This is a genomic window from Bovifimicola ammoniilytica, assembly GCF_025567085.1.
Lineage (GTDB): Bacteria > Bacillota > Clostridia > Lachnospirales > Lachnospiraceae > Bovifimicola > Bovifimicola ammoniilytica.
This window is the reverse complement of sequence record NZ_JAOQJN010000008.1, coordinates 115,343-168,495: the sequence shown is the minus strand read 5'-3', so window position 1 is coordinate 168,495 and position 53,153 is coordinate 115,343. Positions and strand designations below refer to the sequence as shown.

The window sequence follows — 53,153 nt, the reverse complement described above, 5'->3', positions numbered from 1 at the left end:
CGAGAGCGGTGTTGCTATCAGCAATATGCTGACCTACATCAACAAATGGCCCCACATCCGTTGGCTGCTTACCGTTGCCAATGACGGTGCAAACTCCATCTTCAAAGCACTGCGCGACAATACGGACGGCGCACAGGATAAATACTGCTCCGAACTCGTCCGCATCATGGAAAAGTACCCTTGGTGCAGCGGTGTGGATATCGACTTGGAAAAAGGCGATGATTACTCCACCCGCGAAGCGTCCACCGCCATGTTCGCCCATATCTACAGCACCGTGAAAGCCTATGATCCTACCAAGGAAATGAATATCTGTCTGCCGGGTATGACTTCGGTCAACGGCTCGGTCTGTAAATGATACTATAAGAATGTACATTGGGGAAAATAAAAATATACATTTTATCCGTTAACCTTCCTTTGAATTCGACTCAAAAAGTAGTTTCTTATCTTTGAGCCTGTATGACGGACCTTTTATTGATATAACAGTGGAATGATGCAGTAATCGGTCTAATACTGCATTAGCTAGTGTTGCAGAACCGAAGAATTCACCCCACTTTGAAAATGGCATATTTGTTGTAATTATCGTACTATTCTTTTCATAACGTTGTGAGTTTGTAATAAATATATTTAAAAAAGTAGAAAAAACTGGTATAATATAATAAAAAATTGGTTGTTGTTGAATGAAATCTCAGAATTTAAAAAAGTAGGCAGTGTTGTATTATGGTAATAATTATAGTAGTCTGCTGTACTAAATAAAACGCAAAGAGGGAAAAGTTATGTTTAAGAAGATGCCGGTATGTAGATTAATGATTTCCTGTCCTTCCGATGTGAAAACAGAGATAGAGATTATCAACAGAGTTGTGGATAATATAAATGATTCCATTGGTTTTTCTATGGATATTTTTGTTAAGACATTGTATTGGTCAAAGAATGTTATGCCAGAAGCAGGGGATTATCCACAAAGCATTATTAATAAACAGATTTTAGATAAATCGGATGCAATTATTGCTATATTTGGTAATAAAATAGGAAGTCCAACACAACATTATGAGTCAGGAACAATAGAAGAAATTGAATTAATGATACAGAAGAGAAAACAGGTATTTGTATATTTTTCTGATAAGCCAGTACGGAAAAGTGAAATTGATATGGAAGCAGAGGCAAAGATCCAGGCTTTTAAAGAAAAATACAGGGATAGAGGAATCTATGTGGTATATGGTTCTGATGAAGAATTTAATTATTATGTGAGTATGCATCTTACACGTTATCTTATAACGGAGCTTGCGAATGAAGTAAACCAAGTGAGTGAGAATACAAGATTTGACGATTCTATATTACAGGGAAAAGAAGTTGATTTAATTCATGATTATACCAAGTTCTATGATATAAAAAAGGTCACTTCATATGCTGATTCCAATATTATGAAAATCAGAACATATGGAAATAGCTTTGATGTGGATATTGATATAACCAATGTAACTAAAATGGGAAATCAGGAATTTGTAATGGCGTTATTTGAATATACTCCTTGCGATAACTGGTCTGCTTTTTTTGAAGCAGGATATTTTTTAGAATTTGATGTGGTAAGTAGTGGAGATATAGTAGCTTTCCAATTAGAAATAAAAGATGATATCCGAAACAAGATAATTGATAGAACATTACAGGTTAGCGGGGCGGTAGAACATTTCAAAATATGGCTTCCTTCTACAACAAGAGATCTAAGTGCATGGAGAAAAATATCACAAGTATGTTTTATTGTGTTTTTCAATAATATATATATAGACGGCAAAAAGGGTATACTGACAATTAGGAATCTTAAAATGATACAAAAATAGGATTTTCAAAGAATATGGAAAAAGAAGAATATAATAATAGTTATAATATCACTATTTTACAATAAATAATATTCTTTCTAAAAAAAATGTCTGCTGGTATATGCCCTTGTTAATGCAAACCTGAAGTCCTATGTGTTTTTTTCTTGGTAATCAGAAAAGCTTTCATCCTGATATGGTAGAAGTTTCATTGCACAATAGACAATGTTAATCGGATTACCTATTATCTATATGCCTTGTAACTTCGTAAAAAGTGTTGGTACAAAAATGAATGGAATGTTCCGACTCAAATGTCAATATGGGGACTATAAGCAAGCGTTTCAGCATTGATGATGATAAGTTGCAAAGTGGTGTTATATTTTTGGAAAAATTCACATGGAGAGAGTGAAATTATGAAGAGAATTAACGAAAAACAAATACTAATAGCCTTTTTTGATATATTGGGAACATCACAATTATTAAATGATGGAGAATTTCAAAAGGTTTATACTTATTATTCAGATATGATTAAATTGTGTAATGATAGTTATACTTCAATTACTGTCTGTAATCCTTTGTTTGGTAAGAAAGAGAGGTTTGGCAATTTGAATGATGTAATGTCTGACTTGGCTGATTTCGATACTCCATATCATATTATCAACTACGACTTAAGTCATGCATTTTTTAGTGATACTTTTTTGCTTTGGATAGAAATAGATCCTTTTTTACAACCTCTGATTGGTGGATTTTTGGAGAAATGTAGTATTGTTTTTTGTGAAGCATTAAAGAGGAAAATTCCTTTGAGAGGTACAATTTCTGTTGGAGCATCTATAATGGATGAAGAAAATCATCTTTTTCTTGGAAAGCCTTTAGTAGAAGCTGCGAAAGCGGAACCACATCAGAGATGGTTGGGCATCGCTATTGGAAAAACAATTGTTGATTTTGTCAAACGGTTTCACCCGATGGATATGAAATATTTGCTACCGTTTCGTGATCATTTGAAATATGATTCAGATCCGCTACTTAGTGATTTTGTACTTGATTGGTTTACATATTGGAATAAAAATGAAGATGCAGATCCTAAAGAAAAAATTAAGTCTATGAATGTAGAAAAAAGATTCGATAGTTACTATGAAAATACTCTTTTGTATGTTATGACATCTGAGCAACGGTATACTATCTGGAATGAGTATATGATTTGCCAAGATATTGATAAACTTAAGATTCTATGTGAAATGGGAGAGAATATTGATGAAATTAAAAAAAATTATAGAAACCAAGGCATAGAACTATTGACTTCGGATAAGGTGATGAGAAATATAGAATATATGCTAAATCGAAATGAAGCAATATGGTTTGATGAAAAAAATAGGGAGGTTTTGTCAATGTTCAAGAATGGGTTCATTGAAATTAATGGAATAAAGATGTCACTTGAACATTTGAAATCGTTATAATGCAATTCTATTAGCAGAAGTAAGGAAAATTATAAAACGACTTGAAGTTTAGCATATTCCTAAATATGTAAACTATTACTGTATCTAAAGATGCAAAATTAATTTTTAAACCGTTTAATTACATGAAAATGGCAAATGGTTACAGATTGCCAGACTCCATAATAATTTCTGATATAATGCGGTAAAGTCAGAAAGGATGATGGGATTATGGGGAACAGAGAGCATATATATGAAATTATTGCCGGGAATATCAGAAAAGAACGAAGAAGGCTTGGAATGAACAAGAAGTTTTCAAATTTGAAAATAAAACAGAAATACAGTTTGTTTCTATAACAAGATATTTAAATGTGTGTAGATAAATATCACAAGTATTTATTATTGTGCTTTGAACAACAAGGAAGTTATTAAATAAAATATGTCTGGGTTTGTATTTGTATTTTTTAGTAGTATTTTATTTCACAACAGAATACTTCACAACAAAAAAAGGTCATTTCACAACATTCCAGATAGATATTGCATGAACTTATCCGATATAATAGCTATAAATATATGTAAGCAAGGAAGTGACAATATGCAAATAGCTATCTGTGATGATGAAGTATCTATGGTTCAGATACTGGAAGAAAAGATAAAAAAGCTATTGCCAGATGCGGTTATAGATAAATATTTATCGGGTGATGAACTGATCGCAAGTGGCAGTAAGCCGGATATTCTTTTTCTGGATATTCAGATGCCGGGAATGGATGGGATGGAAACGGCAAAGATGCTTCGTCAGGACAATGAGGATATGATACTCATTTTTGTGACAGCAACAGAGGAATATGTTTTTCAGGCATTTGATGTCGGAGCATTTCATTATCTGGTTAAGCCATTTTCCGATGAGAAATTGAAAGAGGTTGTGACAAAGGCAGTCCATAACATAAAAAGGAGTTCCAGACTTGAAAAAGACGAAAAGTATATCATGGTACAGACCGCCGGAAGCCATATAAAAATTTTCCTGCGTGATATTGTGTATGCCGAGGTGTATAACCGGAAAGTTATTATCCATACACGAAGTATGGATATTGAATATTATGGTAAATTACAGGAATTAAGTGATATGGCAGGAACAGATTTTTTCCGGACACACAGAGCCTATCTTGTGCATTTTAAATATGTAGAAAAATATGATGCAACTTGTGTAACTATGAAAAATGGAATTGCATTGATTGCAAAAAAGAATTATCCAGAGTTTGTGAAGCAATATCTGAAGTATAACCAGAGGAAAGGAAATGAAGTCAGATGAGTTTAGTGGAAAGATGCTGGATGATCACATCGAAGTTTTCTGTTATTGCAATTTTAATTATTACAGGAATCTGTTTTGGTGTTTTTGTATATCCATATATGAAAAAGAAAAGGGAAGCTGCTCTGGTCAGTATTGTTTATATTGGAATTATGTCTGTGCTGTATCTGATACCGCAGCAGATTGGCAATTTTTCTGCATATATGCTGGGAGTTGTGGCTGCATTTCTTGTGATGTATGTACAGGACAGAAGAAACATCTATCAGAAAATATTTCTTGCAGTGACATTTTTTTCTATCCGTTGGCTTGCGGTTGCAATGGCAGACAGACTGGATGATTTTATCACAAAAGCTCTGGTTTTTGGGAATACGATTGCAGGAAGACAATGGCTGCAATATGGACTTTATGCTGGAACGAGAATTCTGGATATTGTGCTTTGTATCGTTTTCCTTGCAGTTGCAATCGGTCTGATCAATAAAGCATATGTATACAAAAATGATGAAATGAACGTTAAAGATCTGGTAATGCTCATCATACCTTCTCTTGTGGGAGTTACAGGATATGGCATTCTGCAATATTATCTGAATATTTATGAAAAAGATACAGGAAAGAGCCTGACAGATACCTATGGATTTTATGGAGCTTTAAGCTTTGTGCATTATTTTATCTCTATCATAGCAATTCTTGTTATGACAACGATGTTTCAAAACTGGAAGGTGGCGCAGGAAGAACAGACAGGGCAGGAGCTGGTATTAAATCAGGTCAGTGACATGAAAAAGCATATCGGGGAAGTGGAAAAGCTGTATCAGGATATCCGCAGCCTGCGTCATGATATGGGGAATCATATACAGATGCTGGAACATCTTGTGGCAGAGAATCATATGGACGATGCAGCAGAATATATGGAGCATTTGAAAAAAGAGTGGAATGAAATATCTCCTGAGATAAAAACGGGGAGTCCTGTCATTGATGTGATTCTGATGGAAAAGTTAAGAGAAGCAAAGGAAAAGCAGATTCGTTTTATATCAGATTTTCATTATCCGGGGGATACGAAATTAAATGCATTTGATTTAAGCGTGATCTTAAACAATGCACTGGATAATTGCATGGAAAATGTAAGTGGAGAAAATCCTTATATCAGTATCTCTTCTTTTCGGAAAAACAGTATTTTTATGATAACCATAAAGAACAGATATGAGGGAGAGTTAAATTATAAGGACAGTGATCTGCCGGAAACAACGAAATCCGGGAAGGAGCATGGAATTGGACTGCATAATATCCGGAGGGTTACAAGGATGTATATGGGAGATATATCTTTAGAGCAGGAGAATCAGGAAGTGGTTCTAAGTATTATGTTACAGGTAGAATAAGGACAAAAAGCACCTTCAAGGTGCTTTTTGTTTGCTTCACAACAAAAAAAGGGCGGTTCACAACATCGCTGTTTATTGTGAAGAAAGATATGCCGAAAAATCAGTAAAGAGAAATCATGTTGTACAGATTTTTTAGGAAACGGATTTCAGAATTTAAGCTCAAGGAGGACAATACGATGAGAATCAATGGATTTAGTGGGACAAATACGCAGACAGGAACAATGGGAATGACACAGGGAAATGATTCTGTAAGTAAAAATATTCAGAATCAGATTGCAAATGCACAGCAGAAGCTACAGGAATTATCATCGAATGAAGAAATGTCATTAGAGGATAAGATGAAAAAGCGTCAGGAGATACAGCAGGAGATTAACAATCTCAATCAGCAGTTAAGACAGCACCAGATCGAGCAGAGAAAGGAACAGCAGAGTAAAAATTCGTCATCTATGGATGATATGGTGGCTGGAACAAGTAACACTTCTAAAAAGAAAGACACCGGATTGTCACAGGCAAGTATGCAGGCGATGATCTCAGCAGATTCTTCCATGAAACAGGCAAAGGTGCAGGGAAGTATGGCAACACAGATACAGGGACGTGCCAGTGTGCTTGAATCTGAAATCAAACAGGATGCCGGAAAAGGAAATACTGAGAAGAAGGAAGAAGAACTGGCAGAGCTGCAGGCAAAGGCACAGTCTGCGACAGCAGCACAGATGTCTACACTTGCAGATGCAAATAAATCAGTAGAAGAAGCTGCAAAAGCGGAGAACAGCAATACAGAAGACACTGCAACAAAGAACAATACTGATAAATCCGAGAAAACACAGGAATCTGCGGGGGCTGCGGCAGAGGAGACAGACAACGTAAAGAATACGGATATCAAAGGGGAAACACAGGCGACAGTAGAAACACCGACTCTGGAAAATGCACAGAATGCAACACAACAGGCAGTGTATACACCGATTGATATTCGTTTATAGTTGGTAAAGGAGAATGGTATTATGTCAGAGATTAAGAGTTTTAGTGATTACACAAGTAAATATAACAGCAATGTAGATTATTCCACATTATTTGGCGGAACTTCCGACAGTTCATCCGTAGGAAACACCAATATGCTTTCTGATTATGCTGCGATTAAAAACGGAAGCTATGGAAAACTTATGAAAGCATATTATGCAAAGCAGGATGCAGAAAAATTATCGGGGAAAGGAGATACTTCACAGAAGCTTACACTGATGAAAGCAAGTGCGGATTCCCTGAAAAAATCAGCAGATGCACTAAACGATGCATCACTCTGGGAAAAAAAGAAAATAAAAAAGAAGGATGAAAAGACTGGGGAAGAAACAGAGGTAGAGGATTATGACTGGGATGCAATTACCAAAAAAGTGAAATCTTTTATTGATGATTATAATGATGTTGTTAAGGAGGCAGGAGAATCCAATACAAAAGATGTCCTTAGAAATGCTTCATGGATGACAGGCATGACAGACAAAACCAGTCATTTACTTTCTAAAATAGGTATTACCATAGGAAAGGGGAATAAGCTGGAGCTGGATGAAGATGAATTGAAGAAAGTAGATATCAGTTCATTGAAAACGGTTTTTACAGGTTACAATTCCTTTGCAGGCAAAACAGCCCAGAAAGCAACTGGTATATCAAAAGCTACGAACCGGGCAAGTGCGACTTATACAAACAATGGTACATATTCGAAAAAGGATTCCACTCTAACGTCAAGTAAGTTAGATAAGGAAGTATAGTATGTTAAGCCTAAATGACAAGAAGAAAAATCTTTTGTATTAATTTGTCGGGAAGGAGGAACCAGTTGAGTTTTACAGTCAATTTATCCAGTGGAGGTTTACTGATAAATAGATTTAATAGTTCTAATATGTTGAAAAGTACACAGGAAAAATTGCAGCGACAGCAGGAACGGGATAATAAGGTGGCTTTTTTTGAAGCACAAAAAGAAAATTTGAAAAACCGAAAGGCTGACAGTTTGGAAGAAATCTCTGAAAAGCTGGAAATGTTTCATAATTATGAGGATGAAATTGCGGCAGCAAATCAGGAGTATAATAATTCACAGATGTTTCATGTCATAGACGAGGCAGAAGAACATGGCGAAAAGATTGCGGAAGCTGCTGAGAGGAATAAGCCTAAAACAGAAGAAGAACGAAAAGAAGAAATGGTGGATGAAGCTCTTGGAACAGAGGAAAACAAGGGCATGATGTCTGAAATCATGGACGAACTTTCGGAGACAACCGAAGAAATGACAGAGCAGATGACGGAAAAAACTGTGGAGAATATGGAAGAACTTCCAGACAAGGTTTTGCAGGAGCAGCTTGCTACAGATAGTTTAGAGGCAGCAGAAATGGTACAAACAGACACAATTAAAAGGTATGTGCCGATTGATATTAGAGTCTAATGGTATTTATCTGGGAAGGAAACAGCTATGAAGATTTACAATAATACAAATATTACATATTCTGCAATCGAACATAACAGCAGGAAAAATACAAAGCAAAATGTTCCGGCAGATTTAGAAAAGAAAATGACACAGTATACAGATACACTTTCCATTTCCAAAACAGGGCAGGAGAGCTTTCGACATTTATCTTCTGTCAGTTCTATGGATTATCAGAACCGTTTTGAGAAGGAAGTGACGGATATATTTGTCAAAGAAGATACAGAGAGTGTAAAAACTGATTCCTTTGAACATCATGTAAACAGAATGGCAGAAGCATATAACAAAATGAAAAACAGCATTGAAGAAAAATATGCGGAACAAGATTATGAGCCGGAGTATTATGTGACAGAATCGGGCAAAATTGAGGAATTAACCAAAGAAAAAGAACTGGATATGCTGAATCAGGCATATGAAAATCACAGTAATTTTATGGCAACTTCAACAGAAATCTGGTCAGAATTACAGGATTTTACCCCATCGGTAGTTTACCATAAAGGAAGTGAACAGACAGCAAATGAACAGAACATAGGTGAGAACCAGGAGAATACTGCAAAATCTAAAGAAAAGGGGGTTATCCAAAATTCGGCATATCAGGCATTTTTATCCGCCATCCAGTCGGATAACCAGAAATTATCGCAGCAGTATTCGGGTGACTGGAAAGATTTAAGGCTAAATCTGAATGTATTAGATGGTGATCGGAAAATGCTTAATGGTATTTGGGATTATTATGCTAATAAAAGGTAATGAAAGCTTTGTAATACGAAAGGAGATGTTAGTATGGCAGTTACAGGTGTAAACAATTACTCTAATATTTACACAAATGCTTATACCGGTAATATACGGAAAAATAATGCTAAGGAAACCACAGAAAAGCAGGTTGTGGAGCAAACAGAAGATGTAAAGACAGGGACAACCCGAAAAACTGCAGCGGATGAACTTTCCTATCTTTCTAAAAAATTTGACAATTATAGTTTTGTATCAGCAAATTATAGTCCGGGGATGAAATATGGTAAATCAACTACCACGAATGTAGCGATTTCTCCTCAGTTTTTAACAAAAATGGCAAATGATTCAGACTTAGAAGATGAGTACATAAAAGAAATTGGTAACATGAAAAAACTAGATGAGCAGTTTGCAAAGCAACAAGCAGATATTGGATGGAGAGTTGAACAGGGATGGGCAATAGATAAAGATGGAAATATTAGTTCATGGGCAATAGGACATAAAGATTCAAAAGTAAAATCCTTTCTCCAGAATATGAGTGAAAAAGCCGAAGAAATCCTACAGAAGCAGTTGGAAAAAGCAAAGGATACAAAGGAAGAAAAAGAAGTATTCTCGATGAAAAAGCATAAAGAAGTTATAAAAAAGAACAAGGTTGATTTGAAGGTGTAAATAATCAGATTCGAAGTATTATGCAGAAAAAATGCATAGCATTGAGGGAGCCTTGCGTATGTCAGATGAAATCAATGCCCAGTTCGGATTTGAAAGAGTATTCGGTAAGACTAACGGCAATGCAGATACTGATACAAAAATTACAAAATTTGGCATCTCTTTTAATAGTGACGGAACTACCACATTCTTTGCAGAGTTAGAAAAATCATCAGCCAGTCAGAAAGAATATCTTGAAAAGCTTCAGGAAAAGAAAGCTGAGGAGAAAAAAGAGGCAAAGAAAAAGGAACAGTCCAAGCAAATCGAAGTAAGAAAAACTACGGTTCAGGCAAATTCAAAAGAAGAACTTTTGGATAAGATCAAAAATATTGACTGGGATTCTACCAAACCGGAGGAGAATAAAATCGGCGGAAGATTTAATTGTATCCACATACAAATAAACCACCTGCTATGCAGGTGTGTTCCCAGAAAGCTTTAGCTTCAAGCAAAAAACCTCCTTTGCTATAATTAGTAAAGGTTCGCCAACCGTACTAAATAGCAAAGGAGGTATCCAAATGGACAATAACAGTTTATCACACACAAAGTGGACTTGCAAATACCATATAGTATTTGCACCAAAGTTTAGAAGAAAAGTTATCTACAAGCAGATAAGACAGGATGTAGCACATATACTAAGCGAATTATGTAAAAGAAAAGGAATTGAAATAATTACAGCAGAGTGTATGCCAGATCATGTACATATGTTTGTGAGTATACCACCAAAGTATAGCGTGTCAGAAATAATGGGATATTTAAAAGGAAAAAGTTCGTTAATGATATTTGAAAGGCAGCGAATTTAAAATATAAGTATGGAAATCGACATTTCTGGTGCAGAGGATATTTTGTGGATACAGTAGGTAAAAATGCAAAGAAAATAGAAGAGTATGTACGAAATCAATTACAAGAAGATTTGGAATATGATCAAATGTCATTAAAAGAGTACATTGACCCGTTTACGGATGAGCCAGTAAACAAGGCATAAAAAAAACTTTAAGGGGCAGCCTGTGACAGTAGTGCGGCTGGCGGACTCTTCATAGCTCTTTAGAGCTGGCAGGTATCACAGGCTTATAGCCGCAGAGCAAACCACCAGCTAAGCTGGTGGTACTGATTTTGTGAGAATTAAAAATATATACAAATGTAATATGCTTGTGTAGTCAGAGTGTAGCCTAAGTATATTTTTATAAAGTAAATTTCTATTTTTCATTCAAAAATAAAATAATGGATTTAATATAAAATTTTATTGCAATTTAAAGAGCAATTTAGGTATATCTATGATAATATATATCTAATTATTTTAGCATAAAATGTAAATAGGAATGGAGGTACATCTGTGAAAATAGCATTTATAATATGGAGTATCGTTGCAATTATATTTTTTATAATGGGATTAATTGATAGAAAATCTGATAAACCTGCGGGTTTCTGGGCAAATGCAAAAGTATCGGAGATTGAAAACATACCAGAATATAATAATGCTGTGGCAAAGATTTGGTTTGTATTTGCAGTGGTATTAGAATTACTTGGTATTCCATTACTATTTATTAAGCAAAATAGTCCGATGATTATGTTTGCGGTAATTGGAATGATGATTTTAATTATTGTAATTATGGTTGTATATACAAAAGTTGAGGATAAATATAGAAAAAAGAGATAGGGTTGTGTATAACTTATACAGGCGAGAATATAATTCGCTGTTTATGGTAAAGACAAAAAGAATGGTAATTACTATAATATTTACGGAGGTGACAGAAATGGACTTAAAAAAAATAGGTAAATTTATAGCAGTTCTTAGAAAGGAAAATGGATATACACAGGAACAACTTGGAGAAAAAATTGGTGTAACAAATAAGACAATATCAAGATGGGAGACAGGTACATATCTGCCACCAGCTGACATATTGTTAATAATGAGTGATTTATTCAAAGTTAGTATTAATGAAATTCTTAGTGGAGAAAGGTTAACAGATGAGAAGTATAAAGTTGCTGCTGAAGAAAATATTAAACAGATGATAAAATCAGGTAGTTTTTCAATTAAAGAAAAAATAGATTTTTATAAAAATAAATGGCTTAAAGACCACATATTTTTAATAATAGTTGCGGGGTTATGTATAAGCGGATTGGTTATAGCTGGAATTATAATAAATAAAAAGTGTTTGTTTATAGCATTAGTTATGTTTATTATCACCCATTGTATAAGATATAATATGATGATGACATATGTTGAGAAAAATGCATATGATGGAACTGGAATTGAAAATGCAGATAAATAATAAACATAACCAATTAACTGGATATTAATGTCTAGACTTACATTCATCCCTATAAATATCGTAGGAATAAATGAGTATAGCTACTACAGCAATTGCTAAATAAATGAGCATTAGTATAGTAGATAGATTTCCACTTACAAAAATAGATGTTATAATTGTTAATAGCCCTGTAATGATAAGTGCAATTGCACCAAAATGATTAGATTTAGCCCAAGTTACATCATTATACATACTCCACGAAATTCTCACACCAATAGTTCCGTTTTTCTTTGTTTTAGGCATATAATTTCCAAGAATAATATAAAGTACACCCAATAATATACAAGAAACTTTAGCAATATCGATTGAAGCGTGAGTTGAATTTTTCGTGGCTTCAAAATACGAACCAAATAAAATAAAACATTGCATTATTCCAAAAACAATGGAAGTTGAAATTGAAACAATAATAAGGCATTTAGCATTAGATGCTGCTTCATGACGCTCTTTATCTGTTGAAGCAGTTAAAGCCTTTTTCTCATAATAAAGAATAAATATTTGCCAGAAGAGAGTAATTAAAATAATCAAAATTGGAAAAATAATATTTTCGTATTTAGACCCCCATCTGTCAATCTGACCTGACATATCATAGTGCATAGGTACAGAATCAGGCATAAACTGTATTACAATGCCGGTTAATATTAGTGGAATAATAGAGATTATCCACATTATTTTTTTAGATTTGAAAAATTTACTCATTTTTGTTACCTCCAAACTGTTTTACCCACAAGATTAGTTCTTCAAAGACGCTTGTATTTATTTCATAATAAATAAAGTTTTTGTCTTTGTATTCCATAATCAGGTCAGCATTTTTTAATAATTTTAGATGATATGAAAGTGCGGCAGGCGAGATATCTAATTTCTCAGCAATTTCTCCGGCACTCATTTTACCATCTTTAAGCATTACCAGAATGTCACGGCGCTGCTTATCAGACAAGACTTTGAAAATATTTAATTCACTCATTTTAACACCTATTTAAAAATAATTTTAAATAGATTATAATATAAATTTGTTATATGTCAATAGCTATTTAAAATATTTTTTAAATAGCTATTTCATATAAAGTAAATTTAAATTTTAATAAAAGTAGTAAAATGTATAGAAATTCAATAATAAATGTGGTGTATAAAGATAGTGGAGTGACAAAAAGATAAGTTATAGAAAAAAGTCTTTAGAAAAATGTGATAATTGTGAAAGATGAAATTATTACCAGTAAGTTGACAATTATCACAAAATTCTCTAAAAACTTTTTTCTATAAATATTAATAAAATATGTGTTTGAATATAAAGGACAATTAAGCAGTAAGCTCCACAAATTTTCTATGAAGAAATGAATATTTCATTTGAATGGAATTAAGTTCATATATAGCACTGTCTATTAATTCAGGTTCGGTCACGTTCTGAAGAATGGTGTATACTGCATCTAATGCTAATTTTGTTTCCTCTAATTCAATTTTAAGTATTTCCTTTTCTGATAACTGATCTCTATATTCATTTAATAGCATGGTATTTGATGGTTTTTCCCTTTTTCTGAACAAAATTACACCTCTTTTTACAAATATTTCATATATAAGTATAGTCATATAATAATAAATTTATTCATTCAAATAAGTTACAAATAATTTTGATATTATTTTTAAAAACCTATTTACAAAATCAAACTTATAATATATAATATGTTACATCAATAAGTTAACTTTTGAAAATATATATGGAGGTAAATGACATGAATGGGTAATCAGATAATAATTGTTGTTTATGATACAGATGAAGAATATATAACTGGTATTAATGAATATTTGTTGGATTATATTAATGAAAGGTATTCGATATTTACATTTAGCAATGTTGATAAATTCAGAGAATTTTGTGAAACAAATAATATTAATATTCTTATATTGGCAGAATATTGTATAGATATAAAATTAATAAAAAATATTAATGCATATATCCAGATTTTGTCAGAAGAGAAGAATGTTTTAAGAATTCAAGGGTATGAGGCAGTTTATAGATATCGGAAAATGTGTATGATAATTAGTGATATACTGAATAATTATGCTAATTATACATGTAAAAATTCAGATGTAAAAGATAATATATTAGATAGGGATATGAATGTCAGGATAACAGCTATTTATTCGCCTGTTAACAGATGTGGAAAGAGTACATTATGTATGAAATTAGCTTATGCATTAAAAGAGAATAAGTCGCTTATTATTGATTTAGAAGAATTTTCTTTAAATAAAGATATTTTTGATGGAGGGCTTAATATATCAGATTTGATATATTATTGTCTAAAGGAAAATAGTAATTTCAATATAAAATTAGATGCAATAGTTAAGAAATATAATAATACAGATATAATTCCGCCTGTTAATAATATATCTGATATATCTGAGATAAATGAGGACATATGGGCAGAATTAATTATTAAGATTAAAGATAGTGGAAGATATGGAGATATAATAATTGACGTTTCAAATATGGTAGGAGATATATTTAAAATATTTAAAATATGTAATTATGTATTTGTACCACATTTAAATGACAATTATTCATCAATAAAATTAAAACTATTTTTTAATTATCTTGAAAATGTAAATAATGAATTAAAAAATACTGTAATAAAGAAGATTGATGTCAGTAATGTACTAAGCAAAGGTGACGATTACATTATTAAAGAGATGACAGATATAATGATGGAGGGAAATATTGGATGATATAAATAAATTAAGAGAAAAGGTAATGGAAAAAATAGACGTTTCAACTGAAATATCAGATGATAGGGTAAAAGAAATTGTAGATGAAGTTATATTGGAATATGGTAATGAAAAAGGTCTATCGGTTAGAGAAAAATACAGATTGCAGAAAGAGATATATGATTCTATAAGAGGATTGGATATTTTGGAGGAATTACTGGAGGATAAAAATATAACTGAAATTATGATAAATGGTCCAGATAATATTTTTATAGAGAAAGATGGTAGAATTGAGAAATATAATAATAGATTTAGTTCAAAGGAGAAACTGGTAGATATAATTCAACAAATAGTATCAGGAGTAAACAGAAGGGTTAACGAATCATCGCCTATAGTTGATAGCAGACTTAGTGATGGATCGAGGGTAAATGTTGTTCTTAATCCTGTTGCCATTAATGGTCCGGTTGTAACTATAAGAAAATTTCCGGAATATTCAATAACCATGAAAAAGTTAATTGAAATAGGTTCTATATCTTTAAATGTTGCTGATTTTTTAAAACTATTAGTAAACGCCAAATATAATATTTTCATAAGTGGAGGAACAGGTTCAGGAAAAACTACTTTTCTAAACGTATTATCAAATTATATTCCCGGTGATGAAAGAATAATTACTATAGAAGATTCGGCAGAGTTGCAGATACAAAGTGTTGATAACCTAGTCAGGATGGAGGTTAGACAGGCAAATGATGAAGGAGAAAATGGAATAGATATAAGAGCTTTGATAAAATCTAGTCTGAGAATGAGGCCGGATAGAATTATTGTTGGTGAGGTACGAGGAGCAGAGGCACTAGATATGTTGCAGGCAATGAATACCGGACATGATGGAAGCTTAAGTACCGGACATGGAAATAGCCCAAAAGATATGCTTAACAGATTAGAAACTATGGTTTTAATGGGTGTAGATATGCCATTGAAGGCTATAAAGAGTCAGATTGCATCAGGTATAGATATAATAGTACATCTGGGAAGATTAAGAGACAGAACCAGAAAAGTCTTGGAGATAGTTGAGATAACAGGATTTAATGGAGAAGAGATTTTGACAAATACTATATATAGATTTGAAGAGGATAATATTGAAGGGACAAATAAAGGTATAGTAAAAGGAAAACTGAAATGGACAGGAAATACTTTGATTAATCAAAAGAAGTTATTTGATGCTGGTTACGGTAAGGAGGATATATCATACGGAGAATGAAATAGACTATAGCATTTATAGAATGACCATTAAGGAGTGCATATTAAGTATTATAGTAATTATAGGTATAGCATGTATATTTTCATATGTTTTCTATGATAATTTATGGATTTCAATTGCATTTGTTTTACCTGTATATTTTTATTTAAAATTGATAAAAAAGGTATTAATACAAAGAAGAATACAGAAGTTAAATGTTCAATTTAAGGATTTTTGTATGTCAATGACAGCACAGCTGATAGCAGGATATTCTATAGAGAATTCTCTTGTGGAAGTATATAGAGAATTGTCGCAGCTATACGGAAAGGAGTCATATATATGTACGGAAACAAAAATACTTATAATTAAATTAAGGTTAAATATCACAATAGAAAACGCAATAGAGAATTTTGCAATTAGAAGTGGGATAGAGGATATTAAATTATTTTCAGAAATTATAAGTATTGCAAAGAGGAGTGGTGGTGATTTAATAAAAATAGTAAAGAATGCAGCAAATTCCATAAGTAGAAAAATAGAAACAGAAAGGGAGATAAAAGTAATAATTAATTCAAAAAAATATGAACAAATGATTATGAATATTATTCCAATATGTATCATTGTATATGTAAGACTAACATCACCAAATATGATGAGTATTATGTATAATTCAATAACTGGTAGAATTGTAATGTCAGTATGTTTAATGATATATGTGTTCGCATTCTTTTTAGGATATAAAATATCAAAAGTAGAGATATAAGAAAAACTTAATAATTATATTTAGATATAACAGGGGGTGATATATTGACGTTTATATGTGTGTACTCAGCAATTATCTTATTATTTTTAATTATATTTTTTTGTACAGGAAAATACAAGAAAGATGTTTTTGATAATTTGGATAAAAAGGAAAATCCATTTAGATTTATTTACGGAATGTCAGCCTGGATTCTTGATTTTATAGATAAAAAAATATACAGATTATCATATGCGAAGATAGGTAAGAGAATAGAAAAAATAAAGGTCAATAATTACAAGAAAGAGGATACATACATATATATGGTATCAAGAATTTCTATTTCTATTATTGCATTTATTTTAATTATAATATTTGGAGATTTAATATGTTTAAATAATACTTTTTCAAAAACTGGTAATGTAAAAAGTATTTTTAGAAAAAATTATGGAGAGGGTGAAAAAGTATATGAATTAGAAGCAAAGTTTAAGGACGGTTATAGACAGAATGTTAAAATAAAATTACCCGAAAAGGCCAACAGTTATGATGATGTAAAGCTCATTTTTGAAAACAGTTATCAAAGTATTTTAAAAAACATGCTAAATGGTAATCAAAGTATTAACAATATAACAGGTGACGTCAAATTAATATATAGTTTGGATAACAATGTTACAGTTGATTGGAATTTAAATAACACATTATATATAGATTATGGTGGAAAAATCTTATGGGATAACATTGGTAATGTGGATAAAGTAAGTGTAGATATAGAAGTTACGTTATCATTAGATACATATTCAAAAACATATAATATTCCATTGACGATTAATAAAGCGGGAAGAAAAAAGAGTGAGATAATAGACGAATCAATAGAAAAATATATTGATGAATATACGAAATCAGATAAAGAAGTGGAACTGATGAATAGTATAAATGATGAAGAAGTAGAATTTGTGGAAAAGAAAAAGAAATCATCAATAATATACATATTTATTGGTGTCGTAATGGCTTTGGTATTATATATGATTAAGGGTAAGGAATTACAGGACTATGAAGATAAAAGAAGAAAACAATTGGAAATCGATTATGTAACAATGGTAAATAAAATCACAATATTGCATAGTGCGGGAATGACGATACTTGCAGCATGGGATAAGGTTATATCTGATTATGAAAAAAATAAAAGTACTTTAGGAATGAGATATGCATATGAGGAAATGAAATATGCCAGACAGAAAATGAAAAATGGATATTCAGAGTGCCAGGCATATTTAGACTATGGTAAACGATGTGGAATACATTCTTATATTAAGTTTGGAAATTTACTTGAACAAAATATAAGAAAAGGAACTAAAGGATTATCAGAAATACTTGAAAGTGAAGTAAATGATGCTTATGAAGAAAGAAAAGCATTAGCAAGAAAAAAGGGTGAAGAGGCAGGAACTAAATTATTATTACCTATGGGAATTATGTTAGTTATATCAATGGCAATAATAATAATTCCGGCATTTTTATCAATGGGTATATAGAGATATTAAATATGAAAGTAGAGGATATATATGAAATTAAAAAACAAAATTTATAAATCAATTAACAATTTATATTATAAAGCACGATTCAATCAATTAATGAGTGATAATTCAGGTATGGGTGTTGTGGAAGTAATTTTAATAATAATAGTCTTAGTTGGGCTTGTTGTTATCTTCAGAACACAAATAACTAAAATAGTAAATACATTATTTTCTAAGTTAACAAGTAAAATAAATACTTTTTAAAACAATAAAATATTATAGAAAACAGAGGAGTAAATAAGGGGTATGAAAAAAACGGCAAAAGGAAGCATTACAGTATTTTTGTCTCTTATAATGTTATTAATTTTCTCGTTAGTCTGTACAGTGATTGAAATATCAAGAGTATCAAGTGCATACGCAAGATGTAACGAGATAACATATATGGCGTTAGATTCTACATTTTCATCTTATGCAAGAGAAATATTTGAAGATTATGGAGTTATGGTTCTATGGAAGAATGACACACAGTTATTAAATGATTATACAAAATATGTAGATAAAAACTCAAATTATAAAAAAGACTTTAAATATAATATATATGATGTATTAGGTCTAAGACATAATAACAGTAAAGTAGAAACTGTGAAGAATGTAATGGATAATGGTGGTGAAATAATATATGACCAGATATGTGATTATATGAAAAATGCAATTGCCCAGGATGTTATAGACAGACTAATTGAGAATAGCAGTGCATTGTCTCAAAATAAGGATATAGAACAATTTAACAAGAATTTAGAAGTGTGTTCAGACAGGCTTACAGACATGGAGGTGAATGTTAAGAATATATTTGATGATATTAATGCCATAAAGCAATGCCCATATAATCCAAAGGAAGTCATTCAGAATATGAAGGACAGGTTAAACGAGATTAAGAGTATAGAACCGACAGATGATTACAACAGACAGGTAAGAGATAATTTGTTTGATATGTATATAATTGAGTATAGAAAGTATAAAGAATGGAAGAGCACTTTAGATAATAATATTCAGGATATATTAATTAATTCAGATAAATATTTTGAAAATTTAGGATTAGCAAAAGACTATGTTGATGATATGGATACAAAATTAGAAAAAGAAAAAGCTAATTATCAAGATGAATTATACTCAATTATGAAAGAGGAGATAACAAATTTAAAACAGGAGGTGTTCAATAGTGATAAGGATAACTATAACATAGAAAATAATAAGAAAATGACATTGGAACAACAAGAAATAGTAAAAAAAATAGGCAATTCTATGTCTCTAATATCAGAAAGAACTGATGAATTAGATTATAGTTATAATAAGTTATCAAATTATGAAAATGCAGATGTATTAATAGAAGATTCATATAAGGCAATTTATGTGGCAGAGGAAAAAATTATAGACTATGATTTTAACCTGAGTGTAAATTATTCAATTGAGGATGCTGCAAAGAAGAAAAATGAAGTTGTTGATTTTGTTAAGAAGTTGAAGAAAAATGGAGTAATGGGATATGTTGTAAATGGAGATATATCAGATAAAACTATAGATAAGAGTAAATTATCGTCAGATACATATAAGGACACTGAACATAAATGGAAGAACTATGGGAGAGATAAGGAACTTTTAAGAAAAATATTGGTTGGTCAATATATTTTTGACAAATTTAAGGATTATATAAGTGAAGAAAAAAAAGGACAATTAAATTATGAGATAGAATATATTTTATTTGGAAATGATTGTGACAGAGATAATTTAAAAGAATGTATTAATAAAATTATTTTGTTAAGAGAGGGTTTTAATTTTCTATTTTTATTAAAGGACAGTACAAAGAGAAATGAAGCATATGAATTAGCACTAACAATTGTAGGTTATACTGGTATGCCCGCAATAGTAAGACTTACTCAATTTCTGATAATAGCAGCCTGGTCATATGCAGAATCCGTTGTGGATGCAAGGAATCTGCTAGATGGTGAAAAAGTAAGTTTAATAAAGAAAACGGATGAGTGGAATTTATCGTTATCAAATTTAAAAAGTCTTAATTCAGACAATAATAAAAATAAAGTCGAGAGTGGTTTAACATATGAAGATTATCTTAGATATATGTTAATCTCGCAGGATAAATATACACAGGTAATTAGAATGCTTGATTTAATGGAATTAAATATTCAGGATAAATACAACGTGAATTTTCAGATGAAACAGTGTATTGTACAAGCTACATTATATACTGAATATAAAGTAAAAAGATTATTTTCTGATATAGGTTTTACAAGAAAAATTATTAGAGATAAAGAGGATAAATTTATTATAAAAGTAAAGCAGACATCAGGTTATTAGTAGAAAGACATAGTTAAGTAATAAATTATATAAATTACATTAATTGTAAAAATTTAAAATAAATGAAAGGGGTTGATAAAAATGTGCTTTTATTATCTGTTAAAATGTATTAGTTGTGCTAAAAATTTAATCAATAAGTTGCCTATATGTATAAAAAATACAATGAATAAAAAAAATACTCCCCCGTTAAATGTTAATACTCTCCAGATTCAAGGTTGCGGTTACAATGATAATAATATTAAGAGTGGCAGTAATAAAAGCACATTTTTATCAACCTCAATAATAAAAGATAAGTGGATACCAGGAAGTATGACTCTCGAGGCATCAATGGTTTTGCCAGTATTTATATATGCAATTCTTGTATTTGTTAATTTTTTTATAATGCTTAATTACCAGAATATAATGCAGAATAATGTTAATAATGCTGCAAAGGCAGTTGGAAGATATATGTATCTTGAGGATAGAGCAGGAGGATTAATAGATAATAAGAAAAAGTTTGAAACTATCAAATATGATAAAGATATATTAATAAATGGAATAAATACCGGTTATGTGTGGAATAAGATTCTGACAGATGAAGTAAAAAAATATACAGAGAATATTAATGTAGTTAGAGGTATATTAGGAATTTGTATTGGAGAGTCTGATATAAATAATAACCAAGATGGAATAAATGATATAAAGGTCTATTATAAAATAGAAGTATGGAGATTAGGAAAATCAAGAGGACGCCTGAGAATGGCAAACAGGTGTTACTTTAGAAGCTGGATAGGTGAGAGTATATGTGAAAATGCAGCTGAAGGGTTACAAAAAGTTTATATAACCAAAAGTGGAAAAGTATATCATCTATATAGAGATTGCACACATATAGAATTATCTGTACACAACGTAAAATTTGGTGAATTAAATGAGTTAAGAAATTCCTATGGAGGAATATACAAAAAATGTGAAAGATGTGTAAAAAAGCTGCCCTCAGAGAATTATATTGTGTATATAACAGATAATGGAGATAGTTATCATTGCAATGAAAAGTGTAGTTCAATTGTACGAGATGTTATTGAGATTAGTATAAATAGTGTTGGAAACAGGGAAATATGCAACAGATGTAAGAAGAAATCTGAAGTAAAATAAATATAATTGTCAATATTTAAAATAATTTATTTAAGTGTGTGAGATTAGTTTGTGAATATATAAAAAGATTGAAATGGAGTTTAAATAAAATGAAAACAATAGTAATAACAATATTTCTTATACTAAGTACCTTGATTGATTTAAGAAAAAAAGAAGTAAATATTTCATTGTGTATAAGTGTTGCACTAGTTGGCCTGATATATGAAATATTTATCAGTAAAACAGATATATTATCTATTATATTAGGAATTTTACCTGGAATATTTCTTATGTTAACGAGTATAGTAACAAATGAAGAAATCGGTAAAGGAGATGCAGCTATTTTAAGTACAATCGGAATATTTCTGGGATTAAAAAAAACAATATTGGTTTTAATATATGCACTTTTTAGTACTATTATAATTGGAGGAATATTGTTATTAATAAGAAAAAAGAATAAAAAATATAAAATCCCATTTGTACCATTTATTTTATTTTCATATATTGCTTTATGTATTTAAAAAAATATTTTATGGACGATTACAATTATATATTATATATAAAAATAAAAAGGAAATGAATAAAAGATATGTGTGGTATATAGATGAAAATATACATACGTAAAGTGAAAAAATCAAGGATGGAGGCGAATCAGATTATGAAAGCAGATAAAAAAATAAAAATATTTAAGAAGCATCTGTCAGGTAGTCTGACTATTGAAATGTCAATGTTGTTTCCAATTATTATAATGGTTGTTCTTACAATTATGATGTTAGTTTTTTATATGAATGACATTATCTGTGTCAGGGCTGCAGCACAACAGTATGGAATTATTTGCAACACAGATGAAAAAAGTGAAAATGAAATATATAGTGATTACATAAACAGGATAAAATCAGATGTTATTATTGCAAAAATAAAAAGTGTAGATATAAAAAAGGATGATGAAAAAACTAATATAAAAACTAGTTTGTCTTTTGAATTACCAATATTTAATATAAGAAAATCAGATAATATTAATATTACTATGTATGATAAAGACAATAGAATGTTTATAGTCAGAGCAAAGGTTGCAATGGATACCGTCAACATCGCTGGATAAAAAATAATTAGCATAGCAAATTAAGAAAAGAGGTTAAATATGCAGATAGTATATAGACATGGGTTTAATAACAACTTAATGATAATAAGAGATAGTAATATTGTAATAAATGATTATAGAATAAATATGATTATGAGAAATAAGATAAGTGGGTTGCTCGAAATGTATATAGGGTGTGTAAATGGAGAAAGTGAATTATCATATATAATATCTTCAAGACAAAGTGTAAGAGATTTATTTTCAAGGAATAAGATTAAGTATGAAGATGTTAAAATATTAATAGAGGGAATTATATCACTTGGAAAAGAATTAAGGGAATATTTGTTGGACATTAATAGTATTTTGTTAGATTTAGATTTTATATATTTTGATGTAGATACTAAGAAAGTTTATTATTGTTATTATCCAAATAATGAGAACTCATTTGAGAACTCATTTAGAAAAATGTTGCAGGATATAGTTGTATTAGTAGAACACAACGATTATAAGGCAGTGGAGTTAACATATGGTATTATGGAAATGTGTAGCAAAGTGAATTTTTCATTATATCAGATAGAACAGTATATTAATGTGACATTAGAAAGGGTAAAGTATACAGTGCCGGATACAGAACCGGATATAAACGCATATGAAAATCAAGACGATACATATTCTGACTATGGCATATCAAATATAAATGATATAGAGGGAGAAAAAGATAAATATAAGAATGAAAAGTTTAATTATCTCAATGAACAAATTAATACCAGAGATGAAATAAAAAGTATTGTTGGTGAAGAGGCAAATTACAGTATAGATAATAAACATAGTGATAATAATAGTTTGTTTGGTAAATTTACGAAATTTTTAAATACCAGAAACTTTAAAGATACAAAGGTTATAAAAAAAGAAATATGTGTAAGAGAAAATGAGCCAGTTTGTGACGAAGAACCTGTAATGAAATATGAAGATGAAAATGTTAGTGAGGGAGAAACTGTTTTAATATCAGATATAATTAAGGATAAAAAAAGAAAGTTATTCAGCCTGTGTGATTATGATGATATAGTAATTAATGAATATCCATTTACAATAGGCAAGACTAGCGGAAAGGTTGATGAAATAATTGAAGATAAATCAGTGAGCAGAATTCATGTACGGATAGATAATGAAGCTGACAGTTTTACAATAGAGGATTTAAATTCAAGAAATGGAACATTTGTTAATGGCGAAAGATTAAATCCTTATGATAAAATTGAAATATCGATTGGAGATAAAATTACAATTGCATCATTAGACTATATATTTAAATAACTTACAATTAGGAAAATTAATATACAAATTAATAGATTTAATTGACATCAAAAAATATTAGTGTTAAGGTAAAATGCATATAATATTAAGATTAGTATCAAAAAGAGTAAAGATATAAATTGCTTATGGAAAGGCAGGAATAATTTTGAATATTAATGAAGTCTATTATGTTTTTAGAGATAATGGATATTTGGTGATGCCAACAAATCTGCCATATATAAATTTCTTTGCTAAGAAGAATGAGGATGCGGGAATAATGAATATTATTGGCTGTATAGATGAAAAAGTTATTGATAAATTTAATACTGATGACTTAGATAATATATCATTTCAGATAGAAAGAAAATTTTTGTTTTCAGGAATGAAAGATGTAAATATAATTTTCATAATTAACAGTGATAATCTTGAAAAGCATAAAGTATTCTGTGAAGGAAAAGCAAAGGTCTGGATAATTGACACCATATGCAGGAGGCTTATAATTTTTGAAAACCAACCGGAAGATTTTGATGCGTTAAGAAATAAAATCGAAGTAGTAATTTCTGGTAATCAAAGCAACAAGACTCAATATAATAAAAAAAATACAAGAAAAGAATATCCATGGATAACTATAATTTTAATGGCTATGAATATTGTATATTTCTTTATACTAGAGTATATGGGTTCAACAGAAAATACATTATTTATGTTAAAACATGGAGCATTATATTATGCCAATGTGTTTCAGAAACATGAATATTACCGGCTTGTGACATGTATGTTTATGCATTTTGGTTTTGCACACCTTTTGAATAATATGTTTTCTTTATATTTATTAGGAAGTGAAGCAGAGAAATTTTATGGAAAAATAAGATTTACTATTATATATGTGGTAAGTGGAATATTTGCCAGTTTATCATCTGTATTATATCAGCAGTCAATCGGGGGATATAGTATATCAGCAGGTGCTTCGGGCGCAATTTATGGAGTTATGGGAGCATTATTAGTAAGAATTGTTGAAGGTAGAAGAAAAAATATGTCAGCATTTAGTAAAATGGGGCTGGTATTAATATTACTTATTATGGCTGGTCAGAATAGTGGAAATGTGGACAATATTGCACACATAGGTGGATTCGTGACAGGAATGATATGTGGAATTGTAAGTTATTTATTGGTAAATAGAAAGAATATTGAAAATCAGTAATTGTTATATTAAAATAAAAACAGATAAAATTGTGGAAGGAGTTGCACACACATTTTAAATAGTGCAGATACGATATGATGAATATAAACATATATTATGGTGGAAGAGGACTGATAGAGGATCCTACATTATATGTATTAACCAGAATTGAAAAAGTACTGGAAGAATTGAGAGTAAATTTTAATAGATATAATTTATTTGAATTAAAGAGTTCAATTACAACATTACCACAGACTTTGAAGGAAGCAGATGGAATTATTCTTGCAGCAAGTGTAGAATGGCATGGAATAGGCGGATATATGCAGGAATTTCTGGATGCATGCTGGCTGTATGGTGATAAAGAAAAGATAAGTAAGTTATATATGGCTCCTGTAATTATTTCAACAACTTATGGAGAAAAAGAAGCACTTACGGATATAAAAAGTGCGTGGGAATTATTAGGAGGTATGCCATGTTCCGGAATATGTGCATATGTTAAAGAGCCAGTTGATTTTGAGATGAATAAGGAATATGGAGAAATAATAGAGAAGAAGACAGAAAACTTATACAGAACAATTTCTCAAAAGAGAAAACCTTTACCATCAAGTAGTGCAGCTATTAAACAAAATCTTATAAAGGATACATTAGATCTGACACCACAGGAAACGGAGCAATTATCTAAATATGCAGCAGATGATACATATGTGAAAAAACAGAAAGAGGATATAGAAGAACTTACAACAATGTTCAAAGGAATGTTGAGCAAACAGGATGTCAATGTTGAAGATGACTATATCAGCCGATTTAAAGACTACTTTGTTGAACAAGATAATTTTTCAGCAAGTTATGCATTTATAATTGAGGATAAGAAAAAGACACTTGTTCTAAACATAGACAATAATGAGTTGAAATGTAAATATGAAAAGACACTTGATGTAGATGTTTTAGCTAAGCTTAAGAGTGAATCTTTAGAAAATATATTGAAAGGAAGATTTACATTCCAAAGAGCATTTATGACGGGTGAGATGACAGCGAAGGGAAATTTCAAAACACTAAGAATGTTAGATGTGATATTTCCGTTCAGTTAGTGTTATATAAGGTGTATAGAATTTAAACAGGAAGGGTTATAATAAATGTTGTACCGATTCCGATGGCTGAATCGACAGATATTGTACCATTATGACTTTCGATAATTTTTTTTGAAATTGGCAAACCAAGTCCGGTGCCATTAGATTTATAAGAAACCATTGGAGAAAATATATTTGTTAAGTGTTCAGGAGATATACCCTGACCATTATCTTTAATAGAAATAGTGAGATTAGAATTATTACAACTTAATTCTACGCATATTGATGGACTTGATTTAGAAAAATCAAGAGCTTCATAAGCATTTTTAACCAGATTTATGAATACCTGTTTTAATTTAGTATTATCCGCGGTGATTTCGGGGATAGGTGTTAAACATGATAGATTATAATGAATTTTAGGTATATTACATTTATCATTTGAATGTTCATCTTCAGCAGAATTTGTTTTAGAAGTTATGTTATTACAAAGCGTTTTACCATTAGATATCACGTTTTCAGAAGTGGTACTTTTATAAGAGTTAATTACAGATTGAATTAATGAAACTATATCAATAGTTTCAAGATTAAGTTTATCGCTATGATTATAAAAGGATAACTCTGAAATAAGATTAACAAGATAGTGAACGTCACCCATAGTGGAAGCCCAATATTTGAATCGCTTGACTTCGGGATGGCTGGATTCTATAATTTGTAAAGAACTATTAACAAGCGTAAGTGCATTGCCAAATTCGTGAGTAAGTTTTATTATGGACATAGAATATTCAGCATCAATAGAATCAATGATGTTTTTAAATTCAGGATTTGAATTAATTAAATTGTTTTCATGCTCATTAAAATTATGTTTCAAAATAATTCCCCCAATGTTTCTTTATGCTTTTTAGTCTAACATTAATGTGAAAAATGTCAAATGTTTTTACTAAACATATTTCGACATATTATAAATTATAACATGAAAGGCAGGATTTAAAAATGAAGGATGATTGTATTTTTTGTAAAATTGCAAATGGAATAATTCCATCACATACATTGTATGAAGATGAGAATTTTAAGGTTATTTTTGACTTAGGTCCGGCAACAAAGGGCCATGCACTTATATTACCAAAGAAACATTTTGATAATATTTATGAAATGGATGATGAAACAGCGTCAAAAGTGTTTGTATTAGCAAAGAAAATGGCTACTGCCATGACTAAGGCATTTGACTGTGATGGATTCAATGTAATACAGAATAATGGTGAATGTGCAGGTCAGTCAGTATTTCATTTTCATATGCATCTTATTCCAAGATATGAAGGTGATAATGCAATAAAGATGTGGAAGGCTTCTGAAACTACAGATGAGAAACTTGCACAGTTAGAAGAAAAGGTAAAAGAGGTATTAAAGTAACAAAACGTATGAATATTTTAACAGCATAATCAGAAATAAGTAAATAATTGCATAATCAGGGATAAATAAACAAAGGTTCATATAAATGTACATTAAGTGTCTCAATAAGTTAAGCGTTATAGAACAAAGTTAAAACTTTCGAGAGACTACAGTACAAAATATATGAGCCTGTTTTTAATATATTATTTATTTTAATGTATTTTTTATCCTAATATGTTGCTTATTCTAATGTATTATTTATTTTAATAAGTTACTTAACTGTCTTATCTATAAGGTCAAGAATTGTTTGTACAGCATCTGTTGTACCAGCATTATCAATGGCATTGATATATTTATCCCTATTTTCGTATACGGAATTAATTGTATCAACAAGAAGTTCGTTTGTGAGTTCCTCTTCTTCTATAACTTCACTAAAGCCCTGCTTTTTGAAAGAAGCAGCATTTAATAACTGGTCTCCACGACTTGCTCTTGCAGAAAGTGGAATAAGAATACTAGGTTTTCTAAGGGCTACAATTTCGCAGATTGCATTTGCACCGGCTCTGGAAACTATGACATCTGCCATAGCGAACAAATCTTTAAGTTCAGCTTTAATATATTCATATTGTTTGTAGCCTGGACGATTATTTAATGACTCGTCAGTTTTTCCTTTTCCACATAAATGAACAATCTGGTATTTTTTTAACAATGTATCTAATGAAGATCGTATTGCTTCATTAACTGCAACGGCACCAAGGCTACCACCGATAACCATAATGATTGGCTTATTAGCAGTGAAGCCGCACATATTTAAACCTGCCAATTTATCACCTTCACGAAGTTCTTTACGTATTGGGGAGCCTGTAAGTAATGCCTTACCCTTTGGGAGATAATTGGCAGTTTCGGGAAAGCTATGACATATTGTAGTTGCTGCAGACATTGCTATTTTATTTGCAAGTCCGGGTGTCATATCTGATTCGTGAATTATTACAGGTACTTTATATTTCTTGGCAGCAAGTACAACAGGAACTGATACAAAGCCACCTTTTGAAAATACAATATCAGGTGAAAAATTTTTAATAATTTTTTTGGCTTCTTTATATCCTTTAATAACTCTGAATGGATCAGAAAAATTCTTGGCGGAAAGATATCTTCTTAATTTACCGGAAGAAATCCCCTGATAATCAATACCTATTTCTTCAATAAGTTTCTTTTCAATTCCGTCATAAGAACCTATGTATTTAATTTCATAGCCTTTTTCTTTTAAACCAGGTATAAGTGCAATATTAGGTGTAACATGACCGGCTGTTCCACCACCGGTTAAAATGATTTTTTTAGACATTATTTGCCTCCATTCTGATCTGCAAGAATTTGTTTTAGTGCTTTAGAAAGCTGGTCCGGACAGGAAGTTCCTCTGCCACCGCAGTCAATTCCCTCAGTTCTGTCGATAACTTCCTGAATCTTCATACCTTTAACAAGGCTTGAAATACCCTGGGTATTACCACTACAACCACCTATGAATTGTACACTTTTTATTATATCTCCATCGGTTTCTATTTGAATTTCTCTTGAACAAGTTCCTTTAGTTCTATATACCATATAATGAACCTCCTCTTATAATTTTATATGAATTTTAAAGATATTATACTATAAAAACAATATAAGTCAAAAATAAATGTCGAAATAAGATGAACGATTTTTATCTCTAACCTATTTAATTTGATAAAGATATGTGGTAAATTATATGATAATAAAAATCTGGATGGCAAAACATATAGTTTAAGGTAGATAATTATAAATGTATTGAAATGCTAACAGGTGAAATGTCAACATATAAATGTAGTTTTATAAATATCTATGAGTATAATTATTTGAAAGCGAGGAGTTATAGAAGTGATGTATTTAGAAAATATGGTTGATAATGGTGGGATAGTAATTGTAATGACTATTGGATTGATAATTGCATTCGTATTCAAAACAATATGTAGTCTTTGCTATGATGAGGTTATTGAAAAAATTAAAAGTCAGAATTTCATTGGTTGTAAGAAAATAAAACCGATAATTGAAGAATTTAATAATGAAATTAAAAATAACAGACAGATTAATATACCTGAATATTATTTAAAGAATGAACTACATAAGTGGAAATGTTTTGGAATGAATCTTGACAGAATTAATAATTATGGAAATATTGCGATTACGATATGTATGATTATTGGTGCGACTATGGATTTGATTATTTTATCAGATATTGGTAACAGTAAAATTATAATAATTGAAAATATTAATAAGGTGAGTGTATATACTTTTGTATCATTGATATTTTTAGGTGCATTTAAGCTGTTTGATGAAATAATTGCATTGGATTATAAAAAGAATATTATATTTAATGAAATTCTTAATTATATATGTAATCCAAGGGAATATGTCAAATTTGCAGAGAAAATTAATGTTGAAGAATTTATGGATGACACAGGCAAATCTAAATCATCTGTTGATAATAAAAATACAGTTACATGTATAACAGATTCAGATAATAAAATAACTACAGATGATGCAGAGCTAGATAATAAAGCAATTACAGGTGCAAAAAAATCAAATAATAAAACAATTACAGATGTTACAAATATGGATAATAATAAAATTTTAATTAATACAGTCGATGTATCAAAAAAGAGTGATGAAGAATATGCAAAGGATAAAGAGTTAGTCATTAATGAAGTTTTAGATGAATTTCTTGCGTAATTGCTTGCCAAAATTTCTCGTTGGTACTATAATATAGAACGAATATTTTTAAAAAGTAAAAGTTAAATAGAAGAGACAAAGGAGTGTGTAGAAATGGCAAAAGTTACATTTGATTACTCAAAAGCAGCCAAATTTATTTCTGAAAATGAAGTGGCCAATATGGAAAGTATCGTTGCGAATGCAAAAGATACATTAGTTACAAAAAAAGGAGCAGGAAATGATTTCTTAGGCTGGATTGATTTGCCTGTTGATTATGATAAAGAAGAGTTTGTAAGAATTAAGGAAGCAGCTAAGAAGATACAGAACGATTCGGATGTGTTATTAGTTATCGGTATCGGTGGTTCTTATCTTGGAGCGAGAGCTGCAATAGAATTCCTTGGACATAGTTTTTACAATAATTTAAGCAAAGAACAGAGAAAAACACCAGAGATTTACTATGTTGGTAATAGCATCAGCAGCACATATATTAAACATTTAATGGATATCGTAGAGGGAAAAGATTTCTCTATTAATATGATTTCTAAATCAGGTACAACAACTGAGCCAGCAATTGCATTCAGAGTATTCAAGGAAATTCTTGAAGATAAATATGGTAAAGAGGGTGCAGCTAAGAGAATATATGCAACAACAGATAAAGCTAAGGGATCATTAAAGAATCTTGCTAATGAAGAGGGATACGAAACATTCGTTGTTCCTGATGATGTAGGAGGACGTTTCTCAGTTTTAACAGCAGTAGGTCTTCTTCCAATCGCAGTAAGTGGTGCAGATATCGATAAACTTATGGAAGGTGCAGCATCAGGAAGAGAGCTTGCATTAAATACTCCATTTGCAGAAAATGATTCACTTAAATATGCAGCAATCAGAAATATTCTTCATAGAAAAGGCAAAGCAGTTGAAATTCTTGCTAACTATGAGCCAAGTGTTCACTATGTATCAGAATGGTGGAAACAGTTATTTGGCGAGAGCGAAGGAAAAGATCAGAAAGGTATCTTCCCAGCATCAGTTGATTTAACAACAGATTTACATTCAATGGGACAGTTCATTCAGGATGGTTCAAGAATAATGTTTGAAACAGTTATTAATGTTGAAACTCCTAAATGTTCATTTGAAATAGAAGAAGAACCAGTTGACTTAGATGGTTTAAATTACCTTGCAGGTAAGACAGTGGATTTCATTAACAAGAGTGCAATGAATGGAACAATTCTTGCACATACAGATGGTAATGTTCCAAACCTTATGGTAACAGTTCCAGAGCAGAATGAATTTTATTTAGGACAGTTATTCTACTTCTTTGAATTTGCTTGTGGTGTCAGCGGATATATTTCAGGAGTTAATCCATTCGACCAGCCAGGTGTTGAAAGCTACAAGAGAAATATGTTTGCATTACTTGGTAAACCAGGTTATGAGAAAGAAAGAGAAGAATTACTTAAGAGATTATAATTTGAATTAAAAAAAGCATATAGGATTCCACGAAATGTCGATTTAGGTATTTCGTGGGATTTTTTTATTGGTTTATTCAGTTATTTGATATATAATGATGTTGGAATAAAAGATAAACGAGGAGATGACTATATGGACAGTAAAATCGCTGAATTAAAAAATATAGTTGCAGAAAGTAATTATATAGTATTTTTTGGTGGTGCAGGAGTGTCAACTGAAAGCGGAGTTCCTGACTTTCGAAGTGTAGATGGGCTATATAATCAGAGTTATAAATACCCACCGGAGACAATCCTGAGCCATACATTTTTTATGAGAAATACGGAAGAATTCTATAAGTTTTATAAAGATAAAATGCTTTTTAAAGATGTGGAGCCTAACAATGCTCATAAGGCACTTGCAAGATTAGAAGAGTCGGGTAAATTAAAGGCTGTAATAACACAGAATATTGATGGTCTGCATCAGGCAGCAGGAAGTAAAAATGTATATGAATTACATGGCAGTGTACATAGAAATTATTGTATGAAATGTCATAAATTTTACGATTTTGATTATATGTATAACAGTAAAGGTGTTCCAAAATGCGAATGTGGAGGAATTATCAAACCCGATGTTGTATTGTATGAAGAGGGTTTGGATGAAAATATACTTAGTGAATCGATAATGCATATTGCTAATGCTGATACACTCATTATAGGCGGAACTTCACTTGCTGTTTATCCGGCAGCAGGACTTATACAATACTTCAGAGGCAAAAATTTGATTTTAATTAATAAATCTACAACACCGATGGATAGCAAAGCAACATTAGTGATAAATGACAGTATTGGAAAGGTATTATCAGAGGTATAGAACACATGGTAAAAAAATATTTAAACAGACTTTTTATAGACGGACTAGGAGGTATGGCATTAGGCTTGTTCTCAACATTGATTTTTGGAACAATTCTATCGCAGATTGCAAAATTTATGAGTGGAACACCTGCGGTGTATCTGAATTTCATTGCAAATGTAGCAAAGTCAATTACTGGCGCAGGAATTGGCGTCGGAGTCGCAGCGAAATTTAAGGAATCACCGTTAGTTACAGTGTCGGCAGCAGTTGCTGGTATGATAGGAGCATTTCCGGCATTGTATCAGAGCCTTGGAACTTCAGAATTTGTGATTACACTTGGAAGACCGGGAGAACCATTAGGCGCATTTGTTGCGGCATATATTGCTATTGAAATAGGACATTTAGTATCAGGAAAAACTAAGATAGATATTCTTTTGACACCATTTGCTTCGATTCTGTCAGGCTCATTCGCGGGAATATTATTAGGACCATATATTACATCATTTATCAAATGGCTTGGTAAACTAGTTAATGTAAATGTAGACAGACATCCTATTGTGGGTGGAATAATTGTAGCGGTTGCAATGGGAATGATTCTTACACTTCCTATAAGTTCAGCAGCAATTGGAATCTCAATGGGGATAACCGGACTTGCAGCAGGGGCAGCGACTATAGGCTGTTGTTGTCAGATGGTAGGTTTCGCAGTAGCAAGCTTCAAAGAGAACAAAACAGGTGGACTTATCGCACAGGGAATTGGTACAAGTATGCTGCAGATACCAAATATTGTGAGGAGACCGGTTATATGGATTCCGGCAATATTATCAAGTGCCATATTAGGACCGGTATCTTCAGCGATATTGAAAATGGTGAGTACACCGGAAGGTTCAGGAATGGGAAGCTCAGGCCTGGTAGGACAGTTTGCTGCATATGATGCAATGGTTGCAGCAGGCACATCGGTTCCAGTTACAATGATAGAGATTTTAGTAATGCATTTTCTGTTACCGGGAGTTATAACACTTATGATAGCACAGGGCTTTAGAAAAGCGGGCTGGATTAAGGATGGAGATATGGCACTTAAGGTAGATTAAATAATAAAATGATAGTAGAGTCAAAAGGTAATTTACCAGCAGCTTGATGTCAACGAATTGCCAATAGCAAGTTGTGATGGCAATTATAAATAACACATATATAAATATAGTTTATAAATTCAGAAAGAAGGAGAATATATGGAAGAAACAGATTTCTTAAAAGGTGGAATAGAAGAACTTCAGAATATGATTAGTGATTTAGAGAACAGAGATGTATGCTCAAATCAGGTAAATGTATGTGCAAATGAGGGAAAGAAGCTTGAAAAAGAATTAAAACAGGAAATGGAAGCATTAAATAAAGATGTTGAAAAAACTGTTAATGAAGAGCGGCAGAAAGCCATAAGTGATGAGGAAAAGATAATTAATGCAGGAAATAAGCGTCTTAAAGAAGTGCGAAGTGAAAGAGAAAAGGCTAAAGACAAGGGAATGAAAGATAGAATAGAAAGTGAAACTCAGGAACTTGTAGAGGAAAACAGGGATTTACATCGTACAGCGAGAAAGAAGTTAAAAGAAAATGGACTGCCTGCATATTGTGACACGAAATGGTTCTATACTCTTTATTGCACACAGGGTGGAATAGAATGGCTGGTAAAATTATTGGTGTTTGTAGCAGGTCTTATTCTGATTCCGGGAATTGTGGTAGCTATAGTTAAACCATGGTGGTTCTTAAAGATTTTATTATGGGTTGTTGTTATGGTGGTATTCATAGGCATTTATATGACAATTTATCTTCTGACTAAAGATAAAGATAATGGTACATTAGAAGATATCCGTACTGAGAGATATAAAATCAGCGATAATGAGAAACAGATAAGGAAGATTAAAAAAGGCATAAAAACAGACAAAGATGAAAGTTATTATAACCTTGGTGAATTCGATAAGGAAGCCACAGGACTTCAGGAGCAAATTACTGAAGCAACAAATATTAAGAATGAAAAGTTGAAGGATTTTGAGGAAAATAAAAAAACAGAGATAATTGACAAGGTAAATATTAATCATGCATTAGCTATTCAGTCAAAGAAAGATGAGATAAGTAAGAAAGTTGAAGAATATCAGAATGCAGTAAATATCTATAATGAAAGTTCAGCATTAATTACAGATAAATATGAGAAATATTTTACAAAACAGTATACAAATAAATTGTCTGCACAGAAAATGATAGAACTAATACAAAACGGCCAGGCACAGAATATTGAAGAGGCATTTAATTTGATAAGCAAGTAGATTTAATAGACAGATATATTTATCAGGTTATAAAAATTAAGGTGGCAAAAGGCGAAAATTATTAGAAATCATAGAAGAAAGTTATAATAGATAGAAATGTGTTGAAATATACGGGAAATTATAGAAAACTGTAGAAAAGTTTTTGGAATAATTAATAGAAATCGACATTTTTTACAGGATTACTGTGATACAATCTATTATATTTATGAAAGGGGAACATCACTATGATTGAAATAATTTATAAGGGTGAAGATGAAGAAAATAAGAATGATGCCAATATTAAATTACCTAAAAATGTAAGGCAGATTGGTAATTGTGAATATGATAATAAAAAAATCTATGTAGAAGATTTTGTTATGACATATGTAAAGCATTTCAGCAGTAAGGATTTAAAATATGGAATTCTGTTAGGAAATATAAAGCGAAACAATGGGAATGCATATGTGTTTATTACAGGAGCTGTATGTGCAAGGCCACTTTTAGATAATGAAATTGTCTATGACGAAGACGTGTGGACAGGCTTATACGAGGACATTAAGACTTATTTTGATGATGTGGATATCGTTGGCTGGTTCGCATCAATGCCCGGTATGCTTGAAAATGATATGCCTAATATACAAAAAATTCATTTGGATAATTTCGCTGGAAATGATAAAGTGTGTTTTCTGATAGATAGAGTTGAATGTGAAGAGTCGTTCTATCTATATGATGATGGTGGAATGAAGTCTGTTCCGGGATATTATATATATTATGAGAAAAATGCAGATATGCAGTCATATATGGCTCTCCATATAGAAGAAAATGAGGTTCCTGAGGATTATGAACAGAGTAGAAAGAGAAGTATTAATGCTACAGTTCATAAAATATTTTTCAATCAGGGAGAGAAGAGAGAAAAATCAGTTTCAGGGAATTATGGGCTTGCAGAATATATCGGACTTAAGAATGACACAATTAAACCAGAGGATATTTCTGAAAGAAAACGTAGATTACCTGCTTTTGCATATTCGGCATCTTCATTTATGTTAGTGGCAGTTCTGCTTGGAACAATTGCGGTTATGAATGCATCAGGTCAGCTAAAAGACCTAAAAAGTATGATAGTAGGTATGAATTCCTCAAAGGAGATTCAGACAGATGGTGATGATACAGTGAAGATAATTGATGTGGCAGGTAATGTTGAAACTACGGCAAATTCAGATATAAATAATTCGTCAGAGATGCAGACGCAGGACAGAGATTCACAAAGTGTACAGGAACAGACAAGTGATATTAACAGTACGGAAAATCAATCGGATGAAAAAAATACTGGAAATCCTTCGGATATCGCTGACAATTCTAATCAGCCTGGCGAAACTGCGCAGGTAACAACGACACAACCTGAACCGGAACCTACAGTTGCACCGGTTGTACAAGAGCCACAATATTATATAGTAAAGCCTGGAGATTCATTATATTCAATTAGTTTAAAAATATATGGGAATATTGATATGATAAACAGTATTAAACAGGCAAACAGTATTACAAATGAAAATTATATTAAGGAGGGAGACACAATTTTACTTCCATAATGACACACACAATGGTATACTGTTGTTATGAGCTAAAGAATGGAGATAACAATGAATGATAAAATCAATATAGACGGAAAGAAAAAAAGAATATTTATTTTGGTATCAGTATTAGTTGTATTGATATTTGTAGCAATATTTGTATATGCGAAAAGATTAAATAATAAGGTATATAGTTCATATAAGACTCTTAATAAAGTCAGTCTTTCACATTTAGATGTGGCGGTTGTATCGGAGAATTGCAAGGCATTTTCAGACGGAATAATAAGATATAATTCTTATGGAATGTCATATTATAGTGGTGGTAAAGAGGTTTGGAATAGCTCTTTTAATATTGAAAATCCTGTAATGGATATGTGTAGTGGTTATATAGCGATTGCACAGAAAGATTCATGTGAAGTTACACTTATTGACAAATCAGGCAACCAGAGGAAGATACAGACTTCATATCCGATAAAGAGTGTGGAAGTGTCTAAGCAGGGGGTTGTTGCTGCGACTTTAGATGATGGTGACGCCTGCTATATAGAGATTTATGATAAAGATGGTACAAGCATTGCAAGTGGACGTACAGTTCTTGCAGGAGACGGATATCCGATAGATATTTCAATTTCAAATGATGGTACAAGACTTGTGGCATCATATTTATCAGTATCAAATGGTTCAACACAATCGAAGGTTGTGTTCTATAACTATTCATCGGTCGGACAGAATGAGGTGGACAGAATTGTAGGTGGTTTTAACCAATATAAATCAACGCTTGTGCCGGATGTGGAATTTATAAATAATACAACGGCAGTAGCATTTGGCGATAATATGTTTACTATTTATTCTATTGAACAAAAACCTAAGATTGCATATGAAGAAAAATTTGAGGATAAAATTGATATGGTATTCCATAGCAGCAAATATATAGGAATTGTATTTAAGAGTAATTCGGCAGATTATTCAGAAGTATTAAAAGTATATGATACTTCAGGTAAAAAAGTGTTTACAAAATCACTTGATTTTAAATTCAGTGACATATGTTTTGTTGGTAAGAATGTTGTAATGAATGATAGTTCAAATTGTAGAATGTATTCATTCTCAGGTGTTGAAAGATTCAATTATACATTTGATAAAAATATTATAAAACTTGTTCCTTTAAAAGATGATAAATATTCATTAATTACAGGAACAGATGTTGAAGAAATAGAATTAAAATAATGATAAAAGATAATTAAATGTATTGTCAGGCATATCAGACTTTTACAGCCTGTAAATTTAATCATAATATTTAAAGTACAGAAATGAGGTAGACCTATGGAAACTTTATTATTAATAGGCGTGTTGGCTTTTCTTGCGGGAATGGTTTTATATGGATATAAAAGAGGAATGATAAGACTTTTAATTTCCCTGGTAGCAACTGTTGTAGCATTTTTAATATCAATAATATTATTAGAACCATGTGAGATGTTTATTAAAAATAATACTCCTGTATATGATAAGATAAAGGAACAGATGACTGAATATACAGATAAATATGTAACATCTGAGCTGGATTTCTCTACCAGGGAAAAACAAAAGGAGACAATCGAGCAGTTAAACCTTCCTAAAGCAATACAAGATAAATTGTTAGAGGATAATATGACAGATGAAAAATTAACAATGAATGTGGACACAATTAATGATTATATAGCGACTTCGCTTACAGATATTACTGTAAGTGCATTGGCGATGTTTGTTCTGTTCATGATAACGAAAATGATTTTAAGGATTATAATTTCACTCTTAAATGTAATAAGCAGATTGCCGATAATTCACGAAATGAATAATTTACTAGGAAGTGCAGTTGGGCTTGTAGAGGGAATATTTGTAATATGGGTTCTATGCCTGTTTGTAACATTTATGAGCGGAACACATACAGGTGAAATGATAATGAATGCAATAAGTTCTAACAGTATTTTGAGTTTTATCTATAATAGTAATATTATAATGAAGTTTTTGTAAGATATCTAAAAATACAAAAAAATTTTAGGAAGAATAAAAAAATCCTTGACGAATATAATATATATTGATATAATATATGCGTTGCTGTTGAATATGGCAACGTAATATGGCGACATAGCCAAGTGGTAAGGCTCCGGTCTGCAACACCGTCATCACCAGTTCGAATCTGGTTGTCGCCTCTATTAATTATAAGGACTGTCGATTTAAGAAATCTTCCATTCTTAGATTGACAGTCCTTTATTGTATTAGAAAATTGATTATCTCGAGCGTTCATCATCAACAAGCCCGTCTAAGTAAGCGCGTAGACGTTGCTTTTTGGTTTTGGGTAAAAGATTATATAATTGCATAAATTCTCTGTCTTCATCGTTAAGGAGTAATACATTAGAAGGAGCGGATGAAAAGAAGTCAGATAGAGATATGTTTAATCCGTAGCATATTTTGGTTAGAGTAGATAATGATGGATCGGTATTTCTGTTAAACATATTATTAAGACTTGAATATGGAATACCACTTTCCTTTGATAATTTGTATACTGATATACCCTGTTCTTTACAAATTTTCTTAATCTGTTCAAGTGAATTAAATGTTTCTGGTTCTTTGTTCATAAATAATACCTTCCATCATATTAATACCAAAATGTAATATATATAATGTACCCATTTTAACAGTAATCTAACAGATGAAAATATGGACTGTAATAACTATAACCCTTATGGGTTACAAGATGATTATTTTTAATAAATACAATAAACATCAAGTATTGAATTAGCAGGTTGTTAGCAGGTTAATTTTAAAGAATATTTGTTTTAAATCTAAGTAAGATAGTATTTATGATAAATCGGTGTCAGAAATAAGCCCGGATATATATGTGAAAAGATATTTCTTCTGAGCAGGAGTAAGTGAATGGTAATAATTAAGAAGAATTAAATCATCTTCAGTTATCTGTTCCGGAGATTTAGCAGAAGTAAAAAAGTCGCTAAGTGTTATATTGAATGCGGAACATAGTTTGACTAATGTAGGAATTGATGGATAGGAGTCGTTTTTATACAAACTTGAAATTGTTGTAAGGGGAACGCCTGATTCCTGGGATAATCTGTATGTCGAAAAATTATTAATATTACATAAATCATACAATTTCTTTAGTACAAAGTTATTATTCATTACATCCTCCGTAAATGGAATTAAATGGAAAATTTAAAGCTCTTTTTGTTAAAATACATTAAAAGGTATAGCATTTATAGATGAAAAAATGTGTTGTAAAATTAAAACGTAAACACGTACTATAAGTTTACCTAAAACATATTTACAACAAATTAAAAAAATGATATTATCTAATCCCAGGGAAAACAGATTAATGTAATAATCTAAGATACGATCGTAGATATTAGATGAAAGTGTAATGATGAACAGGAGGATACATATATGAAGACAAGGGTTAAAAAATTAATTGTATTGACAGTAGTAAGTTGTGTCTTAATTATGGCATCTGCATATACGGATATATGTACACAGAATGTATATGCCAGGGACAAACAGTTAAATCAGTTTATAATTTTATCTAAATATTATAATGTGATGGATATTGGAGATGAATTTCAGTTAGCAGCTATAACATCAAGTGGGAAGAAACCAACATTTTCAAGTAATAAGTCTAATATTGCATCAGTAAATAAATATGGTCTGATAAGGGCGAAGAAAAGTGGAAAAGCAACAATAACAGTTAAGAGTGGCAAAGCTGTAGCGTATTGTCTAATAACAGTTAACAGAACAGAGATAAAATTGTCAAATATAAGTATAAATATGGAAAAAGGAAGTGTAAGAAAACTGACGGCAACCATATCATCAGGAAATAAACCGAAATTCAGTAGTAGCAAGTCAAGTGTTGCGAAAGTAGATTCAAGTGGAAATATTCAGGCAGTAAATAGTGGGGTTGCCATAATTAGTGTAAAAGTAGACGGAGAGATAGAAAAGTGTACTGTAAATGTAAAGAAACCTGTGATAACTTTAGAAAGTTATAAGTTTACTATGAAAGTTGGTGAAAGTAAGAATCTGTATGCAAAAGTTTCTAATGGATATAGACCAAAATATTCTTCAAGTAACTCAAAGGTTATAGCTGTCACAAAATCAGGGCAGGTTGCAGCAATTAAAAAGGGTAAAGCCACCATTACTGTGTCAGAGGGAGGAACTAAGGTGAAGTGCCAGATTAGTGTAGAAGACAGGTGATAGAAGAAATATTATACCAGCCAATTGTTAGTCCTAATTAAATATATTAAATTTTACTGATAAAGAACAACAAGAAATAGTTAATAATGCTATTATATTGTTAAAAGTTAATAATAATATAAAAATTATTGGATTTTGAGAATTTAGTTTTTGAGAATTCTCATTGAAGGAGTACATCAAACCATTTACGGGTGAGCCGGTAAAGAAGGCATAAGAAAAGCTCCTTTAAGAGGCAAGCCTTTGATAGTGGTGCTGCTGGCGAACTCTTCAAAGCTCTTTAGAGCCGGCAGGTATCACAGGCTTATAGCCGCAGAGCAAGGGGCTGTGAAATAACAGTCATCTACGTAAAAAGAGGACTTTTCGTTCATTTTAAAAGAAAAGTCCTTATTTTTAAAATTTCATATTCAAATCTTAAGACACATTCTTATAATTCCTAAAATCAGCAAATGTACTGGATAAAAAAGATAATTAAACCACTTATTCTGTTTTCCACGTTCTCCATTATAAGTAAGTGTCAGGCCAAATCCAAGCAAAGCCCATGGTTCTTTGAACATGGAAAGATAGGAAAATGGAATCGCAAGTGCCTGTCGGTCATGAAAAATATAATAGAAATATCCAATCAGCACCGCATGGTGTTCATAATCTAATCCCAGATTCATTGCAGCAAAGCACAATACTGCCACAATGAGAAATGATACGAAATACCATAAAGCTTTCGGCAATGCTGCCATCTTTTCCTTGAGTACATCAATCAGCCAGATCATGGCAAGCACCAAGGCTAACGTAAACATAATATTGTTCCAGTTGGCTTCAAAAAATGTAGCTGTTGTACACATATCAAAAGGAATTTCTGATATTACTCCAAATACAAGAAGTGTAATTAAATACTTCCATTTATTTTTTGTGTGGAAATAGCCTTCCACGAGAAGGAAGATGAATATTGGAAATGCGATTCTTCCTAAAATATCAAAAAAGTCACTCAACCGATTCAATGCTCCTCCATCCAAATTCGGATAGATTAACGTTTTGTTTGTGTGATCGATAAGCATAGATAGAAAAGCAATGTATTTAAGCTGCGCCCCTGAAAATATTTTTATTCTTTCTTTTATATTGTTCATAAAAAATAGTCCTTTTTTTAATTTCTTCAATTACATTCACTTATTGGGTCATCTTTACCCACCCCACTGGATATGGCGAAAAGGAACCGTTGAATAGTAGGAAGCTAAGATTGTGATAACTCTATATTACCATAGTTGTTTTGAAAAAACTATATAAAAGAAGAGTTTATGAAGCATAAAGCTTTAAAGAAAATCAAAGGAGGAAAGTCCACTCAAAAAGTGAATATACAAAAACAAAAGATTAAGGTGCAGAACGCAATTTCGGCAAGCTTTTCAGGGAAGAACTTCATCCATACGCAGAACAATGTAAAAAGACAGATAAAAACCGTACTGTTCGGATCAACCGCGAACTTACAGCGATGCATCAGGAAGTGATAGAAAATCTCGAAAGTATCCAGGGAGCACTTCTGAGGATGAACAGATACATCCAGTCAGAAGGTACTTTTGGTATCATGAAAAACAATCGGTGGTACAAAAGAATTGTCCGAAGAGGAATAAAATCTTTACTGCTCGAAGTATTTCTTGCTTCTATCGGACACAATCTTTATAAATATCACAACAAACAGAAAAAAGGTGCAACTGCCGCATAGGATTTCATAATAGCATTCTTATGGGGTAAGGGGAACTATACCCTTTTTTATGTAATATAACTACTATTACATCCATAAGCAAAAGGACGCATGAAAAAACTCTCGTTTTTTCACACGCCCTTTTCAAATGGTTAAATTTTTGAAATTCTAATAATTTTTTCTTGTAACTTCGAAAATAATAGGATATGATTTAAGAGTTAGGAAGGAGAATGAAATGAAAAAACAAAATATTTTTATAATAGGTTTGATATTATTAGCAGTTATCTCATTTATAATATTCATACTAGTAGCAGGTAATGGTAACAAGGGAAGTGCTGAGACACCAAAAGACATTAATGACATTATTAATACTATAAATAAAAATAACAAAAATGTTTTACCAGAACTTGAAACTATGAAAGTAGATATAAATAATATTGATGAAGTTACTAGTTATACTGGTTTAAAAACAAATGAGGGTATTGAATCAATTGTTGTGTCAGTACCATTGATAACAGCACAAGCTTATTCAGTAGCTATTGTTAAGGTTAAAGACAACGCAGATGTAGAAAAAATCAAACAAGAGATGCTGGATAATATTGATATGAGACGTTGGATTTGTGTTTCTGCAGAACAATTATATATCACTAATAGTGGTAATGTAATATTCTCTGTAATGGCTGAGAAAGATATTGCTAAAGCAGTATATAATGATTTTAAGAAATATGTAAATAATAATATTGGAAAAGAATTAGAAAAATCAGATAACGAGGAAAATATAGAACTTCCATCAGAAATGCCGGCAGAATAATAATCACCTTTTAAGGGACCTTTTTAAAGGAGAATAAAATGTTATTTACTAGTATTAGTTTTTTATATTATTTTTTACCAGCATTAATAATTATATATTTTATAACACCAAAGAAATATAAAAATATTATTTTATTAATTGCATCTTTAATATTTTATTTCTATGGAGAGCCTAAATATGTTTTTTTAATGATATTAGAAATTATTATTGCTTACATAGGAGCTATTTTAATTGATAAATATAAAAATCAAAGTAAAAATATATTAATAACAACTTTATTTATACATGTATTTTTATTAATAATATTTAAATATACTGATTTTATTATACAAACAATTAATGAAATATCTAATGCAAATATAAAATTATTAAATATTGCATTACCAATAGGGATATCATTTTATACATTTCAAATTATAAGTTATGTTATTGATGTATATAATGGAAAAGCTAAAGTTCAACACAACATTATAAATTTAGCTACTTATGTATCTTTATTTCCACAGTTAGTCGCAGGACCTATTGTTAGATATCAAACAATAGAAAAAGAATTAGATGATAGAGTGCATAGTTTTAATAATTTTGCATATGGCATAAGAAGATTTTCTATTGGACTTGCTAAAAAAGTATTGATAGCAAATGCTTTGGGAGAACTTTGTACCAAAGCTTTTGCTCTAAATGAAAAAACCATAATATTTTATTGGATATTTGGTATAAGTTATATGCTGCAGTTATATTTTGATTTTTCTGCTTATAGCGATATGGCTATTGGTCTTGGAAGAATATTTGGATTTCATTTCCCTGAAAACTTTAATTACCCATATATATCAAAAAGTATAACTGAATTTTGGCGTAGATGGCACATTTCTCTTAGTACATGGTTTAAAGATTATGTTTATATTCCGCTTGGGGGTAATAAAGATGGTAAATATAAACAGATAAGAAATATTTTAATAGTATGGTTATTAACTGGAATATGGCATGGTGCTAATTGGACTTTTTTAATATGGGGATTATTGTTCGGAATTATTCTTATAATAGAAAAAATATTTCTTAATAAATTTATGGAAAAATTACCTTCTTTTATAAGAAGACTATATGTGTTATTTATTGTTATGATATTATTTGTTATATTTAATTCTGACAATATGTCAGTGGCTTTGACTAATATTAAAGGTTTATTTGGTATGAATGGAGAAGTTTTTATTAATGATTATACACTTCATTACTTAAAGAGTTATTTACCATTACTAATTATTGCTTTATTTGGATCTACTCCTTTTATTAAAATATTAATAGATAAATTAAGAAAAAATAAATATGTAAATAACATAATTAATATTTTAGAACCAATTTTAATAGTTGTGATATTAGTTGTTGTTACTTCTTATTTGATAGATAATTCGTATAATCCATTTTTATATTTCAGATTTTAAGGAGGTTATACATGAATGATAAAATTAAAGATATAATTGTAACCTTAGTATTTCTTTTTACTATAATTTCATTATTTTTGATTAATGTTATAAAAAAAGATACTGATATTTCCATAGCAGAAAGAAGAAAACTCGCCACTATGCCAGAATTAACTATTAAAAGTTTGTTTGATGGTACTTATACTAAGAAATTAGATTCTTATGTTACAGATCAGTTTGTAGAAAGAGATACTTTTAGAAAAATTAAAATAGATATCGAATTATCTACTAAAGGTGAATATAATAATTTATATATGTATAATGATTATATTATTGAAGAAATATTTCCTTTAAATAGTAATTCTATTAATAATTTAACTAATAAGATTAATTATATAAAAAATACATATTTGAATAATAATAGTAATATTTATTATACTATTATACCTGATAAAAATTTTTTTGTTAAAAATGGTAATTTAAAACTTGATTATAATAAATTACAAAATATGATGAAAACTAATTTATCAAATATTAATTATATAAATATATTTGATGAATTAACTCTTGATAATTATTATAAGACTGATACTCATTGGAAAGAAGAAGATTTATTTAATGTTGCAAATACTATTGCTAATCAAATGAACTTTTCTTTAACTAACAACAATGTTGTAAATACTATTACTACTTTCAAAGGTAGTTACGCTGGTAGACTATCAGTAACTAAAGATATTGATACTATAAAAACTGTATCTAATCCATCTATTGATAATAGTAGTGTGTATAATTATGAAACTAAAAAATATACACAAATATATGATTATGATAAAATAAAATCATTAGATAAATATGATATATACTTATCGGGAGCATCTTCTATTATAGATATTGTTAATCCTGCTTCAAATAGTAATAGGGAATTAATTGTTTTTCGTGATTCTTATGGTAGTAGTTTAATTCCTTTATTAATAGAGGGATATAAGAAGATTACTGTTATTGATACTAGATATGTTTCTTCAAAGATTCTGAATAATTATATAAAATTCAATGACCAGGATGTTCTTTTTATGTATAGTATATTAACTATAAATAATAGTTTTTCTATTAGATAATGAATAAATAATCCGGCTATAACTATTAACTTACTCAAATTTGTATTTTAAAATAGATGGTAAAGAAACGATAAATTCAATGAAGTAATTGCTAATTTAAAGAAAAAAATTACTACTCTAGAATTAATGAAAGTTTATATATATAGTTCTAGTTGTGATACCCTGGATTTAGGAAGAGCAGATTTTAAAAGAAGTACTTTTATTTAAAAGATATATTGTTAAAATTACCAAAATGTTGTATAATATTAGCAGATTTTATGTAATTGTTACTAAAAATAAAAAGCAATGCATTACGCATAGATGGAGGCACATTATGGGAAATAAAGTACACGTAAAAATGATTAGTGCAGTTGCACACTTAGAAAAAGTTGATACATCAAAACTTGCTCCTGAATTAGCTGATATGTATAACAGGCTCAAAGGTGGACGAGAAAGATTTGGAAAGATAGTTAAGAATGTAATATCTTCTACAATGAAGATTAGCTCATTGGATTTGGCATTGGTTAGTAAGGCAGATCATTTAAAGAAGATTAGTTATGAGTTATCAGATCTTGCAGTTAATGTAAGCAAGACATCTGAAGTAACTACGACAGTTGCAGGAGATGTGGCAAATGCACATGAGGACTTAACTAATTCAATTACAAATGTTTCGGAAAATTGCAACCTTATACTTAAGGGCATCGGTGATAGTGAAACAGAACTTAAAACAATTATGGATTTATCTGGAACTGCAATCAAACAGTCAGGTCAGATGAAGCAGGATATGTCTACATTGTTAGAAGTTATCCAACATATGAATGAAGTTATCGAGGGTATCAATTCGATTTCTGCACAGACTAATTTGCTTGCATTAAATGCATCAATAGAGGCTGCAAGAGCCGGTGAGAATGGTAGAGGTTTCGCAGTAGTTGCTGAAGAAATCAGACAGTTAGCAGAACAGACGAAAGTCTTAACAGGTAATATGGGAACATTTGTTGAGAATATCGCAGAGGCTTCAGGCAAGAGTTCAAAGAGTGTAGAAAATACAGTAGAATCATTAGAGAGCATTAATACAAGCCTTAAATCAGTATTAGATATTAATACATCTAATAAGAATAACCTGAATAACATTAATGAATCAATAACAACAATTGCCGCAACAAGTCAGGAAATCAGTAGTTCGATAAATGAGGTTGAGGCACAGATGACTAATCTTGATGAACAGATTGATATATTATCAAGCGAATCAAGAGTATTAGCAGATGTTAGCGATGGATTATCGGATGTAATTAAACCGATATTTGAAGTAGAAGATATATTAGATGAAGTAAGAGATGATATCGGGGTACTTACTCAGGATGAATTCTATAAACTTGATAATAAGAATTTCGAAGAATCAATTAAGGCAGCAATTGATGCACATAAGAACTGGATTGGTGCATTAAAGTCTATGATAGATAAGCAGGAGACAGTTCCACTACAGACTAATGAGAAGAAGTGCGGTTTTGGACATTTCTATTATTCAGTAAAACCTAAGAATCCACAGATTATAGAGAGATGGAATGATATAGAATCTAAACATACACAGTTACATAAATATGGAAGCAAGGTTATCGAAGCATTAAATTCAGGTGAGTTGAATAAAGCAAAAGAAGAATATTTAGAGGCAGAAACTATATCAGAAGAACTTGTTAACGAATTCGAAAAATTATTATCTGTTACAGAGGAACTTACATCAAAAGAAATAAGCGTATTTTAGCATAATATGATAATTATAAAGTTTGAAATAATGGCTGATTAAATGAAATAATTTAATCAATCAAACAAAAATAATAATTAAGTAGTAATTAAGTAATAAAAACCCACTATTGAGTAATTTGAAAAGTATTTATTCAATAGTGGGTTTTTGTATGAAATGCTTATTAGTATATTTGTTAGATTAAGAGAGATATATAATCCAAACAGTGTCTGTATTTATAAATAAAGAACTAATTTATTTTATGCATTTATATCTGTATCTTCGAGATTAGAAATGGTATGTCTCTTTATAATTCCCCTTATGGAATCATATAAATATGGTTTTAATATATCAATCGATGTTGGTTCTTCATATAATATAGAACTATAGCAAGTGGAACTGGCAAGTTCTATAATCATAAAAAGCATAATCTCAGGATCTTTAAGATTATAATCGGCTCTGTCTAAAATTCTAGAGTATATATCATAGAAATCAACTTCGTCATCTGTTGATGGATTTGTAAGTGAAGATTTGAATATTCCCCAACTTAGATTTTTGGATATAAATAATAGAAGGGACTTGTCTTCACAGAATTGATTAATTATATGATCTGCAATGAAGATAATTTCTTCGGTAAGATCTGTAATTCCTGACTTGGCAAGAGCTTCATCGGCATTATGGAATAACTGGCTCGCCTTGTGAGCAATCAGTCTGTTTCGTAAATCATACTTGTCTTTAAAATACAAATAAAAAGTTCCTTTTGCTACACCAGATTTCTCTGCTATATCTGAAATGGAAGTCTTATTAATTCCCTTTGATGTAAAAAGTGAAAATGCAGAATCTAAAAGAGAATCTCGTTTCTTTTTCTTATTGGTTTCTAATTTACTCATACTATCATACCTTTCCCAAAGTAACATAATATTTTGGAGTTCTTTTAATTATGTTCTATTTTAATTATAAAACTAAACACAGTCAAATAAATTTTTAAAATAAAGTATTGACCGTTAGTCATTTTTGTGTTATACATTATAACATAATAAATGACCAATGGTCAATAAATAAATAAAAATCAAAAAAGGAGTGGGAACATGTTAAAACTTGGAAAGAAGATAGTAAAGTATAGAATTCCTATTTTAATTCTTAGTTTTCTTCTGTTGATACCAGCTACAATATCTTATATTAATACCCGTATTAACTACGATATACTTTCATATCTTCCGGACGACATTGACACAATGAAAGGTCAGGAAATACTTACTGATGAATTTGGTACAGGAGCATTTTCAATATGTGTCGTTGAAGGAATGGATAAAAAGGGTGTAGCGGCTCTTGAAGAAAAGATTAAAAGGGTAGACCATGTTAATAATGTAATATGGTACGATTCATTAGCTGATTTATCAGTTCCAATGGATGTAATTCCTGAAAAGATAAGAAATGCATTTAATAATGATGAGAAAGGCAGCACATTACTTATAGCAACATTTGATACTTCAACATCAGCCGATGAAACATTAGACGGTGTTGAGAAAATCAGAAAGTTAACAAAGAATCAGTGCTTTCAGAGTGGTATGTCAGCAACAATTGCTGATATCAAGAAGATATGTAATACAGAGGCTGTAATGTATGTTGTTTTAGCAGCAGGTTTATCAGCTATCGTATTAGCACTTACAATGGATTCGTTCCTTGCACCTGTATTCTTCCTATTAAGTATAGGTATGGCAATTGTATATAACTTAGGAACAAACTTCATCGCTGGTGAAATATCATTTATCACACAGGCACTTGCGGCAGTTTTACAGTTGGCAGTAACGTTGGACTACTCAATATTCCTGTGGCATAGTTATCAGGAATACAGAGAGAAGTATCCTGATGAGAAAGAAAGAGCGATGGCTCATGCAATATCAAATACAATAGTTTCTGTAATTGGTAGTTCAATCACAACCGTTGCAGGTTTCGTGGCAATGTGTTTTATGACATTTACATTAGGTTTAGACTTAGGTATTGTTATGGCGAAAGGTGTTATATTCGGCGTTATCGGCTGTGTAACAATTCTTCCTGCAATGATACTTACATTTGATAAAGCGATTCAGAAAACAAAACATAAGGCATTAATGCCTAATATGGATAAAATCGGTAATTTTGTTACAAGGAAATATGGTCTTTTCATTGTATTATTCGTAGTAATTTTAATCCCAGCTCTTTACGGATATACACATACAAATGTTTATTATGATTTAGCAGGAACACTTCCAAAAGATTTAGAGAGTGTTGTAGCCAATTCGAAACTTGAAGATGATTTCTCTATGGGTGCAACCCATATGATACTTGCAGACAGTAATATGTCTTCAAAAGATACATCAGCAATGTTAGATGCAATAAGTGAAGTTGATGGTGTTAAAGTGGCAGCAGGACTTGATAATCTTGTTGGTCCGGCAGTTCCAAAAGAAGTAATACCTGATACGTATAAGAAGATTCTTGATAATGGTAAATATAAATTAATACTTGTAGCATCTGAATATAAGACAGCTTCAGATGAAGTCAATAATCAGATAACTGAGATACAGAACATAGTTAAGAAATATGATACTAAGGCAATGGTTATCGGTGAAGCACCATGTACAAAAGACCTTATTGATATAACTGATAAGGACTTTAAGACAGTTAGTGCAGTATCAATAGTTCTTATATTTATAATCATTGCAGTAGTACTTAAATCAATTTCGTTACCAGTTATATTAGTTGCAGTAATCGAATTTGCAATCTTTATAAATATGGGTATACCGGCATACACAGGAACAACGCTTCCGTTCATTGCCTCAATCGTAATTGGTACTATCCAGTTAGGTGCGACAGTCGATTATGCGATACTTATGACTAATAAATATAAGAAAGCAAGATATAATGGCGCAGGCAAGAAAGAAGCTATTACATCAGCACTTAATGGTTCAATCCAGTCAGTATTTGTCAGTGCACTGAGCTTCTTTGCAGCAACATTCGGCGTTGGTATGTATTCAAGCATAGATATGATTAGTTCGCTTTGTGTATTGTTGGCAAGAGGTGCAATTATAAGTTTCCTTGTAGTTGTATTAGTATTACCTGCAATGTTCATGATATTTGATAAACTTATAATCAACACAAGTATGGGCTTCAAACCAAAAAAAGCTAATTAATCAATAATTCAAATAAAAATATTATCAATATTAAGAAGGAGCGATGCTATATGAAGAAGAAACTAGTAAAGACTATATCAATATCACTGGCAGCATTACTTGCAATTGCAGGAATCAGCTACTCAGCATTAAGCGGAAATGAAAAGGTTGCATCTGCTGATACAAGTAAAGATGCTAAGACAATTCAGAATACAATTGAAAGCAATGTCAAATTCAATGAAGTCGGAGAAGACAAAGAAGAAACAGTATATGTACTTACAGATGCAAATGGAAATGTAAATAAAACAATTGTAAGTGACTGGTTAAAGAATAAAGATGGCAGCGATAAACTCGAAGATAAATCAGATTTAAAAGATATTGAAAATGTAAAATCAGATGCCGATTATATAACAGGAGAAGATGGAGCAATCACATGGAATGCAAACGGAGAAGATATCTATTATCAGGGAACTACAGATAAACAGCTTCCTGTAGATGTTAAGGTAACATATCTCTTAGACGGCAAGGAAATGTCTCCATCAGAGATAGCTGGAAAAAGCGGTAAAGTAACTATTAAATTTGAGTATACAAATAATCAGAAGAAGGAAATTACTGTTAATGGTAAAAAGACAGAGATGTATGTACCATTTACAATGATTTCAGGAATGATACTTGATGGAAATAAATTCAGAAATGTAGAAGTTAATTCAGGAAAAGTTATTTCAGATGGTAACAGATTAGTAGTAGTCGGACTTGGTTTTCCTGGAATGAATTCAAATCTTGCTCTTTCAGATATAACAGGTGACAGCAAGACAGAATTCCCTGAAACAGTTGAAGTAACAGCCGATGTAGAAGATTTCTCATTAGCTTTAACACTTACAATGGGAAGCGCAGATTTAATCTCAGCAGTAGATGTAGACAGTGTAACAGCAGTAGATGATTTAAAAGATGTTGTTAAGAAATTAGTAGAATCTACAGATGCATTACAGACAGGTTCTTCAAAATTAAATGAGGGACTTAAGACATTAAAGAATAGCTTTGGAACATACAGCACAGGTATTAAAACTTATGTTAATACAGTTAATTCAAACATCGGATTATTAAATGAAAAAGTTCCATCATTTGTAGACGGAACAAAACAGATTTCAGATGGTGTCGGACAGATTGTTGGAGCTATGGAAGGTGATAACGGTGCAGTATCAGGAGCTAACCAGTTAGCACAGGGTTCAGCAGAACTCAGCAATGGATTAAATGACCTTGCTAATAGCGTAGGTACAGTTGGAAGCACAGATAACAACACTGTAACAGGTGCAGTTAATAATATTGCAACAGGTTCAAACACATTATTCTCGTATGTAGATAAAATGTTAGCAGGTTTTGATGACCAGAAGGATGCAAATGGAAATGTAAACTATGGACTTAAAAACGGTTCACAGGCAGTAGCAGATGGCTCAAAACAGGTATCAGATGGTGTTAACGAATTAGTATCACAGTTAACTACAATGATTCAGACAATTAATACCAGCATTTCTAATAATGAAAAGAGTATTGCACAGTTAAACGCAGTAATACGTGGTGGTAAGAATCCACAGACAGGAGCAGATCTGACAGCACAGGAAATAGCTGTGTATAATGCACAGATTCAGCAGCTAACAGGTGCTAATACAGCACTTAAGACAATGCTTCAGAGCATGAATCCGGAATCAATGAATACACAGTTGACTAAACTTACACAGGGCGCAAAATCTGTATCAGATGGTGCAAGCGGTGTATCAAATGGTTTATCAACATTACAGAATGGACTTAGTGAGTTTAAGACACAAGGCAACACATTAGTACAGGGAACAGCCCAGTTAAATAGTTCAATGTCACAGTTAGTAGCAGGAATTGGTAAATTACAGGCAGGTTCAGTACAGGTTAAAGATGGTTCAGCAGCTTTAGCAAGTGGTGTAAACCAGTTATATGGAGCAGTTAAGAATCAGTTACAGCCTGGTGTATCAACATTATATGATGGTGCAAACTTACTTTCAACTTCAGTAAACCAGTTATATGAGGGAACAAAACCAACAGCTAAAGATGTTAATACACTTTTATCAGGAACAGACCAGTTAGCATCAGGAATAGGTGAATTACAGACAGGAGCAGAGACATTAAGCTCAGGTATGAAACAGTTCAATGACGAAGCAATCAGTAAAGTATCAGACTTCGTAAACGGAGATTTGACAACAATTACAGAAAGAATCAAAGCTACTGTAAATCTTGCTAAAGATTACAATATTTACTCAGATGCAGTAGAAGGCAAAAGCACAAGTGTAAAATTCATCTACGAAACAGATGGAATCAACGTAGAATAAAAAGTAATATATAAATATAATCAAAGTAATATTATGTAAGA

At 31.0% G+C, this 53,153-nt stretch carries 51 protein-coding genes, 1 tRNA gene and 4 pseudogenes; 45 read left to right on the top strand and 11 right to left on the bottom strand.

Annotated elements, in window-relative coordinates; all coding sequences use genetic code 11:
- Positions 1-346: pseudogene (locus OCV48_RS11460) on the top strand (glycosyl hydrolase family 18 protein); the annotation flags it as partial.
- Positions 347-403: 57 nt separating this feature from the next.
- Here the strand turns inward: OCV48_RS11460 and OCV48_RS11455 are convergent.
- Positions 404-607, bottom strand: a pseudogene (locus OCV48_RS11455) (ATP-binding protein); the annotation flags it as partial.
- A gap of 166 nt (positions 608-773) precedes the next feature.
- Here OCV48_RS11455 and OCV48_RS11450 point away from each other — a divergent pair.
- The 14 genes and pseudogenes from OCV48_RS11450 (at position 774) to OCV48_RS11385 (ending at position 12,070) form a co-directional block, all read left to right on the top strand.
- Positions 774-1,832: a hypothetical protein gene (locus OCV48_RS11450; RefSeq protein ID WP_147591986.1), complete on the top strand. Its 1,059-nt coding sequence runs from the start codon at positions 774-776 to the stop codon at positions 1,830-1,832.
- Positions 1,833-2,221: 389 nt separating this feature from the next.
- The gene (locus OCV48_RS11445) at positions 2,222-3,262 is read left to right on the top strand and encodes a hypothetical protein (RefSeq protein WP_147591985.1); all 1,041 of its coding nucleotides are present in this window, start codon (positions 2,222-2,224) and stop codon (positions 3,260-3,262) included.
- A gap of 207 nt (positions 3,263-3,469) precedes the next feature.
- Positions 3,470-3,595, top strand: coding sequence for a hypothetical protein (locus OCV48_RS11440; protein WP_262559714.1), 126 nt, complete (start codon positions 3,470-3,472; stop codon positions 3,593-3,595).
- A gap of 238 nt (positions 3,596-3,833) precedes the next feature.
- A complete protein-coding gene (locus tag OCV48_RS11435; protein ID WP_147591984.1) occupies positions 3,834-4,547 on the top strand; it encodes a LytR/AlgR family response regulator transcription factor in 714 nt (237 codons plus the stop codon).
- Entirely contained in the window at positions 4,544-5,914 is a 1,371-nt protein-coding gene (locus OCV48_RS11430) for a GHKL domain-containing protein (RefSeq protein ID WP_147591983.1), read from the top strand. Before OCV48_RS11435 ends, OCV48_RS11430 begins: the two co-directional genes overlap by 4 nt.
- Positions 5,915-6,090: 176 nt before the next feature.
- Positions 6,091-6,891, top strand: a complete 801-nt coding sequence (locus tag OCV48_RS11425) for a FlxA-like family protein (RefSeq protein WP_262559712.1) — start codon at positions 6,091-6,093, stop codon at positions 6,889-6,891.
- A 21-nt stretch (positions 6,892-6,912) separates the two neighbouring features.
- Positions 6,913-7,668 carry a hypothetical protein gene (locus OCV48_RS11420; protein ID WP_262559710.1) on the top strand — a complete coding sequence of 252 codons (756 nt, stop codon included), beginning with the start codon at positions 6,913-6,915 and terminating at the stop codon, positions 7,666-7,668.
- Between the two features lie 65 nt (positions 7,669-7,733).
- Positions 7,734-8,330, top strand: a complete 597-nt coding sequence (locus OCV48_RS11415; RefSeq protein ID WP_147591980.1) for a hypothetical protein — start codon at positions 7,734-7,736, stop codon at positions 8,328-8,330.
- A 27-nt stretch (positions 8,331-8,357) separates the two neighbouring features.
- Positions 8,358-9,116: a hypothetical protein gene (locus OCV48_RS11410; RefSeq protein ID WP_147591979.1), complete on the top strand. Its 759-nt coding sequence runs from the start codon at positions 8,358-8,360 to the stop codon at positions 9,114-9,116.
- A gap of 33 nt (positions 9,117-9,149) precedes the next feature.
- Positions 9,150-9,764 carry a DUF6033 family protein gene (locus OCV48_RS11405; RefSeq protein ID WP_262559707.1) on the top strand — a complete coding sequence of 205 codons (615 nt, stop codon included), beginning with the start codon at positions 9,150-9,152 and terminating at the stop codon, positions 9,762-9,764.
- A gap of 58 nt (positions 9,765-9,822) precedes the next feature.
- Positions 9,823-10,239 carry a DUF6033 family protein gene (locus OCV48_RS11400; RefSeq protein ID WP_394803280.1) on the top strand — a complete coding sequence of 139 codons (417 nt, stop codon included), beginning with the start codon at positions 9,823-9,825 and terminating at the stop codon, positions 10,237-10,239.
- Between the two features lie 76 nt (positions 10,240-10,315).
- Positions 10,316-10,782: pseudogene (gene tnpA, locus OCV48_RS11395) on the top strand (IS200/IS605 family transposase).
- Between the two features lie 348 nt (positions 10,783-11,130).
- Complete coding sequence (locus tag OCV48_RS11390) at positions 11,131-11,454, top strand: hypothetical protein (RefSeq protein WP_147591977.1); 324 nt, start codon at positions 11,131-11,133, stop codon at positions 11,452-11,454.
- Positions 11,455-11,551: 97 nt separating this feature from the next.
- Positions 11,552-12,070, top strand: a complete 519-nt coding sequence (locus OCV48_RS11385) for a helix-turn-helix transcriptional regulator (RefSeq protein ID WP_262559705.1) — start codon at positions 11,552-11,554, stop codon at positions 12,068-12,070.
- Positions 12,071-12,094: 24 nt separating this feature from the next.
- On the opposite strand, the gene OCV48_RS11380 is transcribed toward OCV48_RS11385, so the two are convergent.
- From OCV48_RS11380 to OCV48_RS11370, 3 genes are all read right to left on the bottom strand, one after another.
- A complete protein-coding gene (locus OCV48_RS11380) occupies positions 12,095-12,805 on the bottom strand; it encodes a DUF1648 domain-containing protein (RefSeq protein WP_147591975.1) in 711 nt (236 codons plus the stop codon).
- Positions 12,798-13,070, bottom strand: coding sequence for an autorepressor SdpR family transcription factor (locus OCV48_RS11375; protein WP_147591974.1), 273 nt, complete (start codon positions 13,068-13,070; stop codon positions 12,798-12,800). The genes OCV48_RS11380 and OCV48_RS11375 overlap by 8 nt, the downstream gene beginning before the upstream one ends.
- Positions 13,071-13,402: 332 nt before the next feature.
- The gene (locus OCV48_RS11370) at positions 13,403-13,645 is read right to left on the bottom strand and encodes a DUF2508 family protein (protein ID WP_021981891.1); all 243 of its coding nucleotides are present in this window, start codon (positions 13,643-13,645) and stop codon (positions 13,403-13,405) included.
- Between the two features lie 192 nt (positions 13,646-13,837).
- On the opposite strand from OCV48_RS11370, the gene OCV48_RS11365 reads away from it, so the two are divergent.
- From OCV48_RS11365 to OCV48_RS11310, 12 genes are all read left to right on the top strand, one after another.
- Entirely contained in the window at positions 13,838-14,827 is a 990-nt protein-coding gene (locus tag OCV48_RS11365) for a P-loop NTPase family protein (protein WP_147591972.1), read from the top strand.
- A 25-nt stretch (positions 14,828-14,852) separates the two neighbouring features.
- A complete protein-coding gene (locus tag OCV48_RS11360; RefSeq protein ID WP_147591996.1) occupies positions 14,853-16,061 on the top strand; it encodes a CpaF family protein in 1,209 nt (402 codons plus the stop codon).
- Complete coding sequence (locus OCV48_RS11355) at positions 16,021-16,800, top strand: type II secretion system F family protein (protein WP_147591971.1); 780 nt, start codon at positions 16,021-16,023, stop codon at positions 16,798-16,800. The genes OCV48_RS11360 and OCV48_RS11355 overlap by 41 nt, the downstream gene beginning before the upstream one ends.
- A 137-nt stretch (positions 16,801-16,937) precedes the next feature.
- On the top strand, positions 16,938-18,305 hold the full coding sequence (locus tag OCV48_RS11350; protein ID WP_147591970.1) for a type II secretion system F family protein: 1,368 nt from the start codon (positions 16,938-16,940) through the stop codon (positions 18,303-18,305).
- Between the two features lie 30 nt (positions 18,306-18,335).
- Positions 18,336-18,551, top strand: coding sequence for a Flp1 family type IVb pilin (locus OCV48_RS11345; protein ID WP_021981896.1), 216 nt, complete (start codon positions 18,336-18,338; stop codon positions 18,549-18,551).
- Positions 18,552-18,593: 42 nt separating this feature from the next.
- Positions 18,594-20,654, top strand: coding sequence for a DUF5702 domain-containing protein (locus OCV48_RS11340; protein ID WP_147591969.1), 2,061 nt, complete (start codon positions 18,594-18,596; stop codon positions 20,652-20,654).
- A gap of 162 nt (positions 20,655-20,816) precedes the next feature.
- Positions 20,817-21,785, top strand: a complete 969-nt coding sequence (locus tag OCV48_RS11335) for a TadE/TadG family type IV pilus assembly protein (protein WP_262559701.1) — start codon at positions 20,817-20,819, stop codon at positions 21,783-21,785.
- 89 nt (positions 21,786-21,874) lie between these two features.
- Positions 21,875-22,285, top strand: a complete 411-nt coding sequence (locus tag OCV48_RS11330; RefSeq protein WP_021981899.1) for a prepilin peptidase — start codon at positions 21,875-21,877, stop codon at positions 22,283-22,285.
- A gap of 137 nt (positions 22,286-22,422) precedes the next feature.
- Complete coding sequence (locus OCV48_RS11325; protein WP_147591968.1) at positions 22,423-22,866, top strand: TadE family protein; 444 nt, start codon at positions 22,423-22,425, stop codon at positions 22,864-22,866.
- A 39-nt stretch (positions 22,867-22,905) separates the two neighbouring features.
- Entirely contained in the window at positions 22,906-24,156 is a 1,251-nt protein-coding gene (locus OCV48_RS11320) for a DUF6382 domain-containing protein (RefSeq protein ID WP_147591967.1), read from the top strand.
- A gap of 145 nt (positions 24,157-24,301) precedes the next feature.
- Positions 24,302-25,336 (top strand): rhomboid family intramembrane serine protease, encoded by a 1,035-nt coding sequence (locus OCV48_RS11315; protein ID WP_147591966.1) that lies wholly within the window; start codon positions 24,302-24,304, stop codon positions 25,334-25,336.
- A gap of 74 nt (positions 25,337-25,410) precedes the next feature.
- Complete coding sequence (locus tag OCV48_RS11310) at positions 25,411-26,403, top strand: SCP2 sterol-binding domain-containing protein (protein WP_021981903.1); 993 nt, start codon at positions 25,411-25,413, stop codon at positions 26,401-26,403.
- Between the two features lie 22 nt (positions 26,404-26,425).
- Here OCV48_RS11310 and OCV48_RS11305 read toward each other — a convergent pair whose 3' ends face one another.
- On the bottom strand, positions 26,426-27,250 hold the full coding sequence (locus OCV48_RS11305; RefSeq protein WP_262559698.1) for a sensor histidine kinase: 825 nt from the start codon (positions 27,248-27,250) through the stop codon (positions 26,426-26,428).
- A gap of 122 nt (positions 27,251-27,372) precedes the next feature.
- Here OCV48_RS11305 and OCV48_RS11300 point away from each other — a divergent pair, with 122 nt between their 5' ends.
- Positions 27,373-27,789 (top strand): HIT family protein, encoded by a 417-nt coding sequence (locus tag OCV48_RS11300; RefSeq protein ID WP_021981905.1) that lies wholly within the window; start codon positions 27,373-27,375, stop codon positions 27,787-27,789.
- 250 nt (positions 27,790-28,039) lie between these two features.
- Here the strand turns inward: OCV48_RS11300 and OCV48_RS11295 are convergent, their stop codons facing one another.
- Both OCV48_RS11295 and OCV48_RS11290 read right to left on the bottom strand, forming a co-directional pair.
- On the bottom strand, positions 28,040-29,107 hold the full coding sequence (locus OCV48_RS11295; protein ID WP_021981906.1) for an undecaprenyldiphospho-muramoylpentapeptide beta-N-acetylglucosaminyltransferase: 1,068 nt from the start codon (positions 29,105-29,107) through the stop codon (positions 28,040-28,042).
- A complete protein-coding gene (locus tag OCV48_RS11290) occupies positions 29,107-29,364 on the bottom strand; it encodes a TIGR03905 family TSCPD domain-containing protein (protein WP_021981907.1) in 258 nt (85 codons plus the stop codon). The genes OCV48_RS11295 and OCV48_RS11290 overlap by 1 nt, the downstream gene beginning before the upstream one ends.
- A 294-nt stretch (positions 29,365-29,658) precedes the next feature.
- Between OCV48_RS11290 and OCV48_RS11285 the strand changes: the two genes are divergently transcribed.
- From OCV48_RS11285 to OCV48_RS11245, 9 genes are all read left to right on the top strand, one after another.
- The gene (locus OCV48_RS11285; protein WP_147591965.1) at positions 29,659-30,510 is read left to right on the top strand and encodes a hypothetical protein; all 852 of its coding nucleotides are present in this window, start codon (positions 29,659-29,661) and stop codon (positions 30,508-30,510) included.
- A 93-nt stretch (positions 30,511-30,603) separates the two neighbouring features.
- A complete protein-coding gene (locus tag OCV48_RS11280) occupies positions 30,604-31,950 on the top strand; it encodes a glucose-6-phosphate isomerase (protein ID WP_021981909.1) in 1,347 nt (448 codons plus the stop codon).
- A 132-nt stretch (positions 31,951-32,082) separates the two neighbouring features.
- The gene (locus OCV48_RS11275; RefSeq protein WP_021981910.1) at positions 32,083-32,799 is read left to right on the top strand and encodes an NAD-dependent protein deacylase; all 717 of its coding nucleotides are present in this window, start codon (positions 32,083-32,085) and stop codon (positions 32,797-32,799) included.
- Positions 32,800-32,804: 5 nt separating this feature from the next.
- The gene (locus OCV48_RS11270) at positions 32,805-33,866 is read left to right on the top strand and encodes a PTS transporter subunit IIC (protein WP_021981911.1); all 1,062 of its coding nucleotides are present in this window, start codon (positions 32,805-32,807) and stop codon (positions 33,864-33,866) included.
- 138 nt (positions 33,867-34,004) lie between these two features.
- Positions 34,005-35,090, top strand: a complete 1,086-nt coding sequence (locus tag OCV48_RS11265) for a hypothetical protein (RefSeq protein WP_147591964.1) — start codon at positions 34,005-34,007, stop codon at positions 35,088-35,090.
- A gap of 224 nt (positions 35,091-35,314) precedes the next feature.
- Complete coding sequence (locus OCV48_RS11260; RefSeq protein WP_147591963.1) at positions 35,315-36,655, top strand: LysM peptidoglycan-binding domain-containing protein; 1,341 nt, start codon at positions 35,315-35,317, stop codon at positions 36,653-36,655.
- Positions 36,656-36,706: 51 nt separating this feature from the next.
- Positions 36,707-37,858 carry a DUF5711 family protein gene (locus OCV48_RS11255; RefSeq protein WP_147591962.1) on the top strand — a complete coding sequence of 384 codons (1,152 nt, stop codon included), beginning with the start codon at positions 36,707-36,709 and terminating at the stop codon, positions 37,856-37,858.
- Positions 37,859-37,954: 96 nt separating this feature from the next.
- Positions 37,955-38,641: a CvpA family protein gene (locus tag OCV48_RS11250; protein WP_147591961.1), complete on the top strand. Its 687-nt coding sequence runs from the start codon at positions 37,955-37,957 to the stop codon at positions 38,639-38,641.
- Between the two features lie 108 nt (positions 38,642-38,749).
- A tRNA-Cys gene (locus OCV48_RS11245) sits at positions 38,750-38,820 on the top strand.
- Between the two features lie 78 nt (positions 38,821-38,898).
- On the opposite strand, the gene OCV48_RS11240 is transcribed toward OCV48_RS11245, so the two are convergent.
- Positions 38,899-39,246, bottom strand: a complete 348-nt coding sequence (locus OCV48_RS11240) for a helix-turn-helix domain-containing protein (protein ID WP_147591960.1) — start codon at positions 39,244-39,246, stop codon at positions 38,899-38,901.
- 223 nt (positions 39,247-39,469) lie between these two features.
- Positions 39,470-39,802: a helix-turn-helix domain-containing protein gene (locus OCV48_RS11235; protein ID WP_021981917.1), complete on the bottom strand. Its 333-nt coding sequence runs from the start codon at positions 39,800-39,802 to the stop codon at positions 39,470-39,472.
- Positions 39,803-40,063: 261 nt separating this feature from the next.
- Here OCV48_RS11235 and OCV48_RS11230 point away from each other — a divergent pair, with 261 nt between their 5' ends.
- Positions 40,064-40,864 (top strand): Ig-like domain-containing protein, encoded by an 801-nt coding sequence (locus OCV48_RS11230; protein WP_021981918.1) that lies wholly within the window; start codon positions 40,064-40,066, stop codon positions 40,862-40,864.
- Positions 40,865-41,268: 404 nt separating this feature from the next.
- On the opposite strand, the gene OCV48_RS11225 is transcribed toward OCV48_RS11230, so the two are convergent.
- The gene (locus OCV48_RS11225; protein WP_021981919.1) at positions 41,269-41,982 is read right to left on the bottom strand and encodes a TraX family protein; all 714 of its coding nucleotides are present in this window, start codon (positions 41,980-41,982) and stop codon (positions 41,269-41,271) included.
- A gap of 302 nt (positions 41,983-42,284) precedes the next feature.
- Between OCV48_RS11225 and OCV48_RS11220 the strand changes: the two are divergent.
- The 5 genes and pseudogenes from OCV48_RS11220 to OCV48_RS11200 all read left to right on the top strand — a co-directional run.
- A pseudogene (locus OCV48_RS11220) lies at positions 42,285-42,572 on the top strand (transposase); the annotation flags it as partial.
- Between the two features lie 214 nt (positions 42,573-42,786).
- Positions 42,787-43,362 carry a hypothetical protein gene (locus tag OCV48_RS11215; protein WP_147591959.1) on the top strand — a complete coding sequence of 192 codons (576 nt, stop codon included), beginning with the start codon at positions 42,787-42,789 and terminating at the stop codon, positions 43,360-43,362.
- Between the two features lie 38 nt (positions 43,363-43,400).
- Complete coding sequence (locus OCV48_RS11210; protein ID WP_147591958.1) at positions 43,401-44,798, top strand: MBOAT family O-acyltransferase; 1,398 nt, start codon at positions 43,401-43,403, stop codon at positions 44,796-44,798.
- 11 nt (positions 44,799-44,809) lie between these two features.
- Complete coding sequence (locus OCV48_RS11205) at positions 44,810-45,892, top strand: DHHW family protein (RefSeq protein WP_147591957.1); 1,083 nt, start codon at positions 44,810-44,812, stop codon at positions 45,890-45,892.
- Between the two features lie 313 nt (positions 45,893-46,205).
- A complete protein-coding gene (locus OCV48_RS11200) occupies positions 46,206-47,630 on the top strand; it encodes a methyl-accepting chemotaxis protein (protein WP_262559691.1) in 1,425 nt (474 codons plus the stop codon).
- A 239-nt stretch (positions 47,631-47,869) separates the two neighbouring features.
- Here the strand turns inward: OCV48_RS11200 and OCV48_RS11195 are convergent, their stop codons facing one another.
- A complete protein-coding gene (locus OCV48_RS11195; protein WP_021982179.1) occupies positions 47,870-48,499 on the bottom strand; it encodes a TetR/AcrR family transcriptional regulator in 630 nt (209 codons plus the stop codon).
- 198 nt (positions 48,500-48,697) lie between these two features.
- On the opposite strand from OCV48_RS11195, the gene OCV48_RS11190 reads away from it, so the two are divergent.
- Positions 48,698-50,779 carry an efflux RND transporter permease subunit gene (locus OCV48_RS11190; protein WP_147591955.1) on the top strand — a complete coding sequence of 694 codons (2,082 nt, stop codon included), beginning with the start codon at positions 48,698-48,700 and terminating at the stop codon, positions 50,777-50,779.
- Between the two features lie 50 nt (positions 50,780-50,829).
- On the top strand, positions 50,830-53,112 hold the full coding sequence (locus OCV48_RS11185) for a hypothetical protein (RefSeq protein ID WP_147591954.1): 2,283 nt from the start codon (positions 50,830-50,832) through the stop codon (positions 53,110-53,112).
- The last annotated feature ends 41 nt before the right edge of the window (positions 53,113-53,153 follow it).

Excerpts from the sequence above, each read along its gene's own strand:
- OCV48_RS11450 (WP_147591986.1), top strand. The coding sequence starts at position 774 with ATGTTTAAGAAGATGCCGGTATGTAGATTAATGATTTCCTGTCCTTCC.
- OCV48_RS11445 (WP_147591985.1), top strand. The coding sequence starts at position 2,222 with ATGAAGAGAATTAACGAAAAACAAATACTAATAGCCTTTTTTGATATA.
- OCV48_RS11440 (WP_262559714.1), top strand. The coding sequence starts at position 3,470 with ATGGGGAACAGAGAGCATATATATGAAATTATTGCCGGGAATATCAGA.
- OCV48_RS11435 (WP_147591984.1), top strand. The coding sequence starts at position 3,834 with ATGCAAATAGCTATCTGTGATGATGAAGTATCTATGGTTCAGATACTG.
- OCV48_RS11430 (WP_147591983.1), top strand. The coding sequence starts at position 4,544 with ATGAGTTTAGTGGAAAGATGCTGGATGATCACATCGAAGTTTTCTGTT.
- OCV48_RS11425 (WP_262559712.1), top strand. The coding sequence starts at position 6,091 with ATGAGAATCAATGGATTTAGTGGGACAAATACGCAGACAGGAACAATG.
- OCV48_RS11420 (WP_262559710.1), top strand. The coding sequence starts at position 6,913 with ATGTCAGAGATTAAGAGTTTTAGTGATTACACAAGTAAATATAACAGC.
- OCV48_RS11410 (WP_147591979.1), top strand. The coding sequence starts at position 8,358 with ATGAAGATTTACAATAATACAAATATTACATATTCTGCAATCGAACAT.
- OCV48_RS11405 (WP_262559707.1), top strand. The coding sequence starts at position 9,150 with ATGGCAGTTACAGGTGTAAACAATTACTCTAATATTTACACAAATGCT.
- OCV48_RS11400 (WP_394803280.1), top strand. The coding sequence starts at position 9,823 with ATGTCAGATGAAATCAATGCCCAGTTCGGATTTGAAAGAGTATTCGGT.
- OCV48_RS11385 (WP_262559705.1), top strand. The coding sequence starts at position 11,552 with ATGGACTTAAAAAAAATAGGTAAATTTATAGCAGTTCTTAGAAAGGAA.
- OCV48_RS11380 (WP_147591975.1), bottom strand. The coding sequence starts at position 12,805 with ATGAGTAAATTTTTCAAATCTAAAAAAATAATGTGGATAATCTCTATT.
- OCV48_RS11375 (WP_147591974.1), bottom strand. The coding sequence starts at position 13,070 with ATGAGTGAATTAAATATTTTCAAAGTCTTGTCTGATAAGCAGCGCCGT.
- OCV48_RS11365 (WP_147591972.1), top strand. The coding sequence starts at position 13,838 with ATGGGTAATCAGATAATAATTGTTGTTTATGATACAGATGAAGAATAT.
- OCV48_RS11360 (WP_147591996.1), top strand. The coding sequence starts at position 14,853 with ATGGAAAAAATAGACGTTTCAACTGAAATATCAGATGATAGGGTAAAA.
- OCV48_RS11355 (WP_147591971.1), top strand. The coding sequence starts at position 16,021 with ATGCTGGTTACGGTAAGGAGGATATATCATACGGAGAATGAAATAGAC.
- OCV48_RS11345 (WP_021981896.1), top strand. The coding sequence starts at position 18,336 with ATGAAATTAAAAAACAAAATTTATAAATCAATTAACAATTTATATTAT.
- OCV48_RS11340 (WP_147591969.1), top strand. The coding sequence starts at position 18,594 with ATGAAAAAAACGGCAAAAGGAAGCATTACAGTATTTTTGTCTCTTATA.
- OCV48_RS11335 (WP_262559701.1), top strand. The coding sequence starts at position 20,817 with ATGAATAAAAAAAATACTCCCCCGTTAAATGTTAATACTCTCCAGATT.
- OCV48_RS11330 (WP_021981899.1), top strand. The coding sequence starts at position 21,875 with ATGAAAACAATAGTAATAACAATATTTCTTATACTAAGTACCTTGATT.
- OCV48_RS11325 (WP_147591968.1), top strand. The coding sequence starts at position 22,423 with ATGAAAGCAGATAAAAAAATAAAAATATTTAAGAAGCATCTGTCAGGT.
- OCV48_RS11320 (WP_147591967.1), top strand. The coding sequence starts at position 22,906 with ATGCAGATAGTATATAGACATGGGTTTAATAACAACTTAATGATAATA.
- OCV48_RS11310 (WP_021981903.1), top strand. The coding sequence starts at position 25,411 with ATGATGAATATAAACATATATTATGGTGGAAGAGGACTGATAGAGGAT.
- OCV48_RS11300 (WP_021981905.1), top strand. The coding sequence starts at position 27,373 with ATGAAGGATGATTGTATTTTTTGTAAAATTGCAAATGGAATAATTCCA.
- OCV48_RS11295 (WP_021981906.1), bottom strand. The coding sequence starts at position 29,107 with ATGTCTAAAAAAATCATTTTAACCGGTGGTGGAACAGCCGGTCATGTT.
- OCV48_RS11290 (WP_021981907.1), bottom strand. The coding sequence starts at position 29,364 with ATGGTATATAGAACTAAAGGAACTTGTTCAAGAGAAATTCAAATAGAA.
- OCV48_RS11280 (WP_021981909.1), top strand. The coding sequence starts at position 30,604 with ATGGCAAAAGTTACATTTGATTACTCAAAAGCAGCCAAATTTATTTCT.
- OCV48_RS11275 (WP_021981910.1), top strand. The coding sequence starts at position 32,083 with ATGGACAGTAAAATCGCTGAATTAAAAAATATAGTTGCAGAAAGTAAT.
- OCV48_RS11270 (WP_021981911.1), top strand. The coding sequence starts at position 32,805 with ATGGTAAAAAAATATTTAAACAGACTTTTTATAGACGGACTAGGAGGT.
- OCV48_RS11265 (WP_147591964.1), top strand. The coding sequence starts at position 34,005 with ATGGAAGAAACAGATTTCTTAAAAGGTGGAATAGAAGAACTTCAGAAT.
- OCV48_RS11260 (WP_147591963.1), top strand. The coding sequence starts at position 35,315 with ATGATTGAAATAATTTATAAGGGTGAAGATGAAGAAAATAAGAATGAT.
- OCV48_RS11255 (WP_147591962.1), top strand. The coding sequence starts at position 36,707 with ATGAATGATAAAATCAATATAGACGGAAAGAAAAAAAGAATATTTATT.
- OCV48_RS11250 (WP_147591961.1), top strand. The coding sequence starts at position 37,955 with ATGGAAACTTTATTATTAATAGGCGTGTTGGCTTTTCTTGCGGGAATG.
- OCV48_RS11240 (WP_147591960.1), bottom strand. The coding sequence starts at position 39,246 with ATGAACAAAGAACCAGAAACATTTAATTCACTTGAACAGATTAAGAAA.
- OCV48_RS11235 (WP_021981917.1), bottom strand. The coding sequence starts at position 39,802 with ATGAATAATAACTTTGTACTAAAGAAATTGTATGATTTATGTAATATT.
- OCV48_RS11230 (WP_021981918.1), top strand. The coding sequence starts at position 40,064 with ATGAAGACAAGGGTTAAAAAATTAATTGTATTGACAGTAGTAAGTTGT.
- OCV48_RS11225 (WP_021981919.1), bottom strand. The coding sequence starts at position 41,982 with ATGAACAATATAAAAGAAAGAATAAAAATATTTTCAGGGGCGCAGCTT.
- OCV48_RS11215 (WP_147591959.1), top strand. The coding sequence starts at position 42,787 with ATGAAAAAACAAAATATTTTTATAATAGGTTTGATATTATTAGCAGTT.
- OCV48_RS11210 (WP_147591958.1), top strand. The coding sequence starts at position 43,401 with ATGTTATTTACTAGTATTAGTTTTTTATATTATTTTTTACCAGCATTA.
- OCV48_RS11205 (WP_147591957.1), top strand. The coding sequence starts at position 44,810 with ATGAATGATAAAATTAAAGATATAATTGTAACCTTAGTATTTCTTTTT.
- OCV48_RS11200 (WP_262559691.1), top strand. The coding sequence starts at position 46,206 with ATGGGAAATAAAGTACACGTAAAAATGATTAGTGCAGTTGCACACTTA.
- OCV48_RS11195 (WP_021982179.1), bottom strand. The coding sequence starts at position 48,499 with ATGAGTAAATTAGAAACCAATAAGAAAAAGAAACGAGATTCTCTTTTA.
- OCV48_RS11190 (WP_147591955.1), top strand. The coding sequence starts at position 48,698 with ATGTTAAAACTTGGAAAGAAGATAGTAAAGTATAGAATTCCTATTTTA.
- OCV48_RS11185 (WP_147591954.1), top strand. The coding sequence starts at position 50,830 with ATGAAGAAGAAACTAGTAAAGACTATATCAATATCACTGGCAGCATTA.